45 protein-coding genes (1 of these 45 running past the window's edge) are annotated in these 57,671 nt (G+C 51.4%); 34 read left to right on the forward strand and 11 right to left on the reverse strand.

Going from position 1 to position 57,671, the window contains the following annotated elements; all coding sequences use genetic code 11:
• Positions 1 to 410: 410 nt before the first annotated feature.
• The 4 genes from ACFVVF_RS13485 to ACFVVF_RS13500 all read right to left on the reverse strand — a co-directional run bounded on the left by ACFVVF_RS13485 (position 411) and on the right by ACFVVF_RS13500 (position 2,942).
• Entirely contained in the window at positions 411 to 1,163 is a 753-nt protein-coding gene (locus tag ACFVVF_RS13485; protein ID WP_387810017.1) for a DUF4247 domain-containing protein, read from the reverse strand.
• A 45-nt stretch (positions 1,164 to 1,208) separates the two neighbouring features.
• Positions 1,209 to 1,715 (reverse strand): DUF4178 domain-containing protein, encoded by a 507-nt coding sequence (locus ACFVVF_RS13490; RefSeq protein WP_387810020.1) that lies wholly within the window; start codon positions 1,713 to 1,715, stop codon positions 1,209 to 1,211.
• 36 nt (positions 1,716 to 1,751) lie between these two features.
• Positions 1,752 to 2,153 (reverse strand): DUF350 domain-containing protein, encoded by a 402-nt coding sequence (locus ACFVVF_RS13495; protein WP_387810022.1) that lies wholly within the window; start codon positions 2,151 to 2,153, stop codon positions 1,752 to 1,754.
• A gap of 114 nt (positions 2,154 to 2,267) precedes the next feature.
• A complete protein-coding gene (locus tag ACFVVF_RS13500) occupies positions 2,268 to 2,942 on the reverse strand; it encodes a PspA/IM30 family protein (protein ID WP_387810025.1) in 675 nt (224 codons plus the stop codon).
• 231 nt (positions 2,943 to 3,173) lie between these two features.
• Here ACFVVF_RS13500 and ACFVVF_RS13505 point away from each other — a divergent pair, with 231 nt between their 5' ends.
• Positions 3,174 to 3,959: an alpha/beta hydrolase gene (locus ACFVVF_RS13505; protein WP_387810028.1), complete on the forward strand. Its 786-nt coding sequence runs from the start codon at positions 3,174 to 3,176 to the stop codon at positions 3,957 to 3,959.
• 313 nt (positions 3,960 to 4,272) lie between these two features.
• Positions 4,273 to 5,376, forward strand: coding sequence for an EamA family transporter (locus ACFVVF_RS13510; RefSeq protein WP_387810031.1), 1,104 nt, complete (start codon positions 4,273 to 4,275; stop codon positions 5,374 to 5,376).
• 202 nt (positions 5,377 to 5,578) lie between these two features.
• Here ACFVVF_RS13510 and ACFVVF_RS13515 read toward each other — a convergent pair whose 3' ends face one another.
• The gene (locus ACFVVF_RS13515; RefSeq protein WP_387810034.1) at positions 5,579 to 5,845 is read right to left on the reverse strand and encodes a DUF2642 domain-containing protein; all 267 of its coding nucleotides are present in this window, start codon (positions 5,843 to 5,845) and stop codon (positions 5,579 to 5,581) included.
• Positions 5,846 to 7,630: 1,785 nt separating this feature from the next.
• On the reverse strand, positions 7,631 to 8,863 hold the full coding sequence (locus ACFVVF_RS13520; RefSeq protein WP_387810038.1) for an aminopeptidase: 1,233 nt from the start codon (positions 8,861 to 8,863) through the stop codon (positions 7,631 to 7,633).
• A 244-nt stretch (positions 8,864 to 9,107) separates the two neighbouring features.
• Between ACFVVF_RS13520 and ACFVVF_RS13525 the strand changes: the two genes are divergently transcribed.
• Positions 9,108 to 10,220, forward strand: a complete 1,113-nt coding sequence (locus tag ACFVVF_RS13525; protein WP_387810041.1) for a M24 family metallopeptidase — start codon at positions 9,108 to 9,110, stop codon at positions 10,218 to 10,220.
• Between the two features lie 80 nt (positions 10,221 to 10,300).
• Here the strand turns inward: ACFVVF_RS13525 and ACFVVF_RS13530 are convergent, their stop codons facing one another.
• Positions 10,301 to 11,221, reverse strand: a complete 921-nt coding sequence (locus ACFVVF_RS13530; RefSeq protein WP_387811443.1) for a proline dehydrogenase family protein — start codon at positions 11,219 to 11,221, stop codon at positions 10,301 to 10,303.
• A 69-nt stretch (positions 11,222 to 11,290) separates the two neighbouring features.
• On the opposite strand from ACFVVF_RS13530, the gene pruA reads away from it, so the two are divergent.
• The 5 genes from pruA to ACFVVF_RS13555 all read left to right on the forward strand — a co-directional run bounded on the left by pruA (position 11,291) and on the right by ACFVVF_RS13555 (position 21,011).
• Complete coding sequence (gene pruA, locus ACFVVF_RS13535) at positions 11,291 to 12,838, forward strand: L-glutamate gamma-semialdehyde dehydrogenase (RefSeq protein ID WP_387810044.1); 1,548 nt, start codon at positions 11,291 to 11,293, stop codon at positions 12,836 to 12,838.
• 76 nt (positions 12,839 to 12,914) lie between these two features.
• Positions 12,915 to 13,520, forward strand: a complete 606-nt coding sequence (locus tag ACFVVF_RS13540) for a glycerol-3-phosphate responsive antiterminator (protein ID WP_387810047.1) — start codon at positions 12,915 to 12,917, stop codon at positions 13,518 to 13,520.
• 146 nt (positions 13,521 to 13,666) lie between these two features.
• Positions 13,667 to 15,163 (forward strand): glycerol kinase GlpK, encoded by a 1,497-nt coding sequence (gene glpK, locus ACFVVF_RS13545; RefSeq protein WP_387811446.1) that lies wholly within the window; start codon positions 13,667 to 13,669, stop codon positions 15,161 to 15,163.
• Positions 15,164 to 15,524: 361 nt separating this feature from the next.
• Positions 15,525 to 17,225 carry a glycerol-3-phosphate dehydrogenase/oxidase gene (locus tag ACFVVF_RS13550; RefSeq protein ID WP_387810050.1) on the forward strand — a complete coding sequence of 567 codons (1,701 nt, stop codon included), beginning with the start codon at positions 15,525 to 15,527 and terminating at the stop codon, positions 17,223 to 17,225.
• A gap of 1,263 nt (positions 17,226 to 18,488) precedes the next feature.
• Positions 18,489 to 21,011: a glycosyl hydrolase family 18 protein gene (locus tag ACFVVF_RS13555; RefSeq protein WP_387811449.1), complete on the forward strand. Its 2,523-nt coding sequence runs from the start codon at positions 18,489 to 18,491 to the stop codon at positions 21,009 to 21,011.
• A gap of 80 nt (positions 21,012 to 21,091) precedes the next feature.
• On the opposite strand, the gene ACFVVF_RS13560 is transcribed toward ACFVVF_RS13555, so the two are convergent.
• Complete coding sequence (locus ACFVVF_RS13560) at positions 21,092 to 22,555, reverse strand: MDR family MFS transporter (RefSeq protein WP_387810053.1); 1,464 nt, start codon at positions 22,553 to 22,555, stop codon at positions 21,092 to 21,094.
• 160 nt (positions 22,556 to 22,715) lie between these two features.
• Between ACFVVF_RS13560 and ACFVVF_RS13565 the strand changes: the two genes are divergently transcribed.
• From ACFVVF_RS13565 to ACFVVF_RS13600, 8 genes are all read left to right on the forward strand, one after another.
• On the forward strand, positions 22,716 to 23,243 hold the full coding sequence (locus ACFVVF_RS13565; RefSeq protein ID WP_387810056.1) for a PadR family transcriptional regulator: 528 nt from the start codon (positions 22,716 to 22,718) through the stop codon (positions 23,241 to 23,243).
• Between the two features lie 105 nt (positions 23,244 to 23,348).
• A complete protein-coding gene (locus tag ACFVVF_RS13570) occupies positions 23,349 to 24,977 on the forward strand; it encodes a response regulator (RefSeq protein ID WP_387810059.1) in 1,629 nt (542 codons plus the stop codon).
• 9 nt (positions 24,978 to 24,986) lie between these two features.
• The gene (locus tag ACFVVF_RS13575; RefSeq protein ID WP_387810062.1) at positions 24,987 to 26,762 is read left to right on the forward strand and encodes a cache domain-containing sensor histidine kinase; all 1,776 of its coding nucleotides are present in this window, start codon (positions 24,987 to 24,989) and stop codon (positions 26,760 to 26,762) included.
• Positions 26,759 to 27,757, forward strand: coding sequence for a substrate-binding domain-containing protein (locus ACFVVF_RS13580; protein ID WP_387810065.1), 999 nt, complete (start codon positions 26,759 to 26,761; stop codon positions 27,755 to 27,757). Before ACFVVF_RS13575 ends, ACFVVF_RS13580 begins: the two co-directional genes overlap by 4 nt.
• 156 nt (positions 27,758 to 27,913) lie before the next feature.
• Entirely contained in the window at positions 27,914 to 29,410 is a 1,497-nt protein-coding gene (locus ACFVVF_RS13585; RefSeq protein WP_387811452.1) for a sugar ABC transporter ATP-binding protein, read from the forward strand.
• Positions 29,411 to 29,534: 124 nt separating this feature from the next.
• Positions 29,535 to 30,476 (forward strand): ABC transporter permease, encoded by a 942-nt coding sequence (locus ACFVVF_RS13590; protein ID WP_387811455.1) that lies wholly within the window; start codon positions 29,535 to 29,537, stop codon positions 30,474 to 30,476.
• A gap of 86 nt (positions 30,477 to 30,562) precedes the next feature.
• A complete protein-coding gene (locus ACFVVF_RS13595; RefSeq protein ID WP_387810068.1) occupies positions 30,563 to 31,591 on the forward strand; it encodes an ABC transporter substrate-binding protein in 1,029 nt (342 codons plus the stop codon).
• A 134-nt stretch (positions 31,592 to 31,725) separates the two neighbouring features.
• The gene (locus ACFVVF_RS13600; RefSeq protein ID WP_387810070.1) at positions 31,726 to 32,592 is read left to right on the forward strand and encodes a YitT family protein; all 867 of its coding nucleotides are present in this window, start codon (positions 31,726 to 31,728) and stop codon (positions 32,590 to 32,592) included.
• 66 nt (positions 32,593 to 32,658) lie between these two features.
• Here the strand turns inward: ACFVVF_RS13600 and ACFVVF_RS13605 are convergent, their stop codons facing one another.
• Complete coding sequence (locus ACFVVF_RS13605) at positions 32,659 to 33,885, reverse strand: SLC45 family MFS transporter (protein ID WP_387811458.1); 1,227 nt, start codon at positions 33,883 to 33,885, stop codon at positions 32,659 to 32,661.
• A gap of 31 nt (positions 33,886 to 33,916) precedes the next feature.
• Positions 33,917 to 34,639, reverse strand: coding sequence for a glycerophosphodiester phosphodiesterase (locus tag ACFVVF_RS13610; protein WP_387810073.1), 723 nt, complete (start codon positions 34,637 to 34,639; stop codon positions 33,917 to 33,919).
• A gap of 428 nt (positions 34,640 to 35,067) precedes the next feature.
• Between ACFVVF_RS13610 and ACFVVF_RS13615 the strand changes: the two genes are divergently transcribed.
• The 7 genes from ACFVVF_RS13615 to ACFVVF_RS13645 all read left to right on the forward strand — a co-directional run bounded on the left by ACFVVF_RS13615 (position 35,068) and on the right by ACFVVF_RS13645 (position 47,585).
• The gene (locus ACFVVF_RS13615) at positions 35,068 to 40,092 is read left to right on the forward strand and encodes a discoidin domain-containing protein (RefSeq protein WP_387810076.1); all 5,025 of its coding nucleotides are present in this window, start codon (positions 35,068 to 35,070) and stop codon (positions 40,090 to 40,092) included.
• A 161-nt stretch (positions 40,093 to 40,253) separates the two neighbouring features.
• Positions 40,254 to 40,988: a GTP cyclohydrolase II gene (locus ACFVVF_RS13620; protein ID WP_387810079.1), complete on the forward strand. Its 735-nt coding sequence runs from the start codon at positions 40,254 to 40,256 to the stop codon at positions 40,986 to 40,988.
• Positions 40,989 to 42,060: 1,072 nt separating this feature from the next.
• On the forward strand, positions 42,061 to 43,572 hold the full coding sequence (locus ACFVVF_RS13625; protein ID WP_387810082.1) for a spore germination protein: 1,512 nt from the start codon (positions 42,061 to 42,063) through the stop codon (positions 43,570 to 43,572).
• Positions 43,573 to 43,608: 36 nt separating this feature from the next.
• Positions 43,609 to 44,799 carry a Ger(x)C family spore germination protein gene (locus tag ACFVVF_RS13630; protein ID WP_387810085.1) on the forward strand — a complete coding sequence of 397 codons (1,191 nt, stop codon included), beginning with the start codon at positions 43,609 to 43,611 and terminating at the stop codon, positions 44,797 to 44,799.
• Positions 44,792 to 45,016 (forward strand): hypothetical protein, encoded by a 225-nt coding sequence (locus ACFVVF_RS13635; RefSeq protein ID WP_387810088.1) that lies wholly within the window; start codon positions 44,792 to 44,794, stop codon positions 45,014 to 45,016. Before ACFVVF_RS13630 ends, ACFVVF_RS13635 begins: the two co-directional genes overlap by 8 nt.
• 6 nt (positions 45,017 to 45,022) lie before the next feature.
• Entirely contained in the window at positions 45,023 to 46,324 is a 1,302-nt protein-coding gene (locus ACFVVF_RS13640) for a GerAB/ArcD/ProY family transporter (RefSeq protein ID WP_387810091.1), read from the forward strand.
• A 403-nt stretch (positions 46,325 to 46,727) separates the two neighbouring features.
• Positions 46,728 to 47,585 carry a DUF421 domain-containing protein gene (locus ACFVVF_RS13645; RefSeq protein WP_387810094.1) on the forward strand — a complete coding sequence of 286 codons (858 nt, stop codon included), beginning with the start codon at positions 46,728 to 46,730 and terminating at the stop codon, positions 47,583 to 47,585.
• A gap of 189 nt (positions 47,586 to 47,774) precedes the next feature.
• Here the strand turns inward: ACFVVF_RS13645 and ACFVVF_RS13650 are convergent, their stop codons facing one another.
• The gene (locus ACFVVF_RS13650; RefSeq protein WP_387810097.1) at positions 47,775 to 48,527 is read right to left on the reverse strand and encodes a hypothetical protein; all 753 of its coding nucleotides are present in this window, start codon (positions 48,525 to 48,527) and stop codon (positions 47,775 to 47,777) included.
• A 396-nt stretch (positions 48,528 to 48,923) separates the two neighbouring features.
• On the opposite strand from ACFVVF_RS13650, the gene coxB reads away from it, so the two are divergent.
• The 11 genes from coxB to ACFVVF_RS13705 all read left to right on the forward strand — a co-directional run.
• The gene (gene coxB, locus ACFVVF_RS13655) at positions 48,924 to 49,970 is read left to right on the forward strand and encodes a cytochrome c oxidase subunit II (RefSeq protein ID WP_042166111.1); all 1,047 of its coding nucleotides are present in this window, start codon (positions 48,924 to 48,926) and stop codon (positions 49,968 to 49,970) included.
• 68 nt (positions 49,971 to 50,038) lie between these two features.
• Positions 50,039 to 51,883: a cytochrome c oxidase subunit I gene (gene ctaD / locus ACFVVF_RS13660; RefSeq protein ID WP_387811460.1), complete on the forward strand. Its 1,845-nt coding sequence runs from the start codon at positions 50,039 to 50,041 to the stop codon at positions 51,881 to 51,883.
• Positions 51,880 to 52,491 carry a cytochrome (ubi)quinol oxidase subunit III gene (locus ACFVVF_RS13665; protein ID WP_387810100.1) on the forward strand — a complete coding sequence of 204 codons (612 nt, stop codon included), beginning with the start codon at positions 51,880 to 51,882 and terminating at the stop codon, positions 52,489 to 52,491. The genes ctaD and ACFVVF_RS13665 overlap by 4 nt, the downstream gene beginning before the upstream one ends.
• 3 nt (positions 52,492 to 52,494) lie before the next feature.
• Positions 52,495 to 52,812 (forward strand): cytochrome C oxidase subunit IV family protein, encoded by a 318-nt coding sequence (locus ACFVVF_RS13670; RefSeq protein ID WP_188888307.1) that lies wholly within the window; start codon positions 52,495 to 52,497, stop codon positions 52,810 to 52,812.
• A gap of 82 nt (positions 52,813 to 52,894) precedes the next feature.
• On the forward strand, positions 52,895 to 53,791 hold the full coding sequence (gene ctaG / locus ACFVVF_RS13675) for a cytochrome c oxidase assembly factor CtaG (RefSeq protein ID WP_387810104.1): 897 nt from the start codon (positions 52,895 to 52,897) through the stop codon (positions 53,789 to 53,791).
• Positions 53,792 to 53,828: 37 nt separating this feature from the next.
• On the forward strand, positions 53,829 to 54,293 hold the full coding sequence (locus ACFVVF_RS13680) for a DUF420 domain-containing protein (RefSeq protein WP_387810107.1): 465 nt from the start codon (positions 53,829 to 53,831) through the stop codon (positions 54,291 to 54,293).
• 274 nt (positions 54,294 to 54,567) lie between these two features.
• Positions 54,568 to 55,212, forward strand: coding sequence for a hypothetical protein (locus tag ACFVVF_RS13685; protein ID WP_387810110.1), 645 nt, complete (start codon positions 54,568 to 54,570; stop codon positions 55,210 to 55,212).
• Between the two features lie 44 nt (positions 55,213 to 55,256).
• Positions 55,257 to 55,646: a GntR family transcriptional regulator gene (locus tag ACFVVF_RS13690; protein ID WP_387810113.1), complete on the forward strand. Its 390-nt coding sequence runs from the start codon at positions 55,257 to 55,259 to the stop codon at positions 55,644 to 55,646.
• A 29-nt stretch (positions 55,647 to 55,675) separates the two neighbouring features.
• Positions 55,676 to 56,587, forward strand: a complete 912-nt coding sequence (locus ACFVVF_RS13695; RefSeq protein ID WP_387810116.1) for an ABC transporter ATP-binding protein — start codon at positions 55,676 to 55,678, stop codon at positions 56,585 to 56,587.
• A 47-nt stretch (positions 56,588 to 56,634) separates the two neighbouring features.
• The gene (locus tag ACFVVF_RS13700; protein ID WP_387810119.1) at positions 56,635 to 57,537 is read left to right on the forward strand and encodes an ABC transporter ATP-binding protein; all 903 of its coding nucleotides are present in this window, start codon (positions 56,635 to 56,637) and stop codon (positions 57,535 to 57,537) included.
• On the forward strand, positions 57,530 to 57,671 hold the beginning of the coding sequence (locus ACFVVF_RS13705; protein WP_387810122.1) for an ABC transporter permease. The gene runs 1,175 nt beyond the window's last position; 142 of the gene's 1,317 nt are visible here — the first part of the coding sequence; it begins with the start codon at positions 57,530 to 57,532; its stop codon lies off the right edge, out of view. Before ACFVVF_RS13700 ends, ACFVVF_RS13705 begins: the two co-directional genes overlap by 8 nt.

Raw genomic sequence — 57,671 nt, forward strand, 5'->3', positions numbered from 1 at the left:
AACAGCGAAGATTGCTTCGCTGTTGGCAGTTTAGGTTAGTTAAAGGCCGCGTACAGCGAAGTCAGGTTCGCAAAATAGCGAATCCGGTTCGTTCGAGTAAAGGGGGGCCCGAATAGGAGCCGTAATAGGAGCCGGATTAGCAAGGGAACCTAAAAAAGAGCCGGAAAGAAGAAGAGCCGAAAAGAAGAAGAGCCGAAAAGGGAGTCCGAGCAGTAGGAGAACCGAGAAAGGAGCCTGGGCAGCAGGTGAACTGAAATAGGTGTCCGAGCAGCAGGTAAGCCGAGCTAAGAGTCTCCCCTTCCCGTTACAGGGCGGAGTAGGTTGGGGAAGCGGGGCTGCGCCACAGCCATGCAATAAAAAAAGCAATGCCGATGCAGGGCGCTTCGTCCTGCATCGGCATTGCTTTCACTTCATCGCCTTCGGCTGATCCGGCCGGAGCCTGATCGGATTTTCGGGTACGTTTTCTTGGGCTTTGTGAAGACGGAGCCCGACTTGCTGGAGCTACTTTTCTTATCGCCCGTAATGATGGTACCCTTGGAACCGCTGGACGAGCCGGAGCTGCTTCCCTTTTTACCGCCCATAACGGTAGAATCGGCGTTTTTGGAACGTTTAAAAATGGTGCCTGTCTTGTTCACCGTCATCGGCGGCGCCTTTTTCACGTCCTGATCGCTTGGCTTCCGGTAGGTATCCTTCGGCTTATAGACATCCTTGGAAGAATAGCCTCTGTAGCCCCCATTGCCGTAGCGTCCGTTATCGAACAGATCGCCGATCAGGCTGGCCAAGAGATAGCCCTCAAGGAAGCTCATATTATAGTTTTGCCGAACGTATTCCTTGGAGTCGACCTCAATTAGCGTGTCCTCAGGAGCGTCTGGCGCTTGTTGAATATGAATGATTTCGTCCGAATAGACGAGGAACATCCGCTCCGTGCTTTCTTTGGATTGCTCCTGCGGCTTTTTCTTCTCGACCAGCTGCGCGGCCACTTCCGGCACCGTCTGATTTTCCGCCCGGTACACATACGAGGTTGAGCTGCCGGAGCCGTTGACCGATTCAAGCGGGTATTGCTCCTTCACCGTATCCGAGATCGCACAGGCGGCGAGCATCGGGACGATGAAGCTGAGCAGCAGTAAGATTTTTATGCCTTGCAGCCACCACTTCTTCTCCATGCTGTGTCCTCCTCTAACGCATAAGTCAGCCCGTCCTGCAGCTGTCTATACGCCTCTCAGAACGTGAACGTCTGCCGGCAGCACAGACTCGCCTGTATAGAGCATGAAGCGGCCGTCCTGCCACTCTACGCGCAGCAGCCGCATATCGTCGGACTGGTACTGCCAGACATGCTGCTCGCCGCCCTGCATGAAGGGCGTTTTGCCGCTTGCCATAATCATGCCCGAAAAATGCTCCTCCATATGGTAGGCGCGGTCGTCGAGCTCAAGCGTAGTCGGGACTTCGTCAATCTCATCGAGTCGTCCGTCTATCTGCTCGTACAACGCAAACACCGTGCGCTCCCGTTCTTCAATGCATAAATAGCGAATATCCGTACCGTCCTGAAGCGTCAGAACGACCGCATTGCGGCTGCGGTTTTGCGTGCGGCCCGTTACCTGGTACGTTACGAGCGACACCTCGCACACATCGCCTGCGGTCAAAGATAAAATGCTCTTCTCCGCTTGGACGGGTGCCGGCTTCGCCCAAATATTTTTAATCCGTTTGAAAAGGCTCATCGTTTCGTTCCCTCTTTCTGCTTGCAGTCGTTATTATTATACCGAACCTATAATAAGCGCCCCGGCAATATGAAGCGATCCTGCAAGAAGCGCGTAGCCGATTTTTCCATCATGAATGCCTTGCTCTAATTGAATGCCTGCGGTTGCCGCGAAAATCCGGCGGAACAGCCACTCTAGCACGAGCAGCGTAATGAACGAAGCAACCGAAATCGCAAGTGCTTCCCACATATAAGTGGCTTGCCCGATCGATTGCGCCAAAATATACGCCTGTGCGCCCAGCTTCATGACAAAGCGCGTCGTTACCGCGATATTGCCGTCTTTCATCTCTTGAAAATCATGATATTTCGTCGTTAATGAGTCCAAATACATCAATACGAACAGCAATACCGCGCCAGCGGCGGTCCACACTGGAATTTGCAGCAAATCCGTCCAAGTCATGCCTTCGTTCCCCCGATATCGGTAAAATAATTGCAAAATCCGCCGGTTTTGCGATCAGGCTTCCCCGATCCCAAACCCCGGCGGACAGGGCGCTTTAAGCTGCGCCGTTGCTCACTATTCCTTCTTCTCGTATTGCTTCAGAAGGGCGGCAAGCTCATCCTCAACCGCTTTGTCTTTACCCAGTGCAGCAAATTCGTCGTCAAGCGATTTGCCTTTGTTGATCGTCAGCTCGTTGCTTGCTTCGGCGCGAGCTTCCATCTCCAGCATTTTTTCTTCCATGCGCTTCAGACCTGCACTTGCAGAGTCGGTGCCGAAGCCGGCGATCGACTTGTTGATTTGCTCTTGCGCTTTAGCAGCGTTGAAGCGAGCGGCAATCGTCTCGCGTTTGTTTTTCATATCCGTGAGCTGTTTGCGCATTTCGTCAAGCTTGCCGCGAAGATTATCGGCCATTGCTTTGTTGCTGTCATAGCTCGTTTTGTACTCGGCAGCTTTCGCTTCAGCCGATTTTTTCTCTTCCAGCGCGCGGCGGGCCAGATCGATGTTTTGGGCTTGAGCAGCGACATGCGCTTGCTCTCCGCGTTTTTCAACGAGTTGAGCTTGCTCTTCGTACAACTGCTTGAATTTTTTCTCAAGGGCGATCTGTGCAGCAACCGCTTTTTCAGCATCTGCCAGGTCCTCTGTCATATCGCGAATATACTGGTCAGTCAGTTTAATCGGATCCTCAGCTTTCTCGATCAGGGCATACACGTTGGAAAGGGTCAGGTCACGCAGGCGTTTGAAAATAGACATTTGTACAGGCCTCCTAATTATGTTTGGATGATTTAGTTATCGTCGGTACCGAATAGCTCTATTTACGATTATAAACCGCAAATAGTTTCAAGTGCAGATGAATTTAATAATCTATTTATAAATTTGGTGAATGTTGGGGTGAAAAAGCGCCAAAGATCAAGCATTGAAGGACTTTGCGGATTGCTATACAATTTGTGGTGGACATAGCGTTCATTATAGGAGGAAAAAGCAATGGCACTGGTTCAATGTGATTATTTCTCGGAAACGTTAGGCATGAATACGTCGATGACGGTCATTTTGCCGCAAAAAACGGTATCGCAGATCGGCATGGAAGGAGCAGGGGGGGCGGATAAGCATCCGGTTCTATATTTGCTTCACGGATTATCTGACGATCATACGATATGGCTGCGCCGGACATCGATCGAGAGATATGCAGCACCGCTCGGGCTTGCTGTCGTCATGCCGAATTTGCATAAAAGCTTTTATACCGAGATGGAGCAGGGAGACCGGTATTGGACATATTTGACCGAAGAGCTGCCTGCTGTGGCTCGCTCCTTCTTTCCATTGTCGGCGGAACGGGAGAAAAACTTTGCGGCTGGCTTGTCCATGGGCGGGTATGGCGCTTTTAAATGGGTGTTGAATTATCCCGACCGGTTCGCTGCGGCAGCCAGCCTGTCCGGCGCGCTCGACATGCACGGACACCGGGAGAAGCTGAACCCGGGTGACGGGCTGTATGCTCCCGTCATGAAGGCTTTTGGGGAGAGGCCGATCAAAGGAACGAACGACGATTTGCTCTGGATGGCAGAGCAAGCTGATAAACAGACGGGGCCGAAGCCATTGCTTTATCAGGCCTGCGGCACAGAAGATTTTCTGTATCAGGACAACCTTACCTTCCGCGACGCCTGCCTGCAAACAAATTTGCAGCTGACTTACAGTGAAGAGCCGGGAGCAACGCATGATTGGAGCTACTGGGATCGGAAAATCAAAGACGTGCTGGACTGGCTGCCGCTTAAATAGACGGCATCGGGCATCGGAGCATGGGAAGTGCGGGCGGATTTGGCCTGGCTTCCTGTGCTCTTTTTTTATTTTGTCGGATCTGCAGTCATGTAAAGGATGGTACAGAAGAAGTTGATACAGATACCCACAAACTTATCCACATTATCAACATAGGGATTTTAAGTCAGGGCGCTGTTTTATGGGGTTTATCCACATTTTTGGCTGGTTTCTTATCCACAAAAGAGATCATTTACAAGCAAGGGGCTAGGTGTCATGATAGTTGAAGATGCGGAGTGTCTATATTTCATGATGTTAAAGACAGGAGAGAGCTTGGATGGTTTGGCTGTTGTTTTCAATTCTTGCTGCCTGCAGCTTTGGCTTGCGGGGCATTTTATATCATTGGACGAGTCAGAAGCCGCTTAGCCGAAATGCGCTGTTATGCGGAACCTTTTTCTCGGGGGCGATTATTACCCTGGTATGCGCCATTGTGACGGGGCAGCAGTGGACGATGTCCGCGCTGATCGGCTTGCAGATGGGACTGTTCTCATTTGGCGCTAATGCGAGCATGTTCAAGGGCTTTGCAGTTGGCAAAGCGTCGCTGGTCGCTATTTTGACCGCGTTGCCTTCGGTTGTAGTCGCTATTATCGCATACCTATTGTGGGCAGAAAAGCTGAACGGCATGCAGTTCCTCGCCTTTGCCGTCATCATCACCGGCATATTGCTGGTTCGTTACTCGAATGACTTGTCCTGGTCAAATTTGCAGGGAGCGCAATGGGGATTGCTGGCGATGCTGCTTTTTGCAGGCAATGATCTGTCAGGCAAATGGTCAACGATGATGGAAGCGCAAATGTTCCCGACACTCGTCTGCATGTTCGCCATGGGCAGCCTATGCTTTGGTCTATGGTGGTTGAAGGATCTTCGAGGGGAAAGGCTGGCTGCTGCGAGAGCTATTGGAATTGTTGCGGCGAATGAAGCTTTTGTTGGAGCGACGAAGGGGGACGGCAGCGAGGGTGCAGTAGCATGGAAGGACAGCGCGAGTGCAGGCAATGGGACTGTAAGGGGAAGCGGAGGAGCAGAGGTTCAAATAGCTTCTGGGACGGCAGGGAGAAGCGGAGGAGCAAAGGTGCAAATAGCTTCTTCAGCAGTACCGTCTGCCGGGGGAGAGGCTGCGTTATCGTCACTAGCTGGCTGGAGCGGCAAAAGGACCTTTTTAACCGGACTTGGCGTCGGCATTACGAATGCGGTGGGGATGATGCTTATTATAACGGCGTTTGATAACGGCAAAGCTGGGCTAGTGTCGGCAGTAACTGCGCTCAACGTACTCATCGTGTTGCTGTATACCCGGTTCGTGGTAAAAGAGAAATTCACGAGGCTAGAGACGATTGGAATCGCAACAGCTTTTGCTGGTATTTTGCTGATGAGATTGTTCGGCGGCTAACGGGTCAATTGGATATTAGGGAACACCCCAAGCAGCCGCTGGCCGGCTCTTGGGGTGCTTTTGGCTGTGTCTGGTGGGGATGCGATGGGTCCGTCTATACAGATAATGGCCCGTTTAAAAAAGCAATGTACTTTCACGCTGCTTGTTGCATGGGGAGTCATGGCGCATAAGTAATCTTTTTGCGGTTATTTTTCCGCAATGCCTATAGCGGCATCGTCCATACAATTTCTGCAATGCGTACGCATGCTTGACGGTTGTGCAATTGGAGGAGCACATGGTCTGGTTTTACATCAATAATGGTGCCCTCTATACCGCCTCGTGTTGTTTCCAGCAGTACGAAACGGCCAACCAGGCGGCATAAAGCCTCTACTACGTAAGGGTCGATGGTAGAGACGACTGGTACTTGGCTGGGGTTGAACGGCTCCGGACTGACTTTGCCGTACTGAGCATAATAATTTTGGTGATACAAATGATCCACTCCTTGGATTATAGATTCGAACCCATCATATGCAGCTGCCTAGTTGGGGGAATGGGCTCTAACCACGAAAAAGGTATGAAGGACTCCGTTACATGGGGGACGAACCAGCTCCGCTTAATTGGCGCAGCACACTTGCAGGTCAGTGGTACAAGGAACCTCTATTCGCAAAATAGCGAATCTGCTTCGCTAAAGTGTGGCAAGGCGCTCGGGTAAGGTAACTAGCGAAGTTGCTTATCAGAAATCGGGCAGGAAACCTCAACGCACAAAATAGCGAATCAGCTTCGCAATCTAACGAAGCCAAATTCGCTAATGAACGGGCAAACGGGTGGGGAACCGCCAACAGCGAACTAAACTTCGTTATTCGGGAACCAAAGTTCACGGAAAGCGAAAATTGCTTCGCTGCGGCAAAAAAGTAACTAGCAGGTCAGTCGTACAACGAACCTTGATTCGCAAAATAGCGAATCTGCTTCGCTAAAGTGTGGCAGGGCGCTCCAGTAAGGTAAATAGCGAAGTTGCTTCTCAGAAATCGGGTAGGGAATCCTCAATGTACAAACTAGCGAACCGGCTTCGCAATCTAACGAAGCCAAATTCGCTAATGAGCGGGCAAACTGGTGGGGAATCGCCAACAGCGAACTAAATTTCGTTATTCGCGAACCAAGGTTCACGGAAAGCGAAAATTGCTTCGCTGCGGCAAAAAAGTAACTAACAGGTCAGTCGTACAACGAACCTCGATTCGCAAAATAGCGAATCTGCTTCGCTAAAGTGTGGCAGGGCGCTCCGGTAAGGTAACTAGCGAAGTTGCTCCGCAGAAAATGGGGCAGAGAATCTCAATACACAAAATAGCGAACCAGCTTCGCAATCTAACGAAGCCAAATTCGCTGATGAACGGGCAAACTGGTGGGGAATCGCCAACAGCGAACTAAATTTCGTTATTCGCGAACCAAGGTTCACGGAAAGCGAAAATTGCTTCGCTGCAGCAATAAAGTAACTAACAGGTCAGTCGTACAACGAACCTCGATTCGCAAAATAGTGAATCTGCTTCGCTAAAGTGTGGCAGTGCGCTCCAGTAAGGTAACTAGCGAAGTTGCTTCGCAGAAATCGGGTAGGGAATCCTCAATGTACAAAATAGCGAAGCAGCTTCGCACTCTAACGAAGCCAAATTCGCTAATGAACGGGCAAACGGGTGGGGAACCGCCAACAGCGAACTAAACTTCGTTATTCGCGAACCAAGGTTCACGGAAAGCGAAAATTGCTTCGCTGCAGCAAAAAAGTAACTTGCAGGTCAGTCGTACAACGAACCTCGATTCGCAAAATAGCGAATCTGCTTCGCTAAAATGTGGCAGGGCGCCCCAGTAAGGTAAATAGCGAATCCGGTTCGCTAAAATGATGCGACGGAAACTCAAGAGCAGAAAAAGCGAACCAGCTTCGTTAGAGTGGAATGACGGGCAACGCGCTCCGCCAGGGTAGATAGAGAATCTGGTTCACTGAAATAGTGTAACGTAACGAGCTTCGTTCGTGCTGAAGCAGCAATAATTGCGGCTCATTTAATGCGAGCGAATAGTAATCTGAAAAAAAGGCTTTGCCGGATATTACGGCAAAGCCTTTTTGGGTTGACGCAGCACCAGGGCAGCGGAGCGTTTCGAGCTCAGGATGACATTTTGCAGATTCTATCCATCTGAAGACGCGCGAAGCGAGTTTAGAGATGGAATCAAGAACGGCAGCCTGAGCCGAAACGCGCAGCGAACCTGTTTCCTCAGCGCCAGCGCAAGCCTGCCGCTAAAACGCCCAATTGCCGTTCAACAGCACGGCTTCACGCTGCCCGTCGGCGGTGATGCCGTAAATGTTCAGCTCGCCAGAGCCGACCATGAAATCCGTATGCGCCATGCTGCGGTTTAGCCCTTTTGCGGCCAGCTCTTCCTGCGACAGCTTGGCGCCGCCCTCTACGCAGGAGGCATAAGCGCTGCCGACAGCGAGATGGCAGGACGCATTCTCGTCGAACAGCGTTTTGTAGAACAAAATGTTCGAATCCGAGATCGGGGAATGATGCGGAACGAGCGCCACCTCGCCCAAATAATGCGAGCCCTCGTCGGTCTCGATCAGCCCTTTGAGCGCTTCCTCGCCCTGCTCGGCAGATACGCTTACGACACGCCCGTTCTCGAAAGTGAACGAGAACCGATCGATAACATTGCCGTTATAGCTCAGCGGCTTCGTGCTGGAGACAGTACCGTTGACGCCCGTGCGCAGCGGGGCGGTGTAGACCTCCTCCGTCGGCAGGTTCGGCACGAACAGCGTGCCTTGCTCATTGCTTTTGCTGCCGCCCAGCCATACATGTCCCTCAGGCAAAGCAATGGTCAGATCCGTGCCGGGCGCGGTATAGTGCAGCTCCTTATAGCTCTTGTCATTCAAGTAAGCGGCCTTCTCTTTCAGGACGCGAATATGCGCCTCCCAAGCAGCGATCGGATCGGGCTGGTCGGCCCGCACCATGCTGAAAATTGCATCCCAAAGCCTGTCGATTTGTTCCTCTTCGGGAACGTCCGGAAATACTTTTGCCGCCCACGCAGCAGAAGGAGCGGTGGCCAGCGACCAGCTGAATTTGAACGCTTGCGCGTATTGGCGGTATTTCCCATTCGCTGTACGGAGCACCCGGTCGGCGCTGTTGACGCGTTCAATCGGCACGCCGCGAAGCAGGTCAGGATCAGCGGTGCTGATCGTAATCGAAGCCGCGCCTTGCTCGGCCATCTCCAGCTTTTCGCCGGCTGACCATTTCGGCTCCTCCAGCAGCGAAGCTTCTGGCGCCAAATCATATTTGATGCGCGAGACGGCATCGTCATGCCAGCTTACTTTTACCTGATAAGCGCCGGCTTCATAGGCTTTCTTGACGACGAGCCGCGTAAGCTCGATCGCCTCTACTGATGCATTCAGCATAACGGATTGCCCCTGCTGGACGTTGGCTCCGATACGAACGATCAGCTCGGCGTAATTGCTTAATTTTTGCTCAAAACTCAACATGAAGATCATCCTCTCGTTAACAATCTATACGTCCATTATACCTTGCTGGCCGGGCGAATATAATAGGAGCGGCGCGAGGAAACCGCCAGAAGGTTATGCTACAATGAAGGAAGCCATCCTGCTGCGAAGCGTTTGCGGCAGGCAATCGCTACGCAATGCCGCGCGACGCACAACAAGCTGCGCAAGGCCAAACAAACTAACAACCACACAATCCCATGATGAAAAATATAAAGGGGGAACCACAATGACTGGACAATCCGTCTGGCAGTCCCGAAAACAAAGCTTGCTTGCTTATATGCAGCAAAATGCAATCGATCTGGCGATGATAACGTCGCCTACGAACGTTTATTATTTTACCGGCTTCCATTGCAATCCGCATGAACGTTTCTTAGCGTTTACTTTAGCGGCAACGGGCGAGGAGAAGCTGTATATGCCGCTGCTCGACCTGCCGGAAGCGGAAAAACATGCCGATCCGCGCTCTACAGTGCCGATCTCTGATACGGACAATGCCTATGAAGTGCTGAAAAAGTACACCACGGGCAGTGAGCGCTCCATCGGCATCGAGAAGGAAGCGGTGTCGGTCGCAAAAGCCGAACGGCTTCAAGCTGCTTTTCCGCAAGGAAGCTTCGTTGATCTGGAGGCTTTCATTCTGTCGCTGCGGATGAAAAAAAGCGAGGATGAAATCGCGAAGGTACGAACCGCTATTCATATGGTGGAGCAGGTAGTGGCGCATACGGTCAGCAGAGCTGCCGTGGGCGTAACGGAAATCGAGCTGACAGCCGAGCTTGAATATCAAATGCGCAAACTAGGAGCAGACCGTCCGGCCTTCGAATCGATCGTGCTAACAGGCGCGAGATCGGCGCTGCCTCATGGCGTGCCGGGTCCGCACAAGCTAGAGAACGGCCATTTTCTGCTGATCGATATCGGCGTGCAGGCGGGCGGCTATTGCTCGGACATTACGCGGACCTTTGTTATCGGCGAGCCTTCACAGGCACAGCGGGACATTTACGATGCGGTACTGACGGCGAACAAAGCAGGCATAGCAGCGGCACGTGCCGGCGTCCCATTGTCAGCGGTCGATCTGGCGGCGCGGGAGGCGATTGCGCAGCGCGGCTTTGGCCCGCTTTTCACCCACCGGGTTGGACATGGCTTCGGTATGGATGTGCATGAGCAGCCTTCTGTATCGGGGCAAAACCATACGATCATCGAGCCGGGGCTGCTGTTCACGGTGGAGCCGGGCGTCTATGACCCTATCGTCGGCGGCGTCCGAATCGAGGACGATGTCTATATCCGCGCTGACGGTACAGCTGATGTGCTGACGAGCTATCCGAAGGAATTGACGATTATCGGCGGATGAGGATTGTAAAATAGGAATCAAATAAGGCCATGAACCTGTTCCCTGTAACGAAGCGGAACCGATTCATGGCCTATTTTGGCTTAGTGGAACATATTTTTTAGAACCAGCATCAAGTTTGCCGGCTTCTCGGCCAGCCTGCGCGTGTAGTAGGGATACCACATCGTTCCGTACGGCATATAGCAGCGTATCCGGTAGCCTTGCTTGGCAAGCGACGCTTGCTCATTCGACCGCAAACCGTAAAGCATCTGAAATTCAAAGGCGGTTTTCGGCAGCCGGTTGCGGCGGGCGTATTCTTTTACCCAATTAATGATCGTATCGTCATGCGTCGCAATCGCGGTATAAATGCCTTGATCGAGGTGAAACCGGATGATCCGCTTGAAGTTGGATACTACATCGCTCTTGCGCTGATAGGCGATGGAGGCGGGCTCTTTGTAAGCGCCTTTTACGAGCCGAAGCTTGACGCCGGCCTTAGCGAGCGTGCGGACATCGTCCATCGTCCGGAAAAGGTAGGCTTGAACGACCGTGCCGACGTTCGTTAGTCCATCGCTGTGCAGACGAGTGACGAGATCGATCGTGCGCTGCGTGAACGGGGAGTCCTCCATATCGATACGGACGAAAATCCGGTGCCCGGCAGCCTGCCGCACGACCGCGCTGATGTTGCGGTAACAGGCTTCGCCGTCAATCGCCATTCCCATTTGCGTCGGTTTGAGCGACACATTGGCATTGACCCTGCGCTCTGCGATCCCGTCAACGAGCCTGACGTACTCATCCCGGTAGCCCTCTGCCTCATCCAAATGCGTAATGCCCTCGCCAAGATGATCCAGCGTAACCATAATGCCGCGGCTATTCAAAATTTCGATCTGTTGCAGCGCATCCTCCAACTGCTCGCCAGCAATAAATTTTCTCGCCAGCCTTCGTCCGTACTTTAATGAAAGTCGTTTGACCGGCTCGCTGCCGGAAATCGTCAGCATTACTTTCCGATAGAGCTCCGTGCCATCCACCATCCTCTCCCCAGTCCTTAGTTAACAGCTGCTCATCACTATGTTATTCCGAAGGAGGCTGTTCCTATTATGCGAATTCCGTTTCAGAATGAACCGTTTACACCATTTAACGACGCTGGCAACAATCGTGACTACGATGCCGCGCTGCAAGAAGTCCGGTCGAAGCTTGGCCGGCATTATCCGCTTGTGATCGGCGGCGAACGAATCGAGACGGACAGGAAGGAAGGCTCAATCAACCCGGCACGTATAAAAGAAACCGTCGGCATTGTCTCCCAAGCGGATGTTGGCCTAGCGGAAAAAGCGATTCAAGCCGCGGCGGCGGCTTTTGAAAGCTGGCGGTATGTAGCACCGGAGGAACGCGCCCGATACCTGTACCGGGCTGCGGCAATCATGCGGCGGCGTAAGCATGAGTTCTCGGCGTGGATGACGCTGGAAGCGGGCAAAACGCGAACCGAGGCAGATGCCGATACGGCGGAAGCGATTGATTTTATGGAGTTTTACGCGCGGGAAATGCAGCGTCTCGCCTTGCCGCAGCCATTGACGGCACTGAGAGACGAGGAGAACGAGCTCAGCTATATTCCGCTGGGCGTCGGCGTCGTCATTCCGCCATGGAACTTTCCTCTTGCCATCACGACAGGCATGACCACAGCTGCAATTGTTGCAGGCAACACGGTCGTATTAAAGCCGGCCAGCCCGACGCCAGTCATAGCAGCCAAGCTGGTCGAGCTGCTGGAGGAGGCAGGCTTGCCGCCCGGCGTCGTCAATTATTTGCCGGGGCCGGGAAGCGAGATCGGGGATGTGCTGGTTGATCACCCGCTGACCCGATACGTCAGCTTTACCGGCTCCAGGGAAGTAGGGCTGCGTATCAATGAAAGAGCGGCCGTGACACAGCCCGGGCAAAAATGGATCAAGCGCGTTATCGCCGAAATGGGCGGAAAGGATGCCATTGTCGTCGATAGCGACGCCGATCTGGAGCTGGCTGCCGAATCGATTACGGCTGCTGCTTTCGGATTTTCAGGGCAAAAGTGCTCCGCCTGTTCGCGGGCTATCGTTCATGAAGCGGTCTATGATACCGTGCTGCAAAAGGTAATTGAGCGCACTCAGCGGCTCGTTATGGATGATCCGGCACTAGCATCTGCCTCGCTTGGCCCCGTCATTGATGAGAAGGCGTATGCAAGAATACAGGCCTACATTGAAGCTGGTAAAACAGAAGGCCGCCTCATAGCAGGAGGAGGTACCGGGAGCGCTGAGGGCTATTTTATCGAGCCGACGATATTCGCCGATGTCGACAGCTCCGCCCGGATTTCGCAGGAGGAAATATTCGGGCCGGTCGTTGCTTTTACGAAGGCGGGCTCGTTTGAGGAAGCCGTCGCGCTTGCCAATGCGACCGACTACGGGCTGACGGGCGCAGTCATCTCGCATAACCGGTCGCATCTGGAGCTGGCCCGGCGTGAGTTTTTTGCAGGCAATCTCTATTTCAACCGCAAATGCACCGGCGCTTTGGTGGGGGCCCATCCGTTTGGCGGCTTCAATATGTCGGGTACCGACTCCAAAGCGGGCAGCCGGGATTATTTGCAGCTGTTTATGCAAGCGAAGCTGGTGTCGGAGCGGTATTAACGGCAGGCTCACATGTGTTTTTTTAGCAAAAGGCTATGATCCCGTCCATAATGATGGTTAAAATAGAAGTATTGAAATGGATGAAGTCATGGATGGCGGGGAGCGATGGCAGGTGTCTTTTTTCGGGCAGCCGATCATGCCTTCAATACGAGGGTGGAAAGATTTCGAAGCGCTAATCGCTTCGTCCTATACCTATTTGGTGCTGCTCGACAGCCAGATCGGACAGTTGAAAAGCATTGTGGATGAAGCGTCGAGGCATGGCAAGCGAATATTGATTCATGCGGATTTGATCGAAGGGCTGAAAAATGACGAGCATGCGGCGCAGTTTTTATGCCAGCAAATTGCGCCGGCAGGCATTATATCAACAAGAGCCGGCGTCATTCAGAAGACGAAGCAGAATGGCTTGATTGCGATTCAGCGGCTTTTTCTGCTGGATACGAATGCGCTGGAAAAGAGCTATGCCGTCATTGAACGGGCTCAGCCGGATTTCATTGAGGTGCTGCCCGGCGTTATGCCGCACATGATTCAAGAGGTGAAGGGAAAGACGGGGACGCCGGTTCTTGCCGGCGGCCTTATCCGGACCGCAGAAGACGTAGAGGCGGCGATTGCGGCAGGTGCAGAGGCGGTAACGACCTCCAGACGGGAGCTGTGGAAGCGGTATGCGCCGGGGCAAGAGGGCTGATTGCTTTATGATTGTGTGCCGCTTGTGCTGGATGCCTGCGGTTTTGACTTAAGGTAGGCTTGGCAACGGCAACGGCAATTGCATTAGTTCTGGATTTAGATTTGGATTGGTTAGACATTTCTGGTGTGAAGAGGGGGGATGACGGCATGGAGCAGCAGGAGAAGTTTATTTTAGCCTTGGATCAGGGGACGACCAGTACGCGGGCGATATTGTTCAACCATGCGGGCGAACCATTTGCGGTTGCTCAGCAGCCCGTCACCTGTTTGTTTCCGCAGCCCGGCTGGGTGGAGCAGGATGCGGAGCAGCTGTGGGAAACGTCGCTTACGGTCATTCGCGAGGTGTTGGCGAAGGAAGGACTGACTGCGGACCGGATTGCCGCCATCGGCATTACGAATCAGCGCGAGACGACGATCGTCTGGAACCGGGAGACGGGCAAGCCGATTCATTCCGCCGTCGTCTGGCAGTCGCGCCAAACCGCCGAGTTATGTGAAACGTTGAAAAGCGCAGGGCATGATCAGTTGATCAGGGAGAAAACCGGGCTGCTGATCGACCCTTATTTTTCCGGGACGAAGGTAAAATGGCTGCTTGACGAAGTAGAAGGGGCACGCGAGCAGGCAGAAGCAGGGCAGCTGCTGTTCGGAACCGTCGACAGCTGGCTCATCTGGAAGCTGACAGGCGGAACGGTTCATGCAACGGATTACTCCAATGCTTCGCGTACGCTGCTCTACAATATTTATGAGCTCAGCTGGGACAAGGAGCTGCTGGAACTGTTGGACATTCCGGGATCGATGCTTCCGGAGGTCCGTTCATCTTCAGAGGTGTACGGAAGGACGGATGCCGCGCTGTTCGGCGGCGAAATTGCCATTGCCGGTGCGGCGGGCGACCAGCAGTCCGCTTTGTTCGGACATGCCTGCTATGACAAAGGGGAAGCGAAAAACACGTACGGTACAGGCTGTTTTATGCTGATGAATACGGGGGCGGAGCCGATTCAATCGGAGCATGGGCTGTTGACGACGATAGCTTGGGGCATCGACGGCAAGGTCGATTATGCGCTGGAGGGCAGCGTGTTCGTTGCCGGATCGGCTATACAATGGCTGCGCGAAGGGCTGGAAATGATCGAGACGTCAGAGGAGAGCGAGCGACTCGCGGCATCCGTGGAATCGAGCGAGGGTGTCTATGTAGTGCCGGCTTTCGTTGGTCTTGGCACGCCGTATTGGGACAGCGACGTGCGCGGAGCAGCATTCGGCATGACGCGTGGAACGAAGCGGGAGCATTTTGTCCGCGCTACGCTGGAAGCGATTGCTTATCAGGTAAAGGATGTGCTGGAGGCGATGGAGCAATCCTCCGGCATGCAACTGAAATCTCTATGCGTCGACGGCGGCGCAATCCGCAATAATTTGCTGATGCAAATTCAAAGCGATTTGCTGCAGGTGCCGGTAGAGCGGCCGGCCATTAGCGAAGCGACAGCGCTAGGCGCTGCTTATTTGGCGGGTCTCGCTGTCGGTTACTGGGACAGCCGGGAGCAGATCGAAGGGCAGCGCAGCACGGAGCACGTTTTTGAGCCAGCGATTGAAGCGGCGCGCAGCGCCGAGCTGTATGAGGGCTGGAGGAAAGCGGTCAAAGCGGCAATGGAATTCCGGTAGGCGGTGAGCTGCTGTGGGATATGATATTGACGGCCTCTAATTCGGATGATAATGACTGCAGGATATGGTTATGGTTGAACACCATCAGTAATGGATGAGAAAGGAAGACGACCGGTTACCAGTCACCGGTTCATCCTTAGGCAACCTTTTATAGTTCAGCAGGAGCTGCGAGCTGCACACGGCGAGATCCGGGCTAGCTTTTGCAAGACGTAGTGTGGTAAGATGGCCTTACAAGTTTATAATCGGTCGGAGATTAGGAGAAACCGTAATAACCTCTCGTTTTTGCGTAAGCAGAAGCAGGAGGTATTTGCGGCTTCTCCTTTTTTGCGTCCGTAACTATATATGAAACGGGTGATTGCTAATGGAAACTGCAAGCGAAAAGGCTCGGAATGATGCAACAGCGTTTAATGCTCTTTACCGGACAGACGTGTGGGAACGGATGCAGGGAAGTACTTATGATTTGCTTATTATCGGCGGGGGAATAACGGGAGCCGGCATTGCGCTTGATGCGCAGTCACGGGGCTTGCGAACCGCTTTGATCGACATGCAGGATTTTGCGGCGGGCACGTCGAGCCGTTCGACGAAGCTGGTGCACGGCGGCTTGCGTTATTTGAAGCAGCTGGAAATCGGCGTTGTAGCAGAGGTTGGCAAGGAGCGGGCAATCGTCTATGAGAACGGGCCGCATGTGACAACACCGGAATGGATGCTGCTGCCTTTTTACGCGGGAGGCACTTTCGGGCGGTTCAGTACATCGCTTGGGCTCCGGGTGTATGATTTTCTGGCTGGGGTGAAGCGGAAGGAACGCCGCAAAATGCTGAGCGTTGACGCGACTTTGACCAAGGAGCCGCTGCTGAAGCGCGAAGGAATGAAGGGCGGCGGCTATTACGTCGAGTACCGTACAGATGACGCCAGGCTGACGATCGAAGTGCTGAAGAAGGCGGTGGAGCTGGGGGCGGATGCGATACCTTATGTGGCAGCAGAGTCCTTCATCTATGACGGGGATGGGAAGGTCGTGGGCGTTCATGCGTGCGACAGCATCTCAGGAGCGGTTGGGGAGCTGCGTGCGAAGGCGATCATCAACGCGGCGGGTCCATGGGTTGATAAGCTGCGTGAGAAGGACGGTTCGAAAAAGGGGAAAACACTCCATTTGACCAAAGGCGTTCATCTTGTTTTTGATCAGAGCCGTTTTCCGCTGACGCAAGCGATTTACTTCGATACGCCAGACGGCAGAATGGTTTTTGCTATTCCTCGTGAGGGCAAGACGTATATCGGTACAACCGATACGAATTACAAGTCGGATATCGCTCATCCGCGCATGACATCTGGCGATTTGCGATATATTTTGAACGCCGCGAATGATATGTTTCCTACGCTGGGGCTGAAGCCGGAGGATGTGGAATCAAGCTGGGCGGGGCTGCGGCCGCTCATCCATCAGGAGGGCAAGGACCCTTCGGAAATTTCGCGGCGAGACGAGATTTTTGTCTCGGAATCGGGCCTCATCTCGATGGCGGGCGGTAAGCTGACAGGGTACCGGAAAATGGCTGAGACCGCCGTAGACAAAGCTGTCTCCCAATTGGCGGCGAATGGCGTTAGCGGCATCGGGGCAAGCCGGACGAGGACGCTTCCGATGTCAGGTGGAGAGGTCGGCGGTTCCGGCAGTTTTGAAAGTTATGCTGCAGGAATGGCGAAGGCCGCTATGGAGAAGGGATTTGCGCCGGATGAGGCTAAGCGGCTGGCCGGACGATTCGGCTCCAATATGAAGCGGGTGCTGGAACTTGCAGAGGAAGCGCAAGCAGAGGGAGTGAAGCGCGGTATTCCGATGGGCGTAATGGCGGAGCTGCTGTATGCGATTCGTTATGAGATGACGGTAAAGCCCGTCGATTTCTGGATTCGCCGCACAGGCAATTTATTATTCGACCGGGCGCGGGTTATCCGCTGGAAGGATGCCGTCCATGCCTATATGGCCGAAGCATTCGGCTGGTCAGAGGAGCAAGGTGCAGCCTATGCCGGGCAACTGGAAGCTGAGCTTGACCATGCTGTTGTTCCGGTCGAGGCAGATTAGGCTTAGTGATATTGGAAGGACGGATGGAGGAGGTGCACTGGTTTGTTAAAGGAAAATGGTGCTGTCGCGTGTAAGGGTGCACGGTGGCAGATAGGATGAGGGCTAGGGTTTAACTAACATTTGGTTGGCCTCGATGTGTCCGCTCTCTAGGAGATTCAATGCTCCAGCGAAGCAGGTTCGCAAATTAGCGAAGCCAATTGCGTTAAAAGTAGCGAATAGAGGTATGTGCGGGGTAACAGCGAACCAAATTTCGCAATTGGAGAACCTAGGTTCATGAGTAACGAAGTTTGATTCGCTGTGAGGTGCGTTCGAGGTTACAGACGGCCCCAGAGCGAAAGTTGGTTTGCAAAATAGCGAAACAGGTTCGTTGAGAGAGGCGATCGAGGTTGCAGTCAGGTTTAGAGTGAAAATTGGTTCGCAAAATAGCGAAGCAGGTTCGTTGAGAGAGGCAACCGAGGTTGCAGTCAGGTTTAGAGCGAAAGTTGGTTCGTTAAATAGCGAAGCAGGTTCATCAGAGGAAAATGGTGCTGTCGAGTGTAAGGGTGCGCGGTGGCAGATAGGATGAGGGCTGGGGTTCAACTAACATTTGATTGACCTCGATGTGTCCGCTCTCTAGGAGGTTCAATGCTACAGCGAAGCAGGTTCGCAGTATAGCGAACCTGGTTGCGTTAAAAGCGGTGAATAGAGGTTGCTGCAGGGCTACAGCGAACCAAATTTCGCAGTTGATGAACCTTGGTTCGCGAGTAGCGAAGATTGCTTCGCTGTCAGGTGCGTTCGAGGTTACAGACGGCCCGAGAGCGAAAGTTAGTTCGCAAAAAAGTGAAGCAGGTTCGCTGTAGGCGACTGCGGAATGTGCAGGCAGCACCGTTCGACAGCAAATGAGCCATTCATTTTACAGCTAATTCCCCTTAAGAGGTCCGGCGTTTCATACGCCGGACCTCTTTTTTATTGTGCGCAAATAGCGATGTCGAAGGCAGGAGGGCCGAAGGACTCATTTTTTACACTGTGCCGAACTGGCAGCTGAATTTCATATGAAATTAGACTCATATTTTACTGATTTTGGATGTTTTTATCCCTTCAGCATCCAAAGTTATCCTTTAAATGGACGCGGCTAGTTTTAGATAATAGGGCTGGGAAGAGAGGTGATGACACACGGGATTACAGTATTTTCGATGCTTATGGTATCGAAAATTTTTTATATGAAAACCCAATTTATGAGGAGGTAATAATTTGAAAACAGGCGGTTTGTATGTCATGAGGCGTATGGTGCTTTTTGCTATTCTATTGGCTCTAGCATTGTCGATTGCACCGATTCCGGGAATAGGCGCAACGAAGGCGGAGGCGGCTGACGCATCGTCGTACAAAATCATCGGCTACTATCCGGCATGGGGAGCCTACGGGCGCAATTATCAGGTGTGGGATATGGACGCTTCCAAGGTGACGCATATCAATTACGCATTCGCGGATATTTGCTGGAACGGCATTCACGGCAATTCATCCCCCTCCAGTCCGAATCCTCAAACCTGGACCTGTCAAGACGAGAACGGCGTAATCAATGCGCCAAACGGAACGATCGTAATGGGTGATCCTTTTATTGACGCCCAAAAAACGAATCCGGGAGACAACTGGAATGATCCGCTTCGCGGTAATTTCAAGCAGCTGATCAAGCTGAAAGCGGCCAATCCGCAGCTGAAAACAATCATTTCAGTAGGCGGCTGGTCATGGTCGAACCGCTTCTCCGATGTGGCGGCCAGCGCGGCTACTCGCGAGGTGTTCGCGAATTCAGCCGTCGACTTCCTGCGTAAGTATCAGTTCGACGGCGTCGATCTGGACTGGGAGTATCCAGTAAGCGGCGGTCTTGACGGCAATAGTGTCCGCCCTCAGGATAAGCAAAATTATACGCTCTTGCTTAATGCCATCCGAGCAAAGCTGGATGCGGCGGGCACACAGGACGGCAAAAGGTATTTACTTACTATTGCATCAGGAGCGAGTCAATCCTTTGTTACGAATACGGAGCTTAGCGCGATAGCTCAGGTCGTGGATTGGATTAATATTATGACCTATGATTTCAACGGCGGCTGGCAAACGATAAGCGGACACAATGCGCCGCTGTACAATGATCCCGCTGCTGCAGCTGCAGGCGTGCCAAACGCCTCGGTCTACAATGTAGAAGCCGGGGTTAACGGCCACTTGAATGCAGGTGTGCCGCCGAGCAAGCTCGTCATGGGTACTCCGTTCTACGGACGCGGCTGGCAGGGCTGCCAAGCAGCGGGGAACGGACAGTATAAAAACTGTACAGGACCGGCTTCAGTCGGCACATTCGAGGCAGGCTCATTCGACTATTCCGATCTTGCAGCCAACTATATTAACAAAAACGGCTACACCCGTTACTGGAACAATGTAGCGAAGGTGCCTTACCTGTACAATCCAAGCAATGGCCTTTTTATCTCTTATGATGATGTGGAATCATTCGGACATAAAACTGATTTTATTAAAAGCAAAGGGCTTGGCGGCGCGATGTTCTGGGAGTTTTCCGGCGACCGGCAGTCTGTGCTGCTGGCTAAGCTGAAATCCGATTTGCAAGGTCCGGCTGCTCCGCCGGACACGATTGCCCCAAGCGCTCCATCCGGAGTGAACGCGGTCAACGTAACGTCCACAAGCATCTCGCTCAACTGGACGGCTTCAACGGACAATGTAGGGGTCAAAAGCTATACCGTCTCCTACGGTAGCGGAACGGTTTCTTCAAATGGAACCTCCGCAACGATTAACGGCTTAACGCCGAATACGGAATATACGATTACAATTACAGCAGCGGATGCGGCGGGCAATATCTCGGCGCCAAGCGCAGCGCTCAAAGTAAAGACGACCGCACCTGTAGTGGACACGACACCGCCTAGCGTACCTGCGGGTCTGACTGCATCGGGAGTAGATGCAACGAGCATCACGCTTAATTGGACGGCTTCAACGGACAATGTCGGCGTAACAGGCTACACCGTCTCATATGGTTCTGGCCAAACCGTGCAAGTGACTGGAACGTCAGCAACAGTCTCCGGCCTGACAGCCGACACGCAATACACGTTTACGGTCAGAGCGTCAGATGCGGCAGGCAACGTCTCAGCGGCAAGCGCAGCGCTGACAGTGAAAACCGCTGCCGTACCGGCTTGTACAGCAACGCCTTGGACGGCAACAGGTGTTTTCCAGGGCGGACAACGGGCATCGTACAACGGCCAGCTTTATGAAGCAAAATGGTGGACACAGGGCGACCGTCCTGACCTGAGTGGCGAATGGGGCGTTTGGAAGTACATTGGCGTATGCGGCGGCAGCAGCGGCGGTGGAGGCGGAGGGACAGATACTTCCGCTCCAACCGTACCGGCTGGGTTGCAAGCTACAGCCGCAACATCGACCTCCATTACGCTTAGCTGGAACGCCTCAACAGATAACGTCGGTGTGACGGGTTATACGGTTTTTTACGGCAACGGGCAATCGGTAGCAGCAACTGGAACGACAGCAGTCGTGAGCGGCCTTACCCCGAATACATCGTATACGTTCACAGTTACAGCAAAGGATGCGGCAGGCAACGTCTCTGCAGCCAGCTCGGCAGTGAGTGCAACGACAGCGTCCGATCCCAACAGCGGAACAGCGGCAGCATGGGCAGCCGGCAAAGCGTATAAGCCAGGTGATGTCGTCTCCTATGGCGGCAAAACCTATACTTGTCTGCAAAGCCACACTTCTATTGTAAGCTGGGAGCCGGCTAACGCTCCGGCCCTATGGCAGCTGAAGCCTTAAATAAAGCAGCTACAAAAAGAACCTTTTCCGCTTTGCGGGAAAGGTTCTTTTGCGTCTTCAGCTGTAAATTTATATGTTTTCTATGCGCTTTGCCCAGCGGCTACGGGCAGCCGTTTGCGGCGGGCGAACAGCAACAGCGGCAGCGCAAGCAGTACAACGAGCGCACCAGCGACAAATACATCGTTGACGCCCATCGTGAACGACAGCAGCCGCACCGAGTCGGCAGATGCCGCTGAGCCAGCGCCGCCTGCACCGGTCAGCTCATGGGAGTGAAAGGCTGCCCGGCTCGACAGCATAGAGGTGAACATCGCAATGGCGAAAGAGCTCAGCACGTTCCGTATCCAGTTGTTGATTGAGGTAGCATGTCCCGACCACTCCGGCGTAATTTCTTCCATGGAAGCAGTGCTGCTCGGGACTGAAGAGAAGCCGATGCCAATATTGCGAAGCACCATTGCCCACAATATAAAGCTGTAAGAAACATCAACTCGAAGCCAGCCCATCAGAAAAAGACCGGCAAAGATGAAGACGATGCCGAATGTAATCATTTTGACCGGACCCAGCTTCGGATAAAGCTTGCCGGCAATTGGGCTAAGCAATGCGAGCAGCACGGAGGAGGGCAGCAGAATCAATCCGGTTTCTAGCGGCGTTGCGCCTCGCACGGTTTGCAGGAACAGCGGTGCGAGATAGGTGCCGCTATACATGGCGACAGTTATTAGGCTGTAAATGGACAGCATAATCGTAAACCGCCGATTGCGGAACACGCGCAAGTTGAGCAGCGGAACCTCCGCCGTAAGCTCGCGCCAGACGAATAAAGCGAGCAGCATGGCACCTCCAAGCAGCAATCCTAACGTTTTCGCAGATCCCCAGCCCCAGGTATGACCTTGGCTGAACGCCGTCAGCAGCGCCAAACTGCCAAGTACGACGGTTAACAGGCCGGCTACATCCAATGATTTTGGAACGTTCATCCGGTAATAAGGTATTAAAGTTTTTGTTAAAATGACGGCAATCATACCGACCGGCACATTAATGAGGAACAGCCAGTGCCAGCTGGCGTTCTGCAGCAGCCAGCCGCTGAAGGTCGGGCCGATTGCCGGAGCGACCATGGCCGATAACGACCAGAGACTTACGGCAAATGGCCGGCGTTCTTTCGGTATGACTTGGAAAATAATCGTCATCGTGCTGGACATGATCAGTCCGCTGCATGCACCCTGAAGCATGCGGAATACGATGAGGGACGGTGCGCTCCAAGCTACCGCGCATAGGAAAGAGAAGAAGGTAAAGCCAACAAGTGCAAAAAAATACAGCCGTTTATAGCTGAATCTCCCGCCTAAATAGCCGGTTAATGGAGCCGTAACGCCAGTAGCCAGCATGAAGCCGGTGACCATCCATTGCATCGTGCCTAATCCAGTATTAAAATGATCCATTAAGAGCGGAACCGCGATGTTTATCGTTGTGGTCGCTAGCACGGAGACGAAGGTGCCGAAAAAGATGGCGATCATGATCGGCCAGAAGTGAATGCTTGAGGTTGAATTGCTGTTGGACACGAAGTTTTTCCTCCCTGACGACCCTGTTGATGATATGTCTATTTATACATATAATAAAGCTGTAACTATCGTATTCCTGTACGTTCTTTATGTCAATTTTGACATATGAATATATTTTCGCATGTAAACGGATTAATAAGCATGGGAGGCTCTCTAACGAATGAATACTCTGTCTTACGGCCTTCTGGCATTGTTAAGCGTTGGGCCGCGCACCGGCTATGATTTGTCGCAACGGGTTAAGCCGCTTTGGCAGGCGGGACATAGTCAAATTTATCCGCTGCTGTCGCAATTGGAGCAGTCCGGCTATATTACGTTCGAGCTGATTGAGCAATCGGACAAGCCGGATAAGAAGGAATACACCATTACAGAATCAGGGCTGGCGAAGCTGAGCGAGTGGGTTGGTGATTCCGCCGGAAAGCCCGTGCTTAAGGATGATCTGCATATTAAGCTGTACGCCATCTGGCTGGCCGAGCCGGAGAAAGCGAGACAATTGCTGCAGGCACGCGCCGCTTTTTGCTTGAGCGAGCTGGAACGCTATCAACTGCTGATGGATAACGTAGAGAAGGACCGATCCAGCGATGGCGGAGAGAAACATTTTGGACGTTATCTGCTCATTCGGAAGCGGGCTATGGACGTGGAAGCGAATCTTCAATTTTGTAAATGGGCGTTAAGCGAGCTGGGCAGTTAACAGTCTCGCTTTTTCTTTTTCGGATTATTTTTAAGTTGCCGCATTATTGCCGGATGCTATAATAAAAGCGCATACATTACCAAACCGGAACAGAATGACGGGGGAATGATCGTGTATAAAATCGTGCTGGTCGATGATGAGGCGGTTGTACGTGTGGGCATCCGCGACAGAATAGAATGGCAGATGCTTGGCTTTGAATGCGCAGCGGATTGCGAGAATGGCGTCGAGGCTATCGCAGCCATTGATCATATTAAGCCCGATGTCGTATTGACCGATATTAATATGCCGTTCATGGACGGACTTGAGCTGACGCAAGCGATCAAAGCGAAGCATCCGGAGATGAAGGTCGTCATTTTGACCGGCTACGATGATTTCGACTATGCGCAGCGCGCCGTTAAGCTCAAGGTAAATGATTTCATTCTCAAGCCGATTACTGCAGCTGAACTATCGGCCGTCCTGCAAAAAATAAAAGCGGAGCTCGATGAGCAGAGAAAAGATAAAGAGGAATTTGACCGGCTGCAGCGCCAGCTTAGGGAAAGTATGCCGGTACTGAAGGAGCGTTTTCTGGATCGTTTAGCGACATCCTCGATTCGAGAGGGTGAGCTGGCAGAACGGCTTTCTTTCTTCGGCATTGAGCTGCCCGGTCCGGATTATGAGGCGCTAGCGCTTGACCTTGATATGCTGGAGCGCGGAGCCGGGCCAACTGCCGCTGCTGACCGGGAGCTGCTTCGTTTCGCTATCTATAATGTCACACAGGAGATCCTTGGCGAGGATTATCCGGTATCCGAGGTTTTCCGCAGCCGCGAGGAAAAGGTGATGGCGATATTATCGGGCGAGCAGCCGGAGCTGCATGACCGGGCCCAGGAGCTGGCTGACAAAATCCGGCTCGCTGCCGAGCAGTTTCTGCGGCGAACGGTATCCGTAGGCATCGGTATGCCTGCGGCCAGCCTTCGGCATATCGGCGAATCCTGCCAAGCGGCCATGTCAGCTCTGGAATACCGCTTGCTGCTTGGCAGCAACCGCGTAATCAGCATTTCCGATATGGAGCCGCGGAGTGCGCGCAAGGCCGATTACTCGCAGGAATATGACCGCCAGCTGATTGCGGGCATTAAGACCGGTACGGCAAACGAGGTGGACGATGCCGTGGATACGGCAATTAACCGGCACCGGACGGCGATGCTGACCATTGATCAGAGCTACATCCGGCTGCAGCGTACCCTGATTGCTGTCATGCAGGCGCTGGAGGAGCTGGGCTGCGAGGAGGCGGAGGTTTTTGGCACCGGGGTCAATCCGTTAACCGCGATTTATTCCTTCCGTACGCTTGATGAAATAAGCAATTGGCTTAAGCAAGCGTGCCGCCGGGCTGTGAGCAGCGTGGCCGAAGCGCGTGACGATCAGTGCAGACAGCAGATGACGGAGGCGCTCGGCTACATTCACGAACATTATGGAGACAGCGAGTTGTCGGTTAAAACGGTCAGCAAGCACGTGCTGATGAGCGTCAGCTATTTCAGCGCTGCATTCAAATCCCATTCCGGCAAAACCTTCGTGGAATATTTGACGGCAGTACGGATGGACAAAGCGAAGGAGCTTCTGAAGTTTACCGGACTGCGGACGTACGAAATCGCGGCGAAATCCGGCTATCCCGACGCGCAATATTTTAGCGTATTGTTCAAAAAGCATACCGGCGACTCGCCAACCGAATACCGGCAGAAGACGTCTGCGGAACGAGCGTGACCGCCGGCTATGGATATTTTTAAATTTAAAAGCATCCAGACGAATATTGCGGCAGCTATCGCCTGTCTGATTTTGCTGACTGCCGTTCTGCTTGGCGTCATGTCCTACCAGCTGTCGGCCTCCTCTGTCCGGGAGACGGCCCAGGACTATACAGCGGAGCTGATCCGGCAGGTGAATGCGAACATTCAGACTTATATAACAAGCATGGAAAATATATCGCAGCTGGCGCTGAACAACGAAGACGTCCGGGCTTTTGTCGCGGCGGACAGCAGCGCCATAGAAGATGACGGGCGCAAGGTATCGGACTATTTTCAATCCATCATCGTCTCAAGGAAGGACATCGCCTCCATTAACGTGTTCGGCTATAACGGCCGTTTCGTATCGGACCGGAAGGATGCCGAGCTGAATCCGAATATTTCGCTGAAGGAGCAGGAATGGTACGTCAATGCGCAAAAGGCGGCAGGCCGGATTGTCGTATCCTCCTCCCATGTGCAGCCTGTTTTCAAAGATGAATACGGGTGGGTCGTCTCGCTCAGCCGCGAGCTGTGGAGTCAGGACCAGAAGAAGGCGCTTGGCGTGCTGCTTGTCGACCTGAACTTTAGCGTCATCAACGATACGCTGAATAATATCGACCTCAGCAAGCGCGGCTATGTGTTTATCGTCGATTCGGCGGGCAATATCGTCTATCACCCGCAGCAGCAGCTGGTGTACAGCAATCTGAAGTCGGAGAGAATCGACGAGGTATTGAAGCAGGGCAGCGGAAGCTTCGAGCTGGACGAAGGCGGGCAAAGGCGTATTTATACCGTTCAGGATACCGGCTTCGGCTGGAAAATCGTCGGCGTCTCCTACACCGCCGAGCTTATCGCGAATGAGCGGGAGATGCAGCTTTCTTTTGTCGCAGCGGGTATTTTTTGCTTGCTGGTTGGTTTATTGCTGGCCTACTTCATCTCGCGGAATTTGTCCAAGCCGATCAAGCAGCTGCAAGAGCATATGAAAAAGGTGGAGAAGGGAACCTTCGACATTCGCGTTCCGATCGAGAATCCGAAGGAAATTGCCAGCTTGGCCCGTTCGTTTAATCTGATGGTTGTCCGGATTGAAGAGTTGATGAATCAGGTCGTTCAAGAGCAGGAATTTAAGCGGAAAAGCGAGCTAAGCGCCCTTCAGTCGCAAATTAATCCGCATTTTCTATACAACACGCTGGATTCGATCATCTGGATGGCCGAAGGAAAGAAGTCGGAAGAGGTGGTGCTGATGACCTCCGCACTCGCGAAGCTGTTCCGCGCCTCAATCAGTCGGGGGCAGGAGCTCGTGTCGATACGTACGGAGATTGAGCATGTCGCCAACTATTTGACGATTCAAAAGATGCGCTATACCGATAAGCTCGACTTCCGCATTGATGTTGAACCCGGCATTATGCAATACCGGACGTTGAAGGTGCTGCTGCAGCCGCTGCTGGAGAACGCGATCTACCATGGCATTAAGAACAAGGTCGGGACGGGTGAAATCATCGTCTCCGGATTCCAGAGCGAAGGCTCCATCTGGTTTCGTGTCAGCGATAACGGTGTCGGGATGAGTGAGGACGCGCTCCGTACCGTTCTGGAGCCGCGCAAGAGCGATCATGAAAGCAAGGGGGTGGGCGTCGTGAATGTGCATGAGCGGATTCAGCTCTATTTCGGCAAGGAATACGGGCTGTTCTACGACAGCACGCCGGGTGAAGGAACGACCGTCCTGGTCAGAATTGCCGTCATTGACCCCTCCGCCGGAAAAGGGGGACAAGCGCAATGAAGCGCATGACACGGATTCCGCTGGCGGCAATTATCGCCATTCTTGCGCTGGCCGCAAGCGTTGCGGTGTACGGTGTATTCCAATGGGCGGTTAACGTCAAGCCGGAACGGCCGCCGCAAATTGTCGTTTCCATCAAGGCGACCGACCAGGTCGTCGATTTCTGGAAGGTGCTCATCGACGGAGTGAACGACGCGGCAAGCGAGTTCGATGCCAAGGTGAAAGTGATCGGACCGCCGATAGAGAGGGAAATTGACGTCCAGATTGCCCAGCTGGAGCAGGCGATTCTCGACAAGCCCGATGCAATTGTGCTGGCTGCAACCGATTATAATCAGCTCATCCCGGTTTCCAAACGAATTGTGGCGGCGGGCATCAAGCTGATTACGGTTGATTCCAGCATTAACAGCGATGATGCGCTGAGCTTCATAGCGACAGACAATCTGGCTGCCGGACGGAAAGCAGGCGACGAGCTGGCCAAGCTGTTCGAGGGCGATTCGAAGGTGGCCATCATGAGTTATATTCAGGGCACCTCGACGCAGCTGGAGCGGGAGCAGGGCGTCCGCCAGCGGCTGGCGGAAGAGGGCCGGTTCGACGTGATCGGCACTTATTACAGCGACGGTCTGGTTGACAAAGCGTATACGATTACGAAGCAGCTGCTTACGGAGCATCCCGATCTCAAAGGAATTATCGGCCTCAACGAGCCGTCTACCGTTGGCGTCGGTTTTGCGATTAAGGAGTTTGGTCTGGGCGGCCAAGTGAAGCTGGTCGGCTTCGACAGCTCCATCGATGAAGTGAAGCAGCTGGAGGAAGGAATTATTCAGGCAACGATCGTGCAGAAGCCATATAATATGGGTTATTTAAGCGTGAAGACAGCGATCGAAGCGGTGAACGGCAAACGGATTGAGAAGCAGATCGATACAGACTCGGTCGTCATTACGAAAAGCAATATGTATACGGAGCAAAATCAAAAGCTGCTTTTCCCCTTCGTGGGAAAGTAGCTTTTTTTTGTACATTTTTCAACTATAACGATACGATATTCGATTCTGGCGGGGCATGCCTGCGCCTTACAATAAACACAAGCAAAGCAACATAGGCCAAATGTACAGTCCGCTGCCAGCGGCGTGCAGGGTCAAAGCGATGAGGTGAAGGCAATCATGCGTGAAGTGCTCATACAGATGGAGGGCATCGACAAGCAGTTTCCCGGCGTACAAGCGCTCAAAGACTGCCGGTTCGAGCTGTTAAGCGGAGAAGTGCACGCGCTGATGGGGGAAAACGGCGCCGGCAAGTCGACATTGATGAAGGTGCTGACAGGTGTATACCAGCGGGACGCGGGCACGATGACCTTTCATGGAAACGAGCTTGTCGTTCCAAATGCAAAGGCGGCGCAGGACAAAGGAATTGCGATTATTCATCAGGAGCTCAATCTCGCCCCGGATCTGACGGTGGCGCAAAATATTTTCATCGGCCGGGAGCCGAGAGCTTTAGGAATGTTCTTGAAGGAGAAGGAGCTGCACCGCAAAGTGAAGCGGCTGTTCGACCGGCTTCATCTCGACCTCGATCCTAATGAGCTGGTGGCCAATTTGCCGGTGGCGAAGCAGCAGCTCGTCGAGATTGCCAAGGCGCTTTCTTATGATTCGGAAGTGCTCATTATGGATGAGCCGACGGCGGCATTGAGTGATTCCGAAATTGAGGAGCTGTTCGTGATCATCCGTCAGCTTCGCAGCAGCGGAGTGGGCATCGTCTATATTTCCCACCGGATGGATGAATTGAAGCGGATAACAGACCGGGTGACGGTTATGCGTGACGGCTGCTATATCGGGACGGTTGCCACGAAGGACGTTACGAACGATCAAATTATATCGATGATGGTCGGCCGGGAGATTTACGATACCTCGAAGCCGTCGAGGCATACGGGCGCTGCTGAGCCTGTGCTTGAAGTAAGCGGTTTGAATCGGAAGGGTGTGCTGAAGGACGTCAGCTTCCGTCTTCACAAGGGCGAAATTCTTGGTTTTGCAGGGCTGATTGGAGCGGGAAGAACGGAGGTCGCGAGAGCGATTTTTGGTGCTGACGTATTTGATTCCGGTGAAATTACCGTTAATGGCAGGAAGCTGAAGCCCCGGCAGCCGCATGATGCTGTGAAAGCCGGTATCGGCTATTTGTCTGAGGACCGTAAGCGCTTCGGCTGCATCGTCGATATGGATGTGAAGATGAATGTAGCGGCAGCCTCGATGGGCCGGTTCACGTACCCTCTAGGCTGGGTCAGGAGAAAGCGAATTGCCGAGGCAGCGGACGGTATTGTGACAATGCTTAAGGTCAAAACGCCTCACATCGATCAGGAAGTGAAGTTTCTGTCCGGCGGCAATCAGCAAAAAATCGTTATCGGAAAATGGCTGACCAGAGACTGCGACATTCTGATCTTCGATGAGCCGACACGCGGCATCGATGTTGGCGCCAAAAGCGAGATTTATAAGCTGCTTAATGAGCTCGCGGCCAGCGGCAAATCGATCATTATGATCTCCTCGGAGCTGCCGGAGGTTTTACGGATGAGCCATCGTGTCGTTGTGATGTGTGAAGGCCGCATTACAGGAGAGCTCAGTCAGGAGGAAGCGACGCAGGAGCGCATTATGCATCTTGCGACGCTGCGGGGATAGCAACAGCAAGAGATACAGCAGACAGATGGAAGATTCGGAGGGGTAACACATGACAATTCAAAATGATACCGGAGCCGTTCAAACCGGCGGAAAACGGGCAGTGCCCATTATTAAACCGGGAGCGATGCAGCAGGTGCTTGCATTTGCCAGTCTGGTCATCCTGGTGCTTGTATTCTCGTTCTCGTCACCTAACTTCTTTCAATTTACGAATATCGTAGGTATCCTGCTGTCGACCGCCGTCATCGGCGTTCTGGCGTTAGGCTCAACCTTCGTCATCATTACCGGGGGCATCGATCTTTCCGTCGGAACGGTCATGACGCTCAGCGCTATAATGACGGGAGTATTCATTACTTATTGGGATATGCCGGTGCTGCTTGGTGTTATTGGCGGCATTATGACCGGCGCTGTATGCGGTCTGGTATCCGGTACGATTATTTCGAAAATGAAAATACCGCCGTTTATCGCGACTCTGGCGATGATGATGATTGCCAAAGGGCTGGCGCTCGTCATATCCGGCGCTAAGCCGATTTATTTCAAAGAAGAGACGGGCTACTCCAAGCTGGCGCTGGATTCTGCGATCGGCAAGCTCATTCCGGGCTTTGACATTCCGAACGGCGTGCTGATCTTCTTCGGAGCAGCCATTATCGGCGGCATCATCCTCTCGAAAACGATCGTAGGCCGCTATAATTTCGCGCTCGGCAGCAATGAAGAAGCGACGCGTCTATCCGGCATTAACGTCAACTATTGGAAAATCGTGATCTACACGATTACGGGGGTTTTTACCGGTCTTGCCGGTGTGCTGATGGCTTCGCGCTTGAACTCCGCGCATCCGTCACTAGGCTCGGGCTATGAGCTGGAAGCAATCGCAGCCGTTGTACTCGGCGGCACGTCACTTAGCGGCGGCAAGGGAACGATTGTCGGCACCGTAATCGGCGCGCTCATCATGAGCGTATTGACCAACGGCCTGCGCATCCTCTCCGTTCCTCAGGAATGGCAGACGGTCGTTGTCGGCATCGTCATCGTGCTAGCCGTGTACGCTGATATTTTACGCCGCCGCAAAAAGTAGAGAGCATACTTGATCAACCTTGTTAGAATCGTCGCCATGAAGCGCATCTACAAGTAACTGGCGCCTCGGGCAGACCGCTTCTATAGATGAAATTAGATGAAGGGGAGATTTCGGTGAAGAAGATTACAGTAACGATGCTGGTTATGCTGCTTACGATTGCGATGCTTAGCGCTTGTGCCTCCAAGGGCAATGACGGCAAAGGGGAAGAAGCGCCAAGCAAGGGATCCACAAATGCCGGTACGGAGAAAATCTACATTCCGATCATTTCGAAGGGCTTTCAGCATCAGTTCTGGCAGGCGGTAAAGGCAGGAGCGGAGAAGGCTGCAAAAGAATTTAACGTGGAAATTACGTTTGAAGGACCGGAAACCGAGTCCCAGGTCGATAAGCAAATCGAAATGCTGCAAGCCGCTCTAGATAAAAAGCCAAGTGCGCTTGGTTTTGCGGCGCTGGACAGCCAAGCTTCAATTCCGCTGCTGCAAAAAGCGAAGGATGCCGGCATTCCGGTCATTGCCTTTGACTCCGGTGTAGACAGCGACATTCCGCTTGCAACAGCATCGACCGACAACCTGGCTGCTGCAGCACTCGCAGCTGACAAGATGGCGGAGCTGATTGGCGGGGAAGGCGAGATCGGCATGATCGTCCATGACCAGACGAGCGTAACCGGTGCGAACCGCCGCGACGGCTTCAAGAAACAGATTGAAGACAAATATCCGAATATCAAAATCGTTGACATTCAATACGGCGGCGGCGACCATCTGAAGTCGACTGACCTTGCCAAAGCGATCATCCAAGCTCATCCGAATGTAAAAGGGTTCTTCGGCGCCAACGAAGGCTCCGCAATCGGTGTAATCAATGCTGTTACCGAACTGAAGAAGGAAGGCCAAATTGTAGTTGTCGGCTTCGACTCCGGCAAACAGCAAATCGATGCGATTAAAAGCGGCAAAATGGCCGGCGCCATTACGCAAAATCCGGTCGGTATCGGCTATGAAACGGTGAAAGCGGCCGTGCAAGCGATCCGCGGCGAGAAAGTAGAACCGACCATCGATACCGGCTTCTACTGGTATGACAAATCGAACATTGACAGCGATGAGATCAAGGCTGTTATTTACGAATAATTAACAGGGGCGGGAGTGCAGCGATGCACTCCCGTTTCCTATTAATATAGTGGAATGCTAGAGTTCCTTTTTTTTGAAAAAAATGCCCTTCTGTGCTAGTCTTATAGAAAAAGCAAGGAAGGACAGAGGAAAGAATGGCGAAAGTGCACCGGAAGATATCAAAGCTGGAACTAATTAAGAGGATCTTCTTTATTACGATCGGCGCCATACTAATGGGCGTCGCCTTGGAGCTATTTCTCGTTAATAATAGCGTCATCGATGGAGGCATTACCGGCCTCGCGATTATGGCCTCTTATTTGACCAAGCTGCCATTGGGACTATTTATTCTTATTTTCAACTTGCCATTCTTGTTTATCGGATTTAAGCAAATTGGTAAAACCTTCGCCTTCTCGACCTTGTACGGTATCGTAGTGATGTCGGCAACGACGCAGCTGCTGCATCATGTACATGCTTTCACGGAGGAGAAGCTTCTTGCGGTACTGTTCGGCGGCATTCTGCTCGGTGCAGGGGTAGGGCTTGTCATCCGTTATGGCGGCTCGCTGGATGGTACGGAAATTGTCGCAATCCTCGCATCGAAAAAGTTCGGCATGCCGGTCGGACAGATCATTATGATCGTCAACGTCTTTATTTTCATCGTTGCAGGCTTTGTGTTTGAATGGGATTCAGCGATGTATTCCATGGTTACCTACTACTTGGCGACCAAGGTAATGGATATCGTAGTCGAAGGTATCGAGGAATCGAAGTCGGTGACGATTATCTCGCAGGATTATGAGGAAATTTCGGAGACGATTATGACGCGTCTTGGCCGCAGCACGACTTACATTCAAGCCCGGGGCGGGTACTCGCGTGAAGAGACGCAAATGGTCTATTGCGTAGTCAACCGTCTGGAGGTTGCCAAGCTGAAGAGTATCGTTCAAGAGATCGATCCGAAAGCCTTTATCGCAATCGAGCATGTATCAGACGTGCTTGGCGGCAATTTCTCAAAGCGTGAAATTCATTAACTGACTTCTAAATCAAAACCTCCGCAAGCGGCCAGACTGGTCGCTAAGCGGAGGTTTTTTTATACTTCACTGGCCGGAGACAGCGGCTCCTGCATCTGTAATGGACTGCTCCGGGCCGCTTGGCCGGGACAGCCCTTTATCCTTGACGCCAAGCAGCAGAAGAAGCGCAATCAGCATACCGGCGGACGCCGTGTAGAACAGTGCTGAGTAGTCAAACAGATCAACCAGATATCCCATCAGCGGAGGAGAGGAAATGGCAGCAAGGGAGGACACCAGATAGTACATGCCGGTACGCGTCCCGATGCTTTGCTCCTTGCCAAGTCCGATGACGAAGGGGTAGGAATTAATATTAATGAGCGCCCAGCAAATGCCTCCTGCAACTAACAGGAGCCGGAGCGGCAGCAGCGTCTCGACCATTGTAATTGCGGCGAAAACGACGAGGATGCCGTAGACGCCGATGATGATAATTTTCTTCTTCCCGAACCGGTGTCCCAGCCAGCCTGCCGGTATTGCGGCAAGGACAAACATGAGCGAAAAGAAGGCGAGCGAGAAGGTAGCGTCACTCTCTTTAAGCCCTAGCTGGTGCTTGCCGTACAGGGAGAAGAGAGCTTCCACCCCTTGATAAGAGAAAAACCAGAAGAAGACGGCTGCCAGCAGGAAGATCGTCGGGAGCGTCCATTCGCCTTTGAACGAAAAAGCCGGCTTTCCCGCTGCTTCAATGCTGCTGGGCAAGGCATCCCGTTTCTCGCGAATCGACCGCATTAGAATGAAGAGGCAAATCAGGGTTAAAATTGAGGCGGTTACAAACGGCAGGGCGGGATGCGATTTGTACAGATAGGAACCTCCGGCAAAGGCAAGAATGGACCCGATTCCGCCCATAAAGTTGATAATTCCGTTCGCTTTCGTGCGCTGCGGCTCCGGCGTAATATCCGGCATCAGCGCAACCGTCGGCGAACGATACAGACTCATAGACAGATTCATGAGCACCATGAACAGTACAAGCGTGATGAGGCTCGTATACCAAGGAATGAGCGCAACGAACAGCGCTGCCAGCGGCATGCCGATCAATAAGTAAGGCATTCGCTTGCCGAAGCGGGTATTGGTGCGGTCGCTTCGGCTGCCGATCCATGGCTGAAGGAACAAGGCGAAATAATTGTCGATCGTCATCATAAAGCCAATCAACGCGGTACTCGTTATAAACCGGTCAAGAAAAAAAGGTACAAAACCGTTATAAAGCGCCCAAGTAATGCTGATGCTGAAAAATCCGAAACCGAGCAGCCACGTTTTTTTCATCGTCATCAGTGCCCCTCTCCTTACATCGCTTTTACAGCAGCGCGTTCAGCCGATCCGGGAAGTCGGTAATAATCCCTGCTACTCCAGCCCCAATCAGCCGCTTCATTTCTTCCGGTTCATTCACGGTGAACGGATTATAGTCGATGCCGTTCTGGGAGGCTTCCGCGACCCATTCCGGCAGTACAGCATAATTCGGAGCATGTAGGGCGCTTGCCCCGATCGATTGGGCGTAACGCCAAGGCTCATACAGCCCTTCCATATATAAAATGCCTGTTCGGATCTCTGGAGCGAGCCTGCTGCATTCCACCAGCGAGTAGTGATTGAAGCTCGAAATAATAATCCGGTCGGACAGGTTATAGCTCCGTACCGTTTCGATCACTTTTTGCTCCAGTCCTGGATACTGGACAAAGCCGTTTTTGAGCTCCAGATTAACGATAGTATCCGTTTGTTTCACCAGCTCGAGCAGCTCTTCCAGTGCGGGAACGTTTTCATTCGAAAATTCGGCACTATACCAGCTGCCTGCATCCAGCTGCTTCAATTCACTGTAATCAACGGCGCCGACGAAGGCATCCAGTCCTGCGGTTCGGGTCAGCTTCTCATCGTGAATAAGGACGAGCCGCCCGTCCTTCGTCATCTGCACATCGGTTTCGATGCCCGTTGCTCCAAGCTCCAGTGCTTTGGAGAATGCTGCCATCGTATTTTCCGGACAGTAGCCGGATGCCCCTCTATGGGCATAATTAACTAGCTTTGCCATTGAATAAGTCCTCCCTTATAGTAAGCAAGATCCGTGACCCTCTCACCTGCAAATCATAGTACCGCTTTGTTAACAGTGTATCATGACGGGGTTGTGGAAACCTATCGAATTGCCTGAGGAGCGAGTGAATTTTTAAACGTTGAATATCATATGGATTTTTGTATCATCTGTATTAATTATAATTAATAGTTTGGAATATATATTGACATATAACTGATATTGAGTATAAAATGACGCTACAAATGATGCAGTATTGTAAAACTGTATTTAAATTTTGATACAGAATTCATTTGGTTTCAGAGTGGTTTTTTTTCAAGGTGATTGTAAGCGCTATCTTTCGCATCGCGCGACGAAAGCGAGCGTTGCAATAATAAACAATTGTAGGCGGAAGAAAAAGCCTTATTGTCTTGAATGGGAGAGTGAGCAGAATGAATCGAAAGAGCTTGTTGAAGCGGACGCTGCCGTTGGCGTTGTCGCTATCTTTGGCAGGCGGGGGATTTGCAGGAGCTGCCCCTGTTCCGCAAACTGCTGTACAGCAGGACGGAGATTGGAGTAAGCTTCGAACGATGATATCCAAATACTATGGTGAATGGACGGATACTTCCTACGAGGGGTTATTCGTCTCGACGATGCCCAAGACAGCATTATTAGGGAATGGTGATGTTGGTGTAACTTCCGGCGGAGATGCCGAATCGAAAACCTTTTACATTTCGAAGGGTGATTTCTGGGCGTATCGAGGTTCTCCGATGCCAATTGGCGGCGTTACAATTCAGAAAAAATCGAATGGCACGCAAGCGCCCGATCCGCAGACGACATCGCTTGCTTATCAAAAGCCGGTTACTTCAAGCGCCGATCACCCGGGTTTCCCGGCAGAGCGTGTAGTGAACGGACAGTGGGGCAGCGGCTACGAAGGCTGGGTCTCGCCGGTAGGCAATCCGCAGTGGGTGGCAGTTGATTTGGGTGCAGAGACAACCTTCAACCGGTTCGTTGTGCGCCATGATGCAGCCGCACGGCCTAATGAAACGGCTAATATTACGCAAAGCTTTAAGCTGCAGACAAGCGCTGACGGTTCCAGCTGGACGGATACGTATACGGTGACTGGAAATCACGATGCGATCACCGATATTACGCTTCCTCTTCCCGTCACCGCAAGATATGCGCGATTGTACATCATGAAAGGAACGCAGGAGACGACTTCGGATTCGATACAAAATCCGAGGGCAAGAATCGGGCAGTTCGAATTGTACAACAATCCGGACTTGGTTGATCAGCAGAATACGCCGCAGCAGCCGGAAGAGCCGGGATCTCTCACCTTGAATAAAACGGCTACGGCAAGCGGATCGCATTACTCGCTGACTCCAGACCGGGCGGTGAATGGAGCATGGAGCCCTAATTCCGGCTATGAAGGCTGGACAAGCGGTTATTATGGTGACGGTCAGCTGGGGCCTTGGTGGCTGGAGGTCGATTTGGGCAGTGAGAAAGCCTTTAACCGTTTCGTCGTTCAGCATGACGGGGCGGCACGGCCGGGTGAATCTGCCAACAATACGAAGGATTTCGAGCTGCAAACGAGAAACTCGGCAGAGGAAGATTGGCAGACCGCTTATGTAGTGGAAGGCAACACAGGCGCCACGACGGACATCAGACTAGAAGAGCCGGTCACAGCCCGATATGCCCGGCTGTACATTACAACGGGAACGCAGGGAACGACTGACGATTCGGCTAATTATCCGAGAGCAAGAATCGGCCAATTCGAACTGTTCAACGAGGAGCCCGATGCAGGCGGCGAACAGCCTCAGGAGCCGGAAGGGAATTCCAAGGTATATGATCTTGGCGGCAGCTTCGATCTGTCCCGGTACGTCGTCCGTCTCGGACATGCTTCATCGATTAAGGTGGAAGCAAGCGAGGACGGCCTGACATGGGAGACGATTGGAGGACAAATCAGCAGCAATGGCAAGAAGCTGATAGATGTAACGACGGATGCTTTCACAGCTCGGTATATTCGGGTCACGGCGGATGCGGCTTCAACGATTTTGCAGCTGTCCGCATTTGAAACACCGGGATTAAATCGTTTTAAGCCGGAAGGAAAGCTGCATGAGATCCAGAACATTCTGGATGCTGAGGTACAGACTGAGATGGAGATCGGCGGGACTCCTCTGTCTATGAAGACGTGGACTTCGGCAACAGAGAACGTCATTGTTACTGAGTTGACGTCGGAAGGCGCAGCACCGCTCGAGTTGGAAGCTCAGTTATGGGCGAAGTCTGGCAACGCTCAGCTTCCGGTTACGGCAGCTAGCGACGGAAACAGCGCTACCGTTACACGCCAGACGACAATTGACAGCAGAGATGACGAGGATGCGAATGCGCATGTCTCCAAGGCGGCGATGACGATGAAAGTGATTGGCGCAGATGGCGCTGCCGTCAGCTCGGATGCAGATAAGGCAACGGGCACGTTCGAGTTTGCTCTTGAGCCCGGGCAGACTGTCTATCTTGTAACGGCAGTCGGGGGCGGAGGACGCACCTACAATAATGAAGGCACGCTGCTGCAAGCTGCGGAACCGGAGGCTCAAGCCGCTGGTCTGCTTCATGATATCGCCGGTTTGGCTGATATTGAATCGCTGCACGGACAGCATCTGGATTGGTGGAAAAACTTCTGGCTAACCTCTTACATTAGCATGGATACTGCCGATCCGAAGCTGGACACGCTGATGAAATACTATTATGCCGCGCAATATGTACTCGGCAGCAGCATTCGCGAGGATAAAGTGGCGCCAGGCCTATACAGCATTTGGCACACGACGGACGGCTCACAATGGAGCTCGGACTATCATATGAATTACAACTTTATTTCTACGTTCTATGGCGTCAACTCCAGCAACCGGTCCTGGATGGGACTTCCAGCAATTGATGCGATTCTGGATTACGCCGGCGAAGGGGAGAAGAATGCGGCTTCAACAGACCACTTGCTGAATATCGGCGAAGGCGCGCATGGCGAACAGGTCCGCCATTTCGTAGAAGCCAAAATCGCTAAGGGCGATATTGATGCAACGAATGGCATACCGAATGCCTTGCTTTATCCGGTGAGCATTGGCCCGTGGGGGATGAAGCTGGAACGGGGCTACAGCTATTATGGGCAGCTGCTCGACGCGATTTTCAGCACTTATACGTTAATTGAATACTACGACTACACGCAAGACGAGAACTTCCTTCCCGTCATGTACGATTACTTGAAGCAATGTCTCGCTCTGTATGAAGCATGGCTGGAAAAGGAGAATGGCAAGTACGTGCTTTACAGCGCGTATAACGAAGGCTCATGGGGCAGAAACTCGGCGGTAGAGCTGGCGGTGCTCAAAAACACGCTATCCCACGCCATTAAAGCAAGCTCGAAATTGAACATCGATCCGGACAAACGCGAACAATGGCAAACGATACTCGATAATCTTGCTCCGCAGCCAACGGCCACTTATGCGGGCAAGACAATATTCTCGCTGGCGGAGAAGCATTGGAACAACAACCAATGGGAAGACCTTGCAAGACCGATCCCTTGGGATGGCAATATTTTGCCGATGGAAAATGTGGTGCCGGGTGATCAAATCGGCTACTACTCGCCGAATAGCGACCTGCAGGTCGCTCACAATACGATATCGGTATTTGTGGATGAAGCGATTGGCGGCGGGAAAAATGGCGCTTGGAGCCAGTACAACAACTTCCCGAAAATTTTCGCCAATGCGGTGAAGGTACGATATCCGGCGCAGGAAATCGTCGACAATTTTGCACTGACGATTGAAGAGCAAATGAAAAACAACTTGACGATCACAGATGATTCAGATTTTCACGGTGCCGAGAAAAGCGGTGCTACGGAAGCGATTAACAGCATGATGCTTCTCAGCAATCTGGGCGTGATGAAGGTATTCCCGAACTGGCTCCCAGACCGGGATGCGGAGTTTAAAAATCTTCGTGCCAAAGGCGCCTTTGTCGTATCGTCCGCTTATCGGGCGGATACGCAGTCTGTGGAGTATGTCGATCTGACAAGTGAAGCTGGTCAACCAGTTACGATCGCTTCGCCATGGGCGAATGGAATTATTGTGAAAGACGCGAACGGAAGTGTTATTCCGACGGTAGCGGGTACGGCGCCTAACCATGCCGAGGAGGTGACGTACACCTTCAACACGACGAAAGGCATGAATTATCATATCGTTGCGGCTGGAAAAGATTCAGGGGGACCGGGAGGCCCGTTTGAACCGAACCCAGGAACGAATAACGGGAACGGCGGCAATTCCGGGGGGCCTGCAACCGGGGGCGGCAAAGGTGTAATAAAAGCGCCTGAGCCAACTGTCGACGGGGCAGGGCTGGCGACAACAAGCATTGATACAGCTGCATTCCAGAAGGCTGCAGATGCATCTAAGCTGCTTCGCATTGAAGTACCAGCTAAATCCGGAGCTAAAGGCTATGCTGTCAATTTGCCGGCGGCGGTTTTTACTGCTGGAGCAGCTGCTAGAAGCATAGAACTGGTCACGGAGACAGGAAGTCTTCGGGTTACCTCCGATTTGTTTAAGGGAGGAGTGCCGGCCGGCAGCCAGCATGTGACGATAATTTTGAGCAGTGCGGATAAAACGGCCCTGGATGCTTCCGTACAGTCCGATATCGGCAGCAGACCTGCTGTTGAAATCAGCATCCAAGTGGATGGGACTGCTCGAGCTTGGAGCAATCCGTCTTCTCCGATTACCGTATCGATCCCGTACGCTCCAACTGCCGCGGAGCTGGCAGACGCCGAGCATATCGTCGTATGGCAAATCGATGGGGCTGGCAAACGGCATGTTGTCCCGACAGGGAAGTATGATCCGGCGACAGGTGCTGTAACGTTCAAAACAACAGTGCTGGGCACATTTGCAGTGGGTTATGTTCACAAAAGCTTTAATGACCTTAACGGATATGGCTGGGCTCAGAAAGCCATTGCAGTGATGGCGTCCAAAGGGGTCATTAATGGGGTATCTGCGGATCATTATATGCCTGCGGCGCCAGTTAAACGGGCCGATTTCATTTCGCTGCTCGTGAGAGCGCTTGGTTTAAGCAGCGATACAGCATCCGGCACTTCTTTCTCTGACGTTCCTTCCGATGCATATTATGCAGATACTGTAGCTGTCGCCAAGCAGCTGGGCATCGTAACGGGTGTGGGCAACGGCCAATTCAATCCGGAGCAATCGATATCGAGACAGGATATGATGGTGATGATTGATCTGGCTATGAAGGCTGCGGAGCATAGCTTGGAGCGCGGATCGGCTGCCGATTTGGATGCCTTCAAGGATCACGGCAGTGTAGCTTCCTATGCTGCAGAGAGCGCAGCAGCGTTAGTGAAGAGCGGTATTGTGCAAGGCTCCGGGGAGAGCATCAACCCTCGCGGCATCGCTACGAGAGCCGAAGCCGCCGTACTGATCTATCGGATTTATAACAAATAAAGATTGATAAGCAACAGAGCAGAGTAGCTTCCTGATCAGGGAGGCTGCTCTCTTTTTGCATGAAGGCAGAGAAGAAGGAAGAGATAGATAGCATAGCCAAAGCCTGGCCAGTGCAAGCTACATTTGTGATTGTATGCTGAAGCGAAAGGCGGAAACAGCTAATGGAACAGCAGGTTGTATCGATACTGGATGACAAAATCAAACACATTCGCAGCGAAAAGGGCGAAATTTATTTAGTCGGGCCTATTCAGCTCCCCATTAACTTGGACGGCGAGACCGCGATTTTTCACTGGTACTGCTGGCTCTTGTGCAAGGAGGATTTGACAGATATCGAAGGCATTATTCATAAGCTGTCCTCCGTCAATCTGGCGGAAATGCAGCAGTCAAGCGTACTCATCTACGGAGATTTCGAGCATGCGGATGATGCGTATATTCGGATGCACAGCATTTGCCACACCGGCGATATATTCGGCAGCAAGCGCTGCGATTGCGGCTTCCAGCTTCATCAATCGCTGAAAATGATCGTTGCTCACGGTACAGGAGCGCTATTCTATCTGGCGAATCATGAGGGACGCGGGATCGGGCTGTTCAGCAAAGCGATGGCTTACCTGCTGCAGGAGCGGGGCTATGATACAGTAGAAGCCAATTTGAATTTGGGCTTTGTGGATGATGCGCGCAACTATGGAGATGCCATTCGCGTGCTTCGTACGCTGCGGGAGAAGCCGGTGAAGCTCATTACGAACAATCCGAAAAAGCTGGATGCACTGCAATCCGCGGGGCTGGAATTAGCGGGACGAATACCGCTATGGGGCGACGTATCCGAATATAACGAGAACTATTTGCAGACCAAGGTCAACCGCTCTGGCCATTTGCTGAACAGCTGTCCTAATGAATAAAGGAGAAGCATTAAGCAACTGAAGCAATTCGAACAAAATTAGAGCCTTAGAAAGGCCCCGTAACGGGGTCTTTTGTATGTCATGTAGTCAGCCATACATATAAGCTTCAGATTGATTGCCCCATGCGGCGAGCAATGATGATACAAAATGCAAAAGTGCATTTTGATGAGCTCAAAATCCCCGAAATAATGGATCAAAATGTAAAAGTACATTTGAAATCGCTCATTTCGGTCTTTTCGAAGCTTTTTAGGCTAATCAACCTGCACATTTACATTTTGATGCGATAAAGCAACTAAAAACAGGATAACAACATGTACTTTTACATTTTGATTAGGAGATTGTATCTCTTCAGTGCTCCACGACCCACTAAAACGGGGGGAATCGGTGCTGTTCCGTATAAAATCCAGTTGATGAAGCGGATCGTGCATGTCACTAATGCTCGAACTAGCCTCGAACTAGCCTCGAGCTAGTCTCGAACTAGCCTCGAACTAGCCTCGAGCTAGCCTCGAACTAGCCTCGAACTAGCCTCGAACTAAACTCTAACCAACCTCAAAGTATTCTCCAATTACCGTCCTTTGTTCGCCAATGCAACTCCTTTCTAGTCAGCCAAACTTTCTTCCGGAGCATCAGGTGGCATCTAAGTAGCTTTGTTGTTCAAGTTACCCTGCGATGCATGTGTTGGTTTGGTGTAACCATCCCACCTGTGACGACTGCTAATTGGGCGAAATGACGGTGCGTATAGCATGTCGTAATCATCAATGTGTCCACCTGCAGTTTCGGTCAGTTAACTCGTCGTGGGACAGTAGGGTGAGCGGAGCGTTTTGAGTTCAGGATGACATTTTGCAGATTCTATCCATTTATCATCGTATATGCGATGAAGCAATGGAATCAAGAACGGCAGCATGAACCAAAACGCGCAGTGACCCTGCACTACAAGCCAACGCGCAGCGACCCTGCACTCCAGCACACTAGCAGCGAACCTGCCCCACCTCATGCTTTCTTTAACAATCTGGCATAAATTCGGCCAAACAGGTAAACCTAACCACAAAATCCGACAGTAGGTGAATCAACGATGCGAATCCGATCAACGGCCAAAGGAGATGGCCGACTGGACTACAACGCGATCAGTCAACTGGAGCATTTGCGGATCGAGAATACAGTCAAAGCGAATCGGAAGCTGCTTGAGGAGCTGTTCGAGGACAGCTCGGACATCGTGATCCGCGAATTTCAGATTGAGCACGGACCCAAAGCACTGCTCTTTTTCGTAGACGGCATGGTTACCTCCAGTATGGTGGACGATGCGCTTCAAGCGTTGATGGTGTTTGAAGGCGGTGCGTTTACCGTCGATGCGATATGCGAGCAAACGCTGCCTGTTGGTCAAGCGCTGCAGGTGCAATTTTATTCCGAGCTGCTTGTTAATGTGCTTTCCGGTGACTGCGGGTTTTTCGTAGAAGGCGGGAAAACAGCGGTATGCCTCGGACTACGGGGCGGCGAACGACGCTCTATTACCGAACCGGAGACGGAAACCGTCGTTCGCGGGCCTCGTGAAGGGTTTAATGAGCGGCTGCGCACCAACACCGCATTAGTACGAAGCCGTATAAAGTCGCCGCGGCTTAAGATGAAGCCGTTCGTAATAGGCACAGAGACGAATACGAACGTTGTTGTGACCTATATGGCCGGCATCGCCAATCCAAAGCTGGTAGAGGAAGTAGAGCGAAGACTGAATGCGATCGATATTGACGGTATTTTGGAAAGCGGCTATATCGAAGAACTTATACAGGATCAAGTCATGTCCCCGTTCCCGCAAATTCAAAATACGGAAAGGCCGGATACAGTAGCGGCAGCCGTTCTGGAAGGACGGGTAGCTATACTGGTCGACGGTACGCCGTTTGCACTCGTTGCGCCGTTCGGTTTCTGGCAATGGCTGCATGCCAGCGAGGACTATTACGAGAGATTTATCGTGGCGACCCTCACCCGGATGCTGAGAATGGTCTGCCTGTTTCTCGCTTTGATGGCTCCTGCGATTTATATTGCAGTCTCGACCTTCCATCCCGAGATGATTCCGACCAATTTGCTGCTCAGCATTGCTGCTTCAAGGGAAGCCATTCCTTTCCCTGCCGTAGTAGAGGCACTCATTATGGAGCTTTCGTTCGAGGCGCTGCGCGAGGCAGGTGTCCGGCTGCCGAAAACCGTCGGGCAAGCGGTCAGCATTTTGGGTGCGCTTGTCGTTGGCCAAGCGGCGGTTCAGGCCGGTATCGTGTCAGCGGCGATGGTCATTGTCGTATCTATCACAGGTATCGCTTCGTTCACATTGCCAAGGTACAATGCCGCAATTGCCATTCGTCTGCTCCGCTTTCCGTTAATGCTGCTGGCTTCCATCTTTGGATTGCTCGGCATTATTCTGGGAGTCGTTGCAATCGTATCGCATCTGTCCAAGATCACTTCCTTTGGTGTCCCCTATGTGGCGCCTGCATCGCCGATCTCGGCCTCGGACTGGAAGGACGTTCTTTTTAGAGCACCTTGGTCGAAGATGAAGCGCCGGCCGGCCTATTTGTATCCGCAGGACAGATCCCGGCAAAAGTAGGATATCCGGACGAATAACAAGAAAGGAGGCGGTGCAATGAATAGCAGCTGGAGAAAAGGCCTATGTCTAACCATAGTGTTGGCTTGTATCAGCATGCTGCTCACCGGCTGCTGGGATCGCCGGGAAATCAATGACGTAGCCTTTGTAGTCGGCAGTTCCCTGGATATTACGGAAAACGGCGACTTTGAGGTAGGTGTTCTTATTCCTCTTCCCGGCAATATGGGAGGTGCGGTTGGTGGAGGCGGCGGGAGCCAGCAAAAGCCGTTCATTATAAAAACTTCGCGGGGAAAAACGATCAAAGAGGCGATCGATCTGCTGCAAAAAAGCCTCCCTCGCTGGCTCTTTTTCGGGCATCGCCGTGTTCTTGTTATTGGAGATCGTTTGGCCCAGACGGTTGGCTTGTCCCCGATTATCGATGCGATTACAAGAATGCCTGAAAACCGGCTGACCGCTTTCGTTGCGATATCAAAAGGTCCGGCACTTGAAGTGATGAATGCGGATGTCCGGCTCGAGCGGTTCTCGGCAGAGTCGATAAGGGAAGTGCTGCAGTCCGACTCCAGCATACGGGTGTCTTTGAAGGACGTTATTTCCAGTATTGTTGCAGTCGGGGAAGATGCGATGCTGCCTTACTTGCAGAAGAGGAAGACAAGTCTCAAGGGGCACGAAGCCGAGGACATCGATGTAATCGGTTTTGCGCTAACGCATAACGGAATTATGAAGGCGGCGGCGAAGGATGATGCCTCCAACGGTGTCCGGCTGCTGAGCAATCAATTCCGGCCTTACCGCGAGACTGTTGTGGATGGCAGCCATGCCGTTACGATTGCAGTCAACACCTGCAAATTGAAAGTCAAATCCGTAATGATTGACGGGATTGCCCGGTTTGATATTCGCACGGATATTCAATTCAGCATAAATGAAGACTCCGATCTGAACCGGAACTATAATGACATCGGTCAAAGAACGCACATTGAGAAGCTGTTTGAGCAAAAAGCTGAAAACGATATTAAAAAAGCTATCGCGATTATGCAAAAGTCCAATGCCGATGTCATCGGATTTGGGCGATATTTAAACCGGGCATATCCGGGGAAATGGGAAAATGAATGGAAATCGCAATGGGAGACGGTATTCCCGAAATGCGAATTTACAGTGAAAGTAGATGCAGACCTTTTCCGGATCGGCATGAACCGTGAAAATTTAGCGAAAAAGGATAAGAAAGAAAATGGATAATGCTTATGCGTTGATCATTATCGTCTTTGTAGCGATTACGGTAGCCGTGAAGAGGAGGCAGCTAAGAGGATGGGCGAATAAACTGTTTTTTTATCTGCTGGCCTGTCTGGCAATTGTGCTGCTGGTGCTTCATGAAATGGAGCTGGAAATATCGCTGATGGAAAATGCGTTCATCTACAACTGCGTGAAAGTGATCATGAGACTGATGAAGAGGTGACCCTAGATGAAGGACAAAATGACGATGTCGACGCTGCAACTCATGCTGCTCGTCTGCTCGCTGCTCGTAGCCTCTAATATGACGAGCTTGCCTATGGCGTTGACGGAAAGCTCGCGTCAGGATGCCTGGTTATCTTTCGTATTGCCAATTCATTACGGAATTGGTATGGCCTATCTGTATTGGCGGCTTGCAAGAGCTATGCCGGGCAAAAATGTGTTTGAAATGGCTAAACTTGCCAGCGGCAAATGGTTGGGCGGCCTGCTGAATGCGGCATTGATCGGCTATTTGGCGCTCGATTTAATTAGCCAGCTTCGCTTGTATGGCGATTTTTTCAGTGCATCGATTTTGCTCCGGACACCCTCTGAGTATGTCGTGCTATTGACGGTCGTGCTGCTGATGTACATTGCGACAGGTTCGTCTGAGCACCTCGCCCGCGCGAATGTCGTCTTTGTCGCCGTCTTTATATTGTTCTATGTTGCTCTGCCGATTCTTCTGCTGAACGAGATTGACATTCAGAAGCTTGAACCGATCCTGAGCAAAGGCGTTCTTCCGCCGCTTAAGGGGGGAATGCTGGCCGTAGGCTTGTTTGGCGATTTGATCGTTATCGGCGCCTTTTTGCACCATGTCAGAAAGCCTAGAGATATATATTTTGCGGTCAAAACAGGCGTTATCTTCTCTGCGTTCATGTTGACGATATGGCTGTTCTGCGTCGTAAGTGTACTTAGCCCAACTATAGCCTCACGGATGATTTATGTAGGGTGGATTGTCGTTCAGCAGATTCACATTACGGATTTCTTGGACCGGGTCGATTTGTTTCTTATTTCTTTGTATGTGCCTGTCATCTTGATAAAGCTAGCTATTTTATACACGGGCATGCTGACCGGCTTGGCTTCTTATACGAAAAAGAAAAATTATGACTCGATCAACGTATTAACAGGCCTGCTGATTGCCATGCTAACGGATATCCTTTTCAGCAATATGGATGAAGTGGTTATGTTCAACAATTATGGCATTATGCCGATTTCAGTCGGTGTACAAATCGTATTCTTCGGCTGCTTGATCATTTCATTGGCTATAAGGCGCTCAAGCATAAGAAGCATAGCGGATGACAAACAATCGGGCGGCTATGGGATGGGGGTATGGATTGGACTAATCGGCTGTTTACTGGCGATAGGCTTCGGAGGTTTCTATGGTCATGTTAGAGGTTACTTTGGGATCATAAGCGGTGCCGTGTATGCTTGCTTCCTCCTGATGTGCATCTACTTCAGCCTGCGAGAGTATAGGCAGACTACATTGAAGGAAGCTTAAATCCAGCGGGCTGGAAAAGACACAGAAATGGATAACGGCACCCGTAAACGGATGCCGTCGAGTGTGACTTATATTTAACCGATGCCCTTCCATTGAGCGGAAAGGTTCGTGTGAGAAGCGAAAACGCTTGATACCCCTTGTTAATTATGGTGAGAGGAGCAAAGCTCTGACCATTAAATCTTCGCATACTTCAAAACAACGGAAGCCCTGCCTCTCTTCCGTCCTTACGGCTCCGATGACCGCGCCAGTGTGAATCAAAGAAACTGCTTGCTGGATTGTACATTGTTGTGAATTAACGGAAAAGAAAATCAAAATCCGAGGAAATAATCTAGTTTCCATGAGGGATATGCGGGGTTAAATATAACACGAAATCTAGTATAGCATACTATTAGGAGGAATTGCAATGCCTGATTGGTTAGAAATAGCGCTTCGTACGTTATCAGCGGTCGTGATTTTGTTCATCATTACGAAGCTGCTAGGCAAAAGACAAATATCTCAATTGTCTCTATTTGAATATATAACGGGGATTACAATCGGTAATATTGCAGGTTACATTTCACTCGATTTGGATAATGACTGGTATCTCGGAATCGTCGCTTTGGCCGTGTGGGTCGGCATCTCGGTTGCAATGGAGTTCATCACTTTAAGAAGCAAAGCAATTCGCGACGTTGTGGATGGAAGAGGAACCGTAATAATCGACAAGGGTGTTCTGCTTCGCAAAAATATGCGTAAAGAGCGGATCACGCTCGACGAAATGCTGGAGCAGCTTCGGAAAAAGGATGTGTACCGGGTAGCCGATGTAGAGTTTGCGATAATGGAGCAAAGCGGTGAAATCAACGTCATGCTGAAAAAGGAGCATCAGCCAGTTACACCGGATATGCTGGGCTGGCGTTTACCTCAAGAGGTGGAAGCGCAAACGGTTATTATGGACGGTAATGTGGTTGAACGCTCTTTGGAAGTAGCGGGCAAGGATAAGGACTGGCTCGATGGACAGCTCAAAAAGCAAAAGATCAAGCTGGAGGATGTGTTTCTTGCTCAGATCGATTCGCAAGGAGACCTGTCTGTCCAGACCGGTACGGAAAGCAAAGCGCATAATCCGTCAACGAAGCCGAAGGATCAAATTGCGGAGCTGCTGAAGCAGTACGAGGATGAGCTTTATATGCTGGAGAGATTCGCGATGAATGAGGATGACAAGATGGATTACCGCGATGCGATTAATAAACTGAAGGAAGCCATGCATTTCTATCCGCCGCCGTCCTAAGCGAGCGGGCCAGCATAAAGTGAAAAAGCTGTTTCCAAGGCCTTAAGCAACGGGCCTGAGAGAAACAGCTTTTTTGCAGCCGGCTGAACTGGTTGTGATGTTAATTCTAAATATGCGCTATATAATAGGAAGAGATTTTTTTGAAATTGAATTTTTTGTCATAAAAGCTGTTGGCGCCATCAAATTCTGCTATCGCGAATAGGGGATGATGGACTCTCCGCGGCGGCTTTTTGCCCGCATCTTTTCATACTCGATAATTTGCGAAGGCATCTTGTCTCCGCCGGCAAACTGATGCTTCACCAGATTGTTGAAGTCTTCGACCCATGGAACGAGAGAACGGTTCATCCATGCTTGCTTGGCGTATTCATTCAACTGGTTTACAAAATCCATGTTAGCGGAAATATGGACCTCTTGCACGGCAGGGGCGAATTCCCTGATCCTCTTGGCGACTGTCTGCTTCAGCTCATGAGAAAGCTGCGAGTGGTCGTTGACCGAGAAGTAGGAGTTATATGGCGTGATCAGCTGCCGGTTGTCCCAATAGCTGCTGCCTGTATCCGTATTATATACAGCATCGCCATTGCTCTGCTCATTGGTGCGGCCCGTGCTTTTTGTACCGACAGCCGTCCAGTCCAGCGCAAGTCCGACGTAGGCATTCTTATCGGTAAGCATCACGATGGCCGTGCCAACCCCATTCAATTGGGTCACTTTGTTGGAGAGCGTATTGCTGTATTCGAAAAAGGCGTTGTCATGCTGCTTGAGATTGTTTTTGCCTGCAGCCGATCCATACATTTTGGCGGAGCCGGCGTTTTTCGGATCACCGGCCTGACGGCTGCCGTAATCGTGGTCACTGTTCTGGATGCGCTTCTCATAGCCGCATGAAGTCGTTAGGGCGACGAGCAGCAGCAGAGTGAGGGCAAGAGTACCGGCTATACGTTTGTTCATTGAAAGTCAGCCTCCATTCGGGCAGTTATAGGAATAGGTTTTGTAGGGAACGATTAAATATACGCTCCGAAGTCCATACATAATTGACCATGGGTTTGGTGCACAATGTAGGATAGGAATTCACATCACGCGCGGGGAGCTGTGCGGGATGCCAAAAACGATAAAAGCAAGTCCCTCGATGAGCAAAAAAGCCTTGAAAATGAACGTTTTTGACAGCTTTGCGAACAATTTGTGAACTCTCTGTGGAACATTGACAAATAAGGGCTTCAACTTTATATTTAATAAAGTGATTTAAGTTGCAGGAGTTGTCATAACATCTGTGAAAACACGCAGTTTCTCGCTTAATTTTGCGAATTTCTCAGCTGCGAAAACGTCAAAAGTGGGGTTGATTAATTAATGAATCGGTGGCAGTTTGTAAAACGGCTTGCGCCGCTTCTGGCCTTGATGGTTCTGGTGCTGTCGGCGTGCGGACGAAGTGACTTGTCCACGCTGAATCCCCAAGGTCCTGTAGCGCAAGAGCAATTCGGACTGATGAAGCTGGCGATTTCAATCATGTTGATCGTGATTGTAGTCGTATTTGCGATTTCTTTCTACGTAATTATTCGTTTCCGCCGTCGTCCCGGAGACAAAACCATTCCGAAGCAAGTGGAAGGCAGCCACAAGCTGGAAATTATCTGGACGGTAATTCCAATTATCATGCTTATCATTCTTGGCGTACCGACGGTACAATCGGTATTTAACTTAGCCAAGGACTACACGAAGGACCCGGATGCGGTTAAAGTAATCGTGACTTCGCACCAATACTGGTGGGAATTCGAATATCCGGAGCTTGGCATTAAAACTGCGCAGGAACTAATCATTCCTACAGGCAAAACAATCTCGATCGAAGCGAAATCGGCAGACGTGCTTCACTCGTTCTGGATTCCGTCGCTTGCCGGCAAGATTGATACAAACCCTGGCGCGAACGTAAATATAATGTACTTCTCAGCTCCAAAAGAAGGCGTTTACTTGGGCAAATGTGCCGAGCTTTGCGGACCTTCTCACGGCCTGATGGACTTTAAAGTAAAATCGGTGGACGAGTCTTCGTTTGATCGTTGGACAGCAGCGTTGCAAGAACCAGTTGCTCTTCCTAGCGATCCTGCCGTTAAAGAAGCTTTTGTAAGCAAATGCTTGACTTGCCACGCTGTAGGCGATCAAGGCGGTCCTGCTTTCCCTAACTTGACAGGTATCGGCAGTCGTCAGACTGTAGGCGGTATCCTTGTCAACACCGACGATCCTAAATATTCCAACGAAGGTTCGGTTGAAGAAAACCTGCATCGCTGGATTAAAGATCCTCAAGCTGTCAAACCTGGCAACCAAATGCCTAAAGTCGACTTGACAGAACAAGAGCTCGATGGCATTGCAAAATATTTGTCTGATTTGACGCTTGACTATCAACAATAAATCATCGGTGATTGAAGGAGGTACCTACCTTGGCTCATGGACATGCGGTTAAACGTCATACCGGCCTGATGGATTGGCTGACAACGGTTGACCACAAAAAAATCGGCATCTTGTATTTGATCGCCGGCGGTTTTTTCTTTCTTGTCGGCGGCTTGGAAGCGTTGCTTATTCGGATTCAATTATGGAAACCGCTTAACGATTTCGTAGGCGCGGATACATACAACGAGCTGTTAACAATGCACGGCACGACAATGATCTTTCTGGCAGCGATGCCGATGCTCTTTGCTTTAATGAACGCGATCGTGCCGCTGCAGATCGGCGCGCGCGACGTTGCGTTCCCTTTCGTTAACGCACTTGGTTTCTGGACTTTCTTCTTCGGCGCAGTGCTGCTTAATGTCAGCTGGTTTGCTGGCAGCGCTCCTGAAGCTGGCTGGACGGCATATGCTCCGCTTGCCGGAACGACTTATAGTCCCGGACATGGTATGGACTATTATGTTATCGGCTTGCAGATCGCAGGTATTGGTACCCTTATCGGGGGCATCAACTTCCTCGTAACGATTATCAACATGCGTGCACCAGGCATGACTTTCATGCGCATGCCGATGTTCACTTGGGCGTCGTTCATTACTTCGGCGCTGATCCTGTTCGCTTTCCCTGCTCTGACTGTAGGTTTGGCGGCACTGATGTTCGACCGGATCTTCGATGCGAATTTCTTCGATCCTTCCGGCGGCGGCAACACCGTACTATGGGAGCATATTTTCTGGATATTCGGACATCCTGAGGTGTATATCCTCATCTTGCCGGCATTCGGCGTTATCTCCGATGTTATTAGTACGTTCTCGAGAAAGCGTCTGTTCGGATACAGCTCCATGGTATTCGCTACGATTCTGATCGGCTTCTTGGGCTTCATGGTATGGGCGCATCACATGTTCACAACCGGTCTTGGACCGATAGCGAACTCGCTCTTCTCCATTGCGACGATGTTGATCGCAGTACCGACTGGTATTAAAATCTTTAACTGGCTGTTTACGATGTGGGGCGGTTCCATTAAGTTCACGACTGCGAATTTGTTCGCAGTTGGCTTTATCCCGACCTTCGTAATGGGCGGCGTAACCGGCGTTATGCTGGCGGCTGCGCCTGCCGACTTCCAGTACCATGACTCGTACTTCGTTGTCGCGCATTTCCACTACGTTATCGTAGGCGGTTTGATCCTTGGCATTTTCTCCGGCTTGCACTACTGGTGGCCGAAAATGTTCGGACGCATGCTGAACGAAACGATCGGCAAGCTGACGTTCTGGACATTCTTCATTGGTTTCCATATGACGTTCTTCGTACAGCATTTCCTTGGCTTACTCGGCATGCCGCGCCGGATTTGGACGTACCTGGACGGACTGGGTTTCAATGAAATGAACTTGATCAGTACAATCGGCGCGATTCTGATGGGCCTTGGCACAATCTTCTTCCTTCTGAACGTGACGATTACAGCTTTCAAACCGAAAAACGCTGTAAACGATCCTTGGGAAGACGGACGTACGCTGGAGTGGACGATTTCTTCGCCGCCGCCAGAGTACAATTTCCAGCAAACGCCGCTCGTTCGCGGTTACGATGCATTCTGGAAAGAGAAAATGGATGGCAAAAAAGGCATGACGCCTGCCGAGCCAATCGGTTCGATCCATATGCCTTCACCATCGATTCTTCCGTTCTTCATGTCGCTTGGCTTGTTCATTACAGGCTTCGGCTTGCTTTACTCCGATGGCACATGGGGCAGCGTTGCAGGTATCGACACGGGATACGTTATTGGAGCAGTTGGTTTGCTCGTAACATTTACTTGTATGATCCTTCGTTCTTTATACGATGATCATGGTTTCCATATCGAGCCTGAAGATCAGCATGACGGGGGGGTAAAAGCATGAGTGCACATGTAGAAGGGCAATTGCCTCATGAGCCCGAAAAGGCGACCCTTGAGGGACGCAATAAAGTTCTTGGTTTCTGGCTATTCCTAGGCGGAGAAACGGTATTGTTCGGAACGCTGTTCTCGGCGTTCCTGGCACTCCGCCATCAAGTACTCGACGGGCCTCCGGCTCATGAGCTGTTCTCGCTGCCGCTTGTAGCGATCGCTACGGCGCTCCTGCTTACCTCGTCGTTGACGAGCGTATTTGCAACACAGGCGCTGCACCGTCATGACAACAAAAAGCTGATTACTTGGCTTATCGTTACCGTCTTGCTCGGCTTAGGCTTCCTGGGCTTGGAGATTTATGAGTTCTATCACTACGTCAAGGAAGGCCATGGCTTTACAACGAGCGCATTCAGCTCCTCGTTCTATACGCTGGTCGGCTTCCACGGCGCTCACGTAGCGCTCGGTATTGTGTGGATCTCGCTTCTGATCGGCCAGCTGGCCAAGAAAGGCCTTACAGTCGTTACTGCGCCTAAAGCGTATGTGGCTGGTCTGTACTGGCACTTTATCGACGTTGTCTGGGTATTTATCTTCACCGTCGTTTACTTGATGGGAAAGGTGGTTTAATCCATGTCAAGCAATCATTCCGCTGAAGAAAAACGCCCCGTTCGCCACAAGCTTGAGGGGCCGCAGAAAGCGATCGTTTCTTTTATTCTTTCCGTCCTGCTAACGCTGATTGCCTTCGCGACAGTCGCTTCCGGCGGGATTAACACCGACTTTATCTACATCATTCTTATCGGTTGCGCGATTTTGCAAGTATTCGTACAGATGGCTGTATGGATGCATATGAAAGACCGCGGCCATGCTTATGCAACGGTTGCTATCCTGTTCGGTGTGTTCATCGTATTCACTTGCGTGATTATGGCGGAATACTGGGCTTGGTGGTAAAAAAATTCAACTAAAAAGAGGAGGGTCCCTAAGGCTGGGTCCCTCCTCTTTTGCAAGATGAGTGTGAAAGGAGCTTCCACATATGCTAGGCTTACAATATTTCAGCTTTGAAGAAGTGTGGACCCCGTGGTTCCTGTTCGGAATGACGGCCCTCGTCATTCTATACTTCTATGTAATAGGGCCATGGAGGGAGAAGCATGCGGCTGCAGAGCCTTCAGCAACGGTGCTGCAAAAGCTGATGTTCGTGACTTCGGCGCTCTTGCTGTATTTATCGCACGGAGGTCCGTTGAACCTGCTGGGGCATTTGATGTTTACGTTCCATATGGTGAACATGTCCATCTCTTATCTCATTGTGCCACCGATGCTGCTGCTGTCCATTCCGGCTTTCGTATGGCGCAAAGTATTCTCGCGTCCTGTATGGCGCAAATTGCGGTTTCTAATGAATCCGATCTCGACCCTGATTCTGTTTAACTTGCTGTTCTCCATTTATCATGTCCCTATGGTTCATGATTATGTGATGACAAATTTCTTCGTTCACCGGTTGTACTACCTGGTCCTGTTCATCACGGCTTCGATGATGTGGTGGCAGATTGCTTGTCCGGTGCCGGAGTGGAATCGTCTGACGGATTTGAAGAAGCTGGCCTACGTATTCGCCAACGGCATTCTTCTGACGCCTGCCTGTGCGTTGATAATTTTTGCCAGCTCGCCGATGTACGCGATTTATAGCGACCCGCTAGTTTGGGTACAGGCTATGGGCTATTGCGTATCGGGTGATCCTTCGAGATTGTTGGATCTGTTCGACGGGCCGCAGTTTTTCAACTTGATGAGCCCTGTTGAGGATCAACAGCTCGGGGGCATCGTAATGAAGCTTGTTCAGGAACTCATGTACGGAATCATCTTGGGCTATATTTTTACTCACTGGTTTAAACGCGAGCATAAGGATGATGAGCTTCCAAACTCAAACCCGGGCACGGCGTAGTTTATTACTATAATTATCGGTACAGGTGGGATGAACATTGGATTGGTATTTTATTTTCCCTACAGTCAGCACTACCTTCATCGTCATCAGCGCGGTGCTGGTTGCGATAGGCTGGGGCCTCGCGATCAAGCGCCGGCTCGATGCGCATAAGAAAGTGATGATTGCCGCTGCAATTGCAGCGATTCTCTTCTTTATTATTTATTCTTCACGGACGGTTATCATCGGCAATACGGCTTGGGGCGGTCCGGATAGTTTGAAGCCTTATTACTTGACCTTCCTGTTGTTTCATATCGTGCTTGCGACTGTCGCTGCCGTCTTTGGTATTACGACGCTCGTATTAGGCTTTAAGAGCAAATACGCCAAGCATCGCAAGTGGGGCAGAATTACTTCGATCATTTGGTTTTTCACAGCGATTACAGGCGTTGCCGTCTACGTATTGCTCTATCTGATGTATCCGGGCGGTCATACGAAGCCGGTCATCGATGCGATATTTGGCTGGTAGAAATAAAAAAGAGCTTTCCTTATGCCGTTACTCGGCGGTCAGGAAGGCTCTTTTTTATGCAGATATAAGCTTGAAAAAAACCTCGATGGAAATGGTTGACACTTTGAAGAGGTGTGATTATACTGTGTATAAAGATATATACAGTATATACACGTTAGCAAGACAGGAAGGGGAGAGCAGATTGAATGCTTGGCAGGGTGCATGGCACATTGCGAAACATGAGCTAATCAGGGATAAGTACGGGCTTCTTTTCACAATCGTGTTTTGCGTATACATGGCTGTAGTTACGATGGGATTTTTTCAATTTGAGGAGAAAGTACCCGATTCGGTCATTTGGTTTTTGGACTATGCATTCATCCTTATTTTTCCGAACTTCGGTTTCGCAATGAACAGGACGACAATGCGCGCTTGGAAAGAGGATGGCTTCACTGACAAGCTGGCGGAGTGGAGATCGATGCCAATTCCGCTGAAGGACTTGATACTGGGACGAATGCTGCAACTTTTCATTATTTTGCTGCCGATGGTCGTGTTGTTTTTCTCCATTCAGTATTTGTCCATACCGAGCTTGCGTGACAACATCGATCTGGGCACTTATGGCTTGTTCGCACTATTCTGGTTCTGTTTTGCCATCGGAATTGCTGTTACTTACATTTTCTTTGAGCTTGGCTATTCCAGCAGAATGTACTCGATTTATTGCATCGTATTGATGATTATCGTGGGTTCTATATTAGTAGGAATTAAGCTGGCTGGTGTCAATGTTGTACTTGGGCTGCTAAGAGAGCTTCAGGCTGGACATTGGTGGTATACCGCTGGTGCTATGCTTTACGCCGTAATTGCTCTGGCAGCAGGCTACGCGATTATTGTGAATAGACTCAGGAAGCGCAGCTTTATTAATAAGGAGAGAATTAAGCTAGGTTAAAACAGAAGGATTGAATTTAAGTCTTTAATAAAGAAGGTGAAGCCGTGTGGCTGCCGATACAAATTAACGAACAAAGCGCCGAACCGCTTTACTATCAGATCGAGGTGCAGCTTCGGGCATTAATTGTGAGCGGACAGCTTTCTGAAGGAACGCTGCTGCCATCTATAAGAGAACTGGCTCAAATGCTGAAATGCAGCGTCATTACGGTTCGCCGGGTTTATCAGGATCTGGAATCGGAAGGCTTGCTGCGGACGAGACAAGGGACTGGAACTTATGTAGCAAAGGTGGAGCAGAGAGAAATGGATCGACATCGGCTGGAAGCGGTAATCGAAGCAATTGAAGGTGCGGTAAATGCGGCGAAGCTTGTGCAGTGCTCGAAGGAAGAGCTTACAGATTTGTTCCGCGAGGCGCTGGATAAACATTACGGCGTGTAGAACTAGATATGTTAGGAAGGGTGAAGGGGATGTCAGAGGAAGCTGCAATTCGTTTGAGTCATGTCGAGCAAAGCCGGCCCCATTTTCAGCTTGGACCGATTACGCTGGACATTCCGAAAGGATATGTAACGGCAATCGTTGGTCCTAACGGGTCAGGCAAAAGCTCAACGTTCCGTCTCTTGCTTGAATTAGCGAAGCCGGATAAAGGCGATATTACGATTCTCGGCCATCAGCTCGGGGATGGAGATAATACGAAGCTGAAGCAGCGAATCGGGTATTTGCCGGAGTTGTTCGGCGTGCATGACAAGGGGATGCGAGGCTCCTATAAAACAGCATTCAATAGACGCTGGTACCCGGATTGGGATTTGAACCGTTATCGCGAGCTGTTGCGTGTATTTGAAGTCGATGACAGCATTCGTCTCGGCAGTATGTCCAAGGGAACGCGGCGTAAATATGAGCTTGCTCTAGCCTTGGCCCATCATCCGGAGCTGCTGCTGCTCGATGAGCCTTCATCCGGACTTGATCCGCTTGCTTGGCGGACGATGCTGGATGTACTGCATCGTTTCATGGATAGTGGAGACCGGACGATCTTAATGGCCTCCCACATTGTGGAGGAGGTAAAGCGGCTCGCCGATTATATCGTATTTATGGGGCATGGGCGGGTGCTTGGCGTATATGAGAAGGATGAATTGTTCAGCAATTGGCATGCCTTTTACATTCATAGCGAACGGTTTACGAGAAAGGATGCACAGGCCATACCCGGTCAATGCGTCATTGAGGAGAACGGCGGGGGTACGATTCGAGTCGTAACGAGAGAGGCTTTTGCCGCCGAGCAATGGCTAGAGAAAGAAGGGCTGCGCCTTGTCGGCCACCAGCCGCTCAATCTGGATGATATTCTAGCGGTGCTCATTGAGCAGGAACGGCTGCGTGTAAGGTCATAATAAGATGTAATCATTTTATATAGAATGCTGAGGGGAGATTTGAGATCATGAAGCCTTTAAAGGTCGATCAAATTTACAAGCAATATGGGGAAAAGACAGCGGTCAACGGAATCAGCTTTGAGGTTGGGCAAGGGGAAATATACGGATTGCTGGGCGCTAACGGCGCCGGGAAAACCACGACGATGAGGATGGTTCTCGGGCTGATTTTTCCGGATGGAGGGCAGATCCTCTACAACGGCAAGCTGTATTCCAAGGAGCAGCTGCAATTGCTCGGCTATTTGCCGGAAGAGCGGGGCTTGTATCCGCGTATCCGGGTGAGCGATCAGCTTATCTATCTGGCTGAGCTTCGCGGCATGAGCAAGAGGGATGCAGACAGCAGCCTGAAGCGCTGGCTAGAGCGATTTGAAGTGCCGGAGTACTACAACAAACGGGTTGAAGAGCTTTCGAAAGGCAATCAGCAAAAAATTCAGTTTATCGCATCGGTCATTCATAATCCGCAAATTGTCATCTTGGACGAAGCCTTCAGCGGTCTCGATCCGGTCAATGTAGAGCTGCTCAAATCTACCGTAAAAGAGCTGCGCGATAACGGAACGACGATGCTGTTCTCGACGCACCGTATGGAGCATGTCGAGGAGCTTTGCCGGAATATTACGATCCTTCACCGCTCCAATGCTGTTGTGCAGGGAAGCTTGAAAGAAATCAAAAGCCGTTATCCGCGTGAACGCGTTATTCTGAAAACAGAGGGTGACGTTAACGGACTGGAAGCGATCGACGGCGTAACGAAGGTTAAGCGCCATGAATATGGCTATGAGATTCATATTGCCAAAGAGGAAGCGGCGGGAGAGATTTTGCGCCTAGCCATTGGACAGACGAACATTCAACGCTTTGAAGTAATGGAGCCAACGCTCAACGAAATCTTTATAAAAACGGTAGGTGAGAGCCATGAATAAATTTTGGACAGTTGTCGGCTTTACGGTTCGCAACAAGCTAAGAGCCAAATCTTTTCTTATTACAACGCTCATTATGGCAATTATTATGTCGATCGGGGTTAATCTTCCGGCTATTATTTCTCTATTTGATAAAG

The organism is Paenibacillus sp. NPDC058174, from assembly GCF_042883865.1.
Taxonomy (GTDB): Bacteria; Bacillota; Bacilli; order Paenibacillales; family Paenibacillaceae; genus Pristimantibacillus.

Coding starts and splice junctions, on each gene's coding strand:
- ACFVVF_RS13485 (WP_387810017.1), bottom strand. CDS start 1,163: ATGGAGAAGAAGTGGTGGCTGCAAGGCATAAAAATCTTACTGCTGCTC.
- ACFVVF_RS13490 (WP_387810020.1), bottom strand. CDS start 1,715: ATGAGCCTTTTCAAACGGATTAAAAATATTTGGGCGAAGCCGGCACCC.
- ACFVVF_RS13495 (WP_387810022.1), bottom strand. CDS start 2,153: ATGACTTGGACGGATTTGCTGCAAATTCCAGTGTGGACCGCCGCTGGC.
- ACFVVF_RS13500 (WP_387810025.1), bottom strand. CDS start 2,942: ATGTCTATTTTCAAACGCCTGCGTGACCTGACCCTTTCCAACGTGTAT.
- ACFVVF_RS13505 (WP_387810028.1), top strand. CDS start 3,174: ATGGCACTGGTTCAATGTGATTATTTCTCGGAAACGTTAGGCATGAAT.
- ACFVVF_RS13510 (WP_387810031.1), top strand. CDS start 4,273: ATGGTTTGGCTGTTGTTTTCAATTCTTGCTGCCTGCAGCTTTGGCTTG.
- ACFVVF_RS13520 (WP_387810038.1), bottom strand. CDS start 8,863: ATGTTGAGTTTTGAGCAAAAATTAAGCAATTACGCCGAGCTGATCGTT.
- ACFVVF_RS13525 (WP_387810041.1), top strand. CDS start 9,108: ATGACTGGACAATCCGTCTGGCAGTCCCGAAAACAAAGCTTGCTTGCT.
- pruA (WP_387810044.1), top strand. CDS start 11,291: ATGCGAATTCCGTTTCAGAATGAACCGTTTACACCATTTAACGACGCT.
- ACFVVF_RS13540 (WP_387810047.1), top strand. CDS start 12,915: ATGGATGAAGTCATGGATGGCGGGGAGCGATGGCAGGTGTCTTTTTTC.
- glpK (WP_387811446.1), top strand. CDS start 13,667: ATGGAGCAGCAGGAGAAGTTTATTTTAGCCTTGGATCAGGGGACGACC.
- ACFVVF_RS13550 (WP_387810050.1), top strand. CDS start 15,525: ATGGAAACTGCAAGCGAAAAGGCTCGGAATGATGCAACAGCGTTTAAT.
- ACFVVF_RS13555 (WP_387811449.1), top strand. CDS start 18,489: ATGGTGCTTTTTGCTATTCTATTGGCTCTAGCATTGTCGATTGCACCG.
- ACFVVF_RS13565 (WP_387810056.1), top strand. CDS start 22,716: ATGAATACTCTGTCTTACGGCCTTCTGGCATTGTTAAGCGTTGGGCCG.
- ACFVVF_RS13570 (WP_387810059.1), top strand. CDS start 23,349: ATGATCGTGTATAAAATCGTGCTGGTCGATGATGAGGCGGTTGTACGT.
- ACFVVF_RS13575 (WP_387810062.1), top strand. CDS start 24,987: ATGGATATTTTTAAATTTAAAAGCATCCAGACGAATATTGCGGCAGCT.
- ACFVVF_RS13580 (WP_387810065.1), top strand. CDS start 26,759: ATGAAGCGCATGACACGGATTCCGCTGGCGGCAATTATCGCCATTCTT.
- ACFVVF_RS13585 (WP_387811452.1), top strand. CDS start 27,914: ATGCGTGAAGTGCTCATACAGATGGAGGGCATCGACAAGCAGTTTCCC.
- ACFVVF_RS13590 (WP_387811455.1), top strand. CDS start 29,535: ATGCAGCAGGTGCTTGCATTTGCCAGTCTGGTCATCCTGGTGCTTGTA.
- ACFVVF_RS13595 (WP_387810068.1), top strand. CDS start 30,563: ATGAAATTAGATGAAGGGGAGATTTCGGTGAAGAAGATTACAGTAACG.
- ACFVVF_RS13600 (WP_387810070.1), top strand. CDS start 31,726: ATGGCGAAAGTGCACCGGAAGATATCAAAGCTGGAACTAATTAAGAGG.
- ACFVVF_RS13605 (WP_387811458.1), bottom strand. CDS start 33,885: ATGAAAAAAACGTGGCTGCTCGGTTTCGGATTTTTCAGCATCAGCATT.
- ACFVVF_RS13610 (WP_387810073.1), bottom strand. CDS start 34,639: ATGGCAAAGCTAGTTAATTATGCCCATAGAGGGGCATCCGGCTACTGT.
- ACFVVF_RS13615 (WP_387810076.1), top strand. CDS start 35,068: ATGAATCGAAAGAGCTTGTTGAAGCGGACGCTGCCGTTGGCGTTGTCG.
- ACFVVF_RS13620 (WP_387810079.1), top strand. CDS start 40,254: ATGGAACAGCAGGTTGTATCGATACTGGATGACAAAATCAAACACATT.
- ACFVVF_RS13625 (WP_387810082.1), top strand. CDS start 42,061: ATGCGAATCCGATCAACGGCCAAAGGAGATGGCCGACTGGACTACAAC.
- ACFVVF_RS13630 (WP_387810085.1), top strand. CDS start 43,609: ATGAATAGCAGCTGGAGAAAAGGCCTATGTCTAACCATAGTGTTGGCT.
- ACFVVF_RS13635 (WP_387810088.1), top strand. CDS start 44,792: ATGGATAATGCTTATGCGTTGATCATTATCGTCTTTGTAGCGATTACG.
- ACFVVF_RS13640 (WP_387810091.1), top strand. CDS start 45,023: ATGAAGGACAAAATGACGATGTCGACGCTGCAACTCATGCTGCTCGTC.
- ACFVVF_RS13645 (WP_387810094.1), top strand. CDS start 46,728: ATGCCTGATTGGTTAGAAATAGCGCTTCGTACGTTATCAGCGGTCGTG.
- ACFVVF_RS13650 (WP_387810097.1), bottom strand. CDS start 48,527: ATGAACAAACGTATAGCCGGTACTCTTGCCCTCACTCTGCTGCTGCTC.
- coxB (WP_042166111.1), top strand. CDS start 48,924: ATGAATCGGTGGCAGTTTGTAAAACGGCTTGCGCCGCTTCTGGCCTTG.
- ctaD (WP_387811460.1), top strand. CDS start 50,039: ATGGATTGGCTGACAACGGTTGACCACAAAAAAATCGGCATCTTGTAT.
- ACFVVF_RS13665 (WP_387810100.1), top strand. CDS start 51,880: ATGAGTGCACATGTAGAAGGGCAATTGCCTCATGAGCCCGAAAAGGCG.
- ACFVVF_RS13670 (WP_188888307.1), top strand. CDS start 52,495: ATGTCAAGCAATCATTCCGCTGAAGAAAAACGCCCCGTTCGCCACAAG.
- ctaG (WP_387810104.1), top strand. CDS start 52,895: ATGCTAGGCTTACAATATTTCAGCTTTGAAGAAGTGTGGACCCCGTGG.
- ACFVVF_RS13685 (WP_387810110.1), top strand. CDS start 54,568: ATGGCTGTAGTTACGATGGGATTTTTTCAATTTGAGGAGAAAGTACCC.
- ACFVVF_RS13695 (WP_387810116.1), top strand. CDS start 55,676: ATGTCAGAGGAAGCTGCAATTCGTTTGAGTCATGTCGAGCAAAGCCGG.
- ACFVVF_RS13700 (WP_387810119.1), top strand. CDS start 56,635: ATGAAGCCTTTAAAGGTCGATCAAATTTACAAGCAATATGGGGAAAAG.